Here is a 56,355-nt window from a genome sequence, read left to right on the forward strand (position 1 = left end):
CGCGCGGGTGAAATTTTTGCGTGGCTTTTCGCCACCCGGGTCCCCACCTTTATACCCCCCCCCCCTTTTCCCCAGCCCCCCACAAAAACACCCCCCCACCCCGCGGGGGGGGCCGGCGCCCCCCCCCCTTCGTTTTCGCAGGCTTCGAAATCAGTCCTTTTCGAAGATGCGTGCCTTGGCGACGACGCCAGCGATTGCGCCGCCGATCAGCGGCGCAACGATGAACAGCCAGAGCTGGCTGAGGGCTGCGCCGCCGGTAAACAGCGCCGGGCCGATCGAACGCGCCGGATTGAGCGAGGTGCCGGTCACCGGGATCATTGCGAAGTGCAGTCCGGCCAGCGTCAGGCCGATGACCAGGCCGGCGAACGCCGTCGAGTGCTTCTCGGCGGTGACGCCAAGGATGACGGTGACGAAGGTGAAGGTGCCGATCAGCTCCCATAGGAAGGCCGAACTCGTCCCCCATTTCGCCACGTCCCAGCCATTGGCGCCGAAACCGGTGGTGTGCCCGCCGGTCTGGCCGGAGACGATGATCCACAGCGCCAGCGAGGCCAGAATGGCGCCGATGATCTGCGCGATCCAGTAAGGAATGACATCCTTGGCCGGCAGCCGGCCGGCAAGGAAGACGCCGAGCGTGACGGCCGGGTTGAGATGTGCGCCTGAGATGGGACCCACCGCGTAAGCCGCCGCAATCAGGCCGATGCCGAACGCCAGGCCGATGGCTTCCTGGCCCAGCGGCAAGTCGGCGAGAAAGCCACCCGTCGCCACCGACGCCGTGCCGATAAACACCAATAGAAATGTCCCTAGAACTTCCGCAAGATACGTTTTCATTGCCCTCTCCTCGTATCGATCCGTCGGTCCGCTTTTCCGCGCCGCGAATCATGGCGCAAAGAGTATTCCCAACGCAAAAGCTTGGAAAGAAGAGCAATTGCGCCACAGATCGTGCTTACGGCGGCCAGTTACCAACATTAGAGACCTTGCATATATTTGAGATTTGTTATCGCCGGCGTGCAGACATTTGCCGGCGGGGAAAATCGTCGGCCGCGAGCGGAAGGCCTCGTCGCCGCGAAATTCAAGCGGGGTTCAATCTCGACGCGAAACGCTCTAAGAGCAGGCCGAAAGATACTGTGCTCGATAGATGGAATGACGAATGCGACTGGGCGGACGGCTGGCGGCAGCCATTGAAGTGCTGGACGACATTGGCCGGCGCCACCGGCCGGTGGCCGATGCGCTGAAAGATTGGGGCCTGTCGCATCGCTTTGCGGGCGGCGGCGACCGCGCGGCGATCGGCAACATCGTCTACGACGCGCTGCGCCACAAACGTTCCGCCGGCTGGCTTTTGGGTGAAGACACGCCCCGCGCCATCGGCTTCGGCGCGCTGCTCATCGAATGGGGCCAGACGCCGCAGTCGCTCAACGATGCGCTCGAGGGCGACAAGTTCGCGCCACCGTTGCTCAGCGCCGCCGAGTTGCAGGCGCTGGCCGAGCGCCGGCCTGAAGACGCGCCGGAGGCAGTGCGGGCGGACGTACCCGACTGGTGCGCGCCGTTGTTCGAACGAGCCTTTGGCGCAGACTGGGTTGCGGAAGGGGCGGCTTTGGCGACCCGCCCGCCGCTCGACATCAGGGTCAACACGCTGCAGTCCGACCGCGCCAAAGTGCTGGCGGAACTCGCCGACACCGGCGCCAAGGCAGCTGCTATTGCGCCGCAAGGCATTCGCATCCCGCCCATCGACGGCGACGGCCGGCACCCCAACGTACAGGCCGAGCCGGCTTTCCAAAAGGGCTGGTTCGAGGTTCAGGACGAGGGTTCGCAGATCGTTGCAACCCTTGCCGGCGCGCAAGCCGGGATGCAGGTGCTCGATTTCTGCGCCGGCGCCGGCGGCAAGACGCTGGCGCTATCTGCGGCGATGGCCAACAAAGGTCAGGTCTTCGTCCATGATGCCGAAAAGGCGCGGCTGGCGCCGATCTTCGACCGCATCCGCCGTTCGGAAAACCGCAACGTCCAGGTTGTCACCAAGCCGGCTGAGCTCAGCCCCCTCGCAGGCCACATGGACATTGTGCTGGTCGATGCGCCCTGCACCGGCAGCGGCACCTGGCGGCGCCGTCCAGACGCCAAATGGCGGCTGACGCAAAGACAGCTCGATGCCCGCAAGGGCGAGCAGTCGGCGATCCTCGATGCGGCGAATGCCTATGTCAAACCGGGCGGCCTGCTGGTCTACATCACCTGTTCGGTGTTCGACGAGGAGAATGGCGAGCAGGTCGCCGCCTTTCGCGAACGGCACAAGGGCTTCGTTCCGGTCGATCATCGCGCGCTCTGGGATGCCAGCTTCCCCGGTCACGCAGCGGCCGCCCGGATCGGCAAGACAAGCGATATCTCGCTGTCGCCGGCTCTGAGCGGCACCGACGGGTTCCATTTCTGTGCGCTGCGTCGGGCGAATTGACGCTGCGATTGACAGGCTGACATAGCGCCAGTTGCAGATGCGCGGCGTCGGCCGCCAGACGGGGTAGAATTCTTGCAAAGATATGTGTCGCTTCTGCTTTTCCTCCTTCTGGTGCTCGGCGGCGGCCTGTTGATCGGCTATGCGACGCTGCCGGGTGAATGGTATGCCTCGCTCGCCAAGCCGCCCTTCAACCCGCCCAACTGGGTCTTCGCGCCGGCCTGGACGCTCCTCTATGTGCTGATCGCCGTGGCCGGCTGGCGGACATGGGAGCGGGAACGAGCAGCCGCCGCGATGAAGATCTGGGCCCTCCAGCTTGTTCTGAACTTCGCGTGGTCGCCGACTTTCTTCGGCGCCAAACAGATGGGGCCGGCACTGGTCGTGATCCTGGCTCTTCTCGCCAGCATTGCGCTGTTCATAGCCACGGTGTGGAACCGCGACCGGGTTTCCGGCTGGCTGTTTGCGCCCTATGCCGCGTGGGTAGCCTTCGCCACCTTGCTCAACGCGTCGCTGCTCCTGTTGAACTGAGTGCTTTGCTGCAGTGCAGCAAAAGCATTTGCGTGGCGTTCAGGCGTCTGCGATAAGCTTTGCAGATAAATCAGGGCGATGGCCATGGCAGCAAAGATCGTACCCGCACCCGATTATGAGGACCGCGTCAGGGCGTCGTTCGCGCGCCAGCAGGCGATGGCGACCATCGGCGCCGAACTGACGCTTGTGACGCCGGGCATCATCGAGATCGAAATGCCCTATTCGGCCGCACTCACGCAGCAGCATGGTTTCCTGCATGCCGGCGTGATTTCGACCGCACTGGACTCGGCTTGCGGCTACGCCGCGTTCTCGCTGATGCCGGAAAATTCCGGCGTGCTGACCATCGAGTTCAAGGTCAATCTCCTGGCGCCCGGCCGGGGCGAACGCTTCCTGTTCCGCGGCTCGGTGACCAAGCCCGGCCGCACCATCATCGTCGCCGACGGCCAGGCCTACGCCTTTGCCGCCGATGGCGAGGCCAAGCTGATCGCGACCATGACCGGCACGATGATGACGGTGGTTGGCCGTGACGGGATAGCAGGCTGATGGCCAAAATTACGCGAATTGGTGGCAAGGACGTCCTCTTCGTCATGGCGGCGCAGGCCGAGTACGGTCCGCATCTGCAAAAACTGTTCACGCCGCTGATGACGGGCGTCGGCCCGGTAGAGGCAGGTGTGCGGCTCGGCGCCGAACTATCATGGCTGAAGTCTGAGAAGACGCTGCCCGATCTCGTCGTCTCGCTCGGCTCCGCCGGCAGCCGCACACTGGAGCAGACGGAAATCTACCAGGCGGTCTCGGTCAGCTATCGCGACATCGACGCTTCGCCGCTAGGCTTCGAAAAAGGCGCGACGCCGTTCCTCGACCTGCCGGTGACCCTCCCGCTATCATTCAGGATTCCGGGCATTAAAGAAGCCAGCCTGTCGACCGGCGGCGCCATCATCACCGGTGCCGCCTATGACGCCATCGCCGCCGACATGGTCGACATGGAAACCTTCGCCTGCCTGCGCGCCTGCCAGTTGTTCGATGTCCCGCTTATCGGCCTGCGCGGCATTTCAGACGGTGCAGCCGATCTGCGCCACGTTGGCGACTGGACCGAATATCTGCATGTCATCGACGAGAAGCTGGCGGATGCGGTCGTGCGCCTCGAACAGGCCATCGGCTCCGGCACGCTACACAAGGAGCAGCCTGGGCAAGAGCCGGCAGCGCTCTGAAAGTCGGGCTACGCACCCCATTGCGCCGACTCGTTTCTTTCTCTAAAGGCTCGCCATGACGACAGCCAATCATCCCGATACAGTCCTGATTGTCGATTTCGGCAGCCAGTTTACGCAGCTCATCGCCCGCCGCATCCGCGAGGCTGGCGTGTTTTCCGAGATCGTGCCGTTCCAATCGGCCGAAGCTGCCTTCAAGCGCATCAATCCGAAAGCCGTGATCCTGTCGGGCGGTCCCGCCTCGACATCGGACATCGGCAGCCCACGCGCGCCCCAGATCGTCTTCGATGCCGGCGTGCCGGTGCTCGGCATCTGCTACGGCCAGATGGCCATGTGCGTGCAGATGGGCGGCGTCGCCGAAAGCTCGAACCATCGCGAATTCGGCCGCGCCTTCGTCGAGATCGAAAAGGACAGCCCGCTGTTCGAAGGCCTGTGGGCGCCCGGCCAGCGTCACCAGGTGTGGATGAGTCATGGCGACCGCGTCATCTCGCTGCCCAAGGGGTTCGAGGTCTTCGGCAAGTCGGAAGGCTCGCCCTTCGCCATTTTCGGCAATGTCGCGCGCAAGATGTACGGCATCATGTTCCACCCGGAAGTTGTGCATACGCCGGATGGCGCCAGGCTGCTGAGAAACTTCGTGCACATCATCGCCGGCATCGAAGGCGACTGGACGATGCGCGCCTATCGTGAGCACGCGGTCGAGACAATTCGCAAGCAGGTCGGCAAGGGCAAGGTGATCTGCGCGCTGTCGGGCGGCGTGGATTCATCGGTCGCTGCCTTGCTGATCCACGAAGCGGTAGGCGACCAGCTGACCTGCATTCTTGTCGACCATGGCCTTATGCGCAAGGACGAGGCCGCCGGCGTGGTGGCGATGTTCCGCCAGCACTACAATCTGCCGCTGATCCTGGTCGACGCGTCGGAAAAATTCATCTCGGCGCTGGAAGGCGAGTCCGACCCCGAGAAGAAGCGCAAGACCATCGGCCGGCTGTTCATCGAAGTGTTCGAGGAAGAGGCCAAGAAACTCGGCGGCGCCGATTTCCTGGCGCAAGGCACGCTCTATCCCGACGTCATCGAGAGCGTCTCCTTCACCGGCGGCCCGTCGGTGACCATCAAGTCGCACCATAATGTCGGCGGCCTGCCGGCGCGCATGAACATGCAGTTGGTCGAGCCGCTGCGCGAACTATTCAAGGACGAGGTGAGGGCACTGGGCAAGGAACTCGGCCTGCCCGAAAGTTTTATTGGCCGCCATCCGTTCCCCGGACCAGGCCTTGCCATCCGCTGCCCCGGCGGTATCACCCGCGAAAAGCTCGAAATCCTGCGCGAGGCCGACGCCATCTATCTCGACGAGATCCGCAAGGCCGGCCTCTACGACGCCATCTGGCAGGCTTTCGCCGTGCTGCTTCCGGTGCAGACCGTCGGTGTGATGGGCGACGGCCGCACCTACGAATTCGTCTGCGCCCTGCGCGCCGTGACGTCCGTCGACGGCATGACCGCCGACTTCTACCACTACGACATGGCTTTCCTCGGCGCGGCGGCCACCCGCATCATCAACGAAGTCCGCGGCATCAACCGCGTCGTCTACGACGTGACGTCAAAGCCGCCAGGCACCATCGAGTGGGAGTGATTCAGGCCCACTCAAACGCCGCCGAAAACACGCCATTGTACGCCACAACCATTTGATAACACGTATAAATCCATTCGGAGACAATCAGCGACAATCGGTGCGGAGATTGGATTTGACGGACCGGCTGACGGACCTTCCGCAAATTGCTAGCTCAGATTTTTCGAAGTACCGTCAGATCCAATGAGGCTCTGACGGTGTTTTTTGATGCCTTAAGGCACTGGAGATAAAACGAATGTTCTGCCGAAGAGCCTCGAAATTGTACTGACGGTACTTTTCAGGAGGTACCGGGGAATGCTGACGGACGTCGCCCTTAAAGCCCTGAACCAAAAGAGAAATCTACAAGATTGCGGACCGTGACGGCATGTATGTTCGCGTCATGCCTAGTGGCGCGATCTCCTTTCGGCTGGATTACAGGCTCAACGGAGGCCGCGAGACGGTCTATCTTGGCAGGTATGGACGGGACGGAATCTCGCTTGCCTCAGCCGGGAGAAGTGTCTCGACGCGAAGCGCGCTATTGGCGAGTGACGGTCGCCGGCGATAGAAAAGCAGCGCGACAAGCGCCGAGTTGTCACCCCGGTCTCCGGCCGACTTCAGCGCCGAAATGGCTACCAAACCAAAGCGATGCCCGGGCCTTCAAGGCCTCTTCTTATTCCGGCCAAGCCGGCCCGGAGCGCCGCATTCACTCACATCCCTTGAACCTGAGTGCAGAGTTGCCGCATCGAAGCCATTTGAGCAGCCGAGTTCGCGCCCGAACCCGTGCTGGTGCTGGCGGTCGTATCGCCAGCTGTATTCGAGGATCCCGACGTGCCGGTGGTTGTACCCGAACCAGTGCTGTTGCTGGCCGTGGTGTTACTGCCGGTCGAACCAGAGCTGCCTGAAGTGCCGGTGGCTGTGCCAGAGCCGGTGCCGATACTCGCCGTTGTATCACTGCCGGTCGAAGCCGAGCTACCTGACGTGCCGGTCATTGTGCCAGAGCCAGTGCCGTTACTGGCCGTCATCCTCGAGCAGTCGGAGCGAACCTGTGCCTGCTGTTCAGAGCTCAGGGACGACCAGTTCTTGCGGATCTCATCCTGCGACAGAAGTCTTCCCGAATTGGCGTCGCTGAAGAATGAGCCGGAGAGCTTGCTGTCCCAGCCGCTCGGGATACCGCTTTGGCCGGAGCCGGACGTAGAGCTCATACTGGACCCGGCCGATGAGCCGGACGTTCCGTTCGTGCCGCTGGATGTTCCCGACGACTGCGCCAAGGCCGCGGTGGCGAGACAGAGAGAGATCGCTGTAGCTGTCAAAATCTTACGTTTCATGTGAGTCTCCTTTGGGGTTCGACGCCGTTGCGGCGTCGAATCCTAATCCCGAGGAAAGGCACTTGTTCCTGTAAAGAGTGGAATTCGATGTCATGATCCTTGTGCACCAGCCTTGGCCTCGAATGCGATGCCGGAGCGCTTCAACGACGACTGACGCCTCAGGCGAGAGCTGTCCGCTACTGGGTGTTAGAGGCGATATGCGGAACGCTTCCCGAATAGTTGGGTGCCACCATCGGGTAATTGCGAGGCAGGTTCCATTTGGTTCGGTAATCGTCCGGATTCATGCCCAGTCGGCCAAGGTGCGAACTGCGTCGGGTCTCGGTTAGAGACAGGAGGGTGGCCTTTGCCGCGGCGTATAGCTCGACATGCGGAGCTCGTCTCGACCGCGCACACTCAATATATTTTACGATGACGCCCCCAGATGTCATATGAGCGAATGCCTTTCCGGCGAAATAAATTGCTCCCAGCAGGTCGACGCTCAGCACCTTCAGCCAGCCCGCTCTAGTGAATGCCTCAATGGTTAAAGATTATCAGGCCGGCGCGTTGTTGACGATTATCACCAACCTGCCGAACGCGTGAGCGCAAGTCGACAGCACCGTGATAGCGGCCTCCCCGGCGCGCCCCTTGTCGAACCGATGCGCGCCTTCTCGACCTTGCCTCAACCCACGTCGGCTCACCCGTGCACCTTCGGTGCCCAACCGCATGGCGATGGCCAGTCCAATGCCGCTTGCAGCACCGGTTACAATGCAGTCTTGTTATCCAGGCGCATCGGGTTCGACCGCTTTCTGGGGAGCAGCAAGTGGTTCAGTCCAGCCTTCAGCGACCCGATCCACGCTCAGCAGGCTGCGCGCATAATCCTGTTGCGCGCGAACAATGGCATCGTCTTGCTGTGAGGGAAGAAAGACCGGCAAAGCAAGGCAGACACTTTGTGTGGCCAACAGCTTGTTCCAGTTCGCGATCAGCGCCTTGAAAGCGCGCCCCACCGCCCTCGGATTTCGGTCGAGGTCATAGAGGCCGAGCGGATTGATCCGTCCGTTGTTCTCCCGAAGCGCACTGTCCCAGTCCACCTGATCCGTCAGCGAGTACCAGGTGAAGCCTACGATGGGGATGCCATCGTTGCGGATCCGCAGCACGTTGGCCCACTCTTTCCACAGCCAATAGACGGCCTCGTCTCCATTGGGGCCTTCGCTGATGTTGGTCTCCGTATGCATTACGGGAAGCCGGTAGCGGTTGAAGTACTGCCGCGTGATCTCGTCATAGCCAAACACCTCGCCGGACCCGGACGTCGTTCCGTCTGCCCAAACCCGATGTTCGTTGGTCTGGTAATAGTCGGTGCCCATCACGCAATGCCTGCGCAGATGGCTCTCCAGGAAGAAACTGTATTCTTCGGCCGTCATCCCGTTTTCGAGAAGATAGCGATAGGTGTGCGCGTCGACGTCATGACCGTAGTTGAGATCAAGCGACAGGAAACGCTCGCTGTTGAACCGTTCCGCTCTGCCGACCGCCTCGGGAGAATCGGCGTGGAAGTATTCCGAGGATTCGCTCTGTATGAAGATGGCGTCCGGCCGCACCTCGAGGATCGCCCGCATGGCAAGCACGTTCGCCTTCACGATGTGCTTGAGGGCGGTGACGAAAGCAGTGTCGCTACTCAGTTGTTCGTTCCACCATCCCCAGCGAGCCGAAAAGGTGGCGCAGATGAACATCTCATTTATTGGGGTGAAGAGCTGGATCCACGGATAGCGCATCGCGAAATCCCTGGCGTAGTGCTCGAATAGTGTCGGAAAGTCCGGGGTTTGGAAGTTGCCAACCCAGTCCGGCACGCCAAAATGGCAAAGGTCGACGATCGGAAGAATGTCTTTCGCCTTCAGGTCCGCGAAGGTCTCATCGGCGAATGCCCAATCATAACGTCCATCACCCAGCCACGTTTTGTGGATGGGAGGTCCGTAGCGGAGGAAATGCACCCCGAGATCCTGGACCAGTTCGAAGTCGGTGCGCCATCGTTCGTAGAAGCGGCATTTTTCCATTTCGTCGACGCGCTCCCGGCCTTGTCGAATGGTGGGGGTGCTGTTCTCGATGCCGGGGGCAAACATGAACGTGAACATTGATGGTCCTTAGCCAAGGCGGAGATGCCCGCGCTTGGTCAAACGTTCAGTGCTCGACGCAGTTCCTGCAAGACTGCTTGTCAAGTTCGGTAGGCGCCTGACAACCACGTGCCTGAAATTGGCGGAATTCTATCCCACGGTTCAAGCGAGCAGCTTGCGCCGAACATGGTCGGACTATGCTGGACGGAGATGTCGGCTTCGGGCCAGACCAGTTGGCGTCAAACGCGCCTTTGCAAGTGAAAGCGGTATGGTAGCTATCCACGTTTGCGAACTGCAAGCGGACGTTCCGCTGCCGGCCCCATTTGAGCCATTCGCTGGGAGGCAGACCCGCGGTACATCACCAATATTCGAAGCCAATAGTTAGTCTCGTTCATCGTCCTTTGGTTCGACAGACCCATACGAGAGAATACGAGAGATATGGACCGGCGAACCATCCGCTGTATTGATCTCCTGTAGAAAACAGTGACCCTCAGAGACTAACATGATCGTTATTTGTCAATGCGCTACGAAGCTGTTCGCCCAATTGATTCAAGAAGCTGATCCAGCCACTCCCTGACCGCATTTATCTTCTGCCGAACGGCAGCAACGCGCCTGAATCCTGCCTCCGGATCAATGTTCGCGTGCGCAAAAACGGCCGCTCGCGAACATACATTGACAGGTCCAGTTCCGAATAATAAGTTCGGTCATAGAACGAATTAACCGGAGTTCAATGTGACTGACCTGCCGCGCATATCCCGTCAGTTCTCACAGCGCTCCGTGATGGAAGCGATCGTCCAGGGCGGGCCGATCTCCCGCGCCTCGATCGCCAAGCTCACGGGCCTGTCGAAGCAGACCATCTCCGAAATCATGCGCGGGCTCGAGCAGGAGGGCTGGGTCCAGGAAACCGGCCGCACCAGCGGCCATGTCGGGCGCACCGCCGTCACCTACGAACTGGTCCACGACGCAGCCTATATCATCGCCGTCGACCTTGGCGGTACCAAGGTGCGGGTCGCGCTGACCGACCTTGCCTGCCAGATCTTTGCCGAAGCCGCCACACCGACCGATCCGCGCGGCGGCCAGTTCGTCGTCGATCAGATTGCAGCGCTGGCCTTCGATGCCGCGGCCAGACAGCACGTCGCGCGCAAGAAGATACGCCTGGCCGTCATCGGCGCGCCTGGCGCTCCTGACCCGGCCACCGGCCGCATTCTAATGGCGCCGAACATTGCCGGCTTCGACACAATGAATGTGCTGGATGCCTTCGAAGAAGCGCTCGGCGTCGCGGTGATGATCGAGAACGACGTCAATCTCGCGGTGCTTGGCGAGAACTGGCTCGGCCAAGGCCAGGGCATCGACAATCTCGCCTACATCGCGCTCGGCACCGGCATCGGCAGCGGGCTGATGCTGGGCGGCCATCTGGTGCGGGGTGCTGGGCACGCCGCCGGCGAGATCGGTTTTATGCCGATCGGCGCCGATCCCTTCGCCGAGGAATCACTGCGCACCGGCGCATTCGAACGCGCGGTGGCCACCCACGCCATGACCGATCGCTACCACGCCCTCACCGGCAGGCAGGTCTCGGTGCCGGCAATTTTCGAGAATGCCGCGCTTGGCGACAAAGACGCGCTCACCGTGCTCGACGAAACTGCCCGCCATCTGGCGCAAGGCGTTGCGGCAATCGCGGCGATCGCCAATCCAGAAAAGTTTATCCTCGGCGGCTCGATTGGGTTGCGGCCCGAAATCCTGTCCAGGGTGCAGGCGCTTCTGCCGCTATGCTTCCCCTATCCGGTCAGGGTCGAGGCGAGCGAACTCGGCGCACGCGCAGCCCTCATCGGCGCGGCGGCAATCGGCCTTGGCCAATTGCACAACACGCTGTTCGGCGTCGACGCGCCTGATGGCCGGATTTCGCTGCCGCCTGCCCAGGCCGCCGCGCTGAAGGAGGCCGCGATATGACTCACGATATTACCGCCCGCCTGCAGGCAGCGCTCGACCGTGACGACGCACTAACGCTGTTTCGCCGCGCCATCGGCCGAGAGAGCATCACCGGCAACGAAGCCAACTTCGTCGACTTCCTCGAGGCCAGGATGCGCGACCTTGACCTCAGCGGCCTGACCAGGACGGAATTCCTTCCTGGGCGGCCCAACATCTGGGGCGAGCGCAAGGGGGCCGATCAGGGAAAGCGCCTGCTGTTCATCGGCCATACCGACACCGTCCACGTCGACGGCTGGCGCGAGCATTGGGCAGGCACCGAGCGTGAGGATCCGTTCGCCGCCCCGATCATTGATGGTGCTGTCTGGGGCCGCGGCTCAGGCGACCTCAAGGCCGGCATCACCGCTTCGCTTGCTGCACTCGCGCTGCTCGAAAAGGCCGGCATTCGCCTCAAGGGGGACGTCGCCTTCGCTTTCGTCGGCGACGAGGAGAGCGGCCAGCCCGGCACCGGCATTTCCGCCGGGATCAAGCACTTCGTCGGGTGCATCGAGGCCGGCGAGATCACAGCACCCGATTTCACCGTCTATGTCGAGCCGACCCGCCTGGCCGTCTATGCGGCGCAGATCGGCTTCTTCATCACCGATATCTCGATTACCGGCAAATCCGCCTATTTCGGTGTGCCAGAACTCGGCAAGGATGCGCTCCGTGCAAGCCATGCCGCGATGACGGCGCTTTGGAAGCATTCGGATGAGGTCGCCGCGCGCGCCGAGCACAAACTGGTCGGGCGCGGCTTCCTGCTTATCACCGGGCTTGCCTGCGGCGGCTACATTGCCGTTCCCGAGCGCTGCACGCTCTCGCTGATCCGCAAGCTGTTGCCTGGCGAGGACCTCGACACCGCCGCTGCCGAGATCGAGGCTGCCGTGCGCGGCGCGATCGCCGATCCGGATATTTCGGTAGAGTTCGCCTACCCCGCCGGCCGCGACCACAGGCTGGGCGGCACCGCTGCCGAGATCGGCGAAACGCGGGCGGAAGTCGCCATGCTGTCCGACGCGATGGCTGGCGCAATGAGCGGACGCGGCGTCATCGAGGGCGCACCGTTCTGGTCGGAGTCCCCCTTCATCATCAATCAGCTCGGTATTCCTGCCGTCTATTGCGCGCCCGGCGACATCAGGAATTGCCACACATTCGAGGAGCACGTCGATGTCGAGGAATATTTCGCCGGCATAGTCGGCTTCGCCGCCTTCATGGCCCGCTATTGCGGCGTGGCCGACTGAACCACCAACGAAGCAAAATGGGAGAACTGACATGCCGATGAAGACACTGATCGCCGCCGCCTTTGCCGGCGGATTGATGCTTGCCGCCAACCCAGCTTTCGCACAGACGGTCGGCCCGCAGGGCGAGAGCGCCACGCCGAGCGCCGACGTGATCCTAAGCGATGCCGACATCGCCGCGCTCAAGGACAAGGGCTACAAGGCTGCCTTGCTCTGGCACACCTCGTCCGATTTCACCAATGCGGTAACCGCCGGCGCCACCGACGAATTCGCCCGCGCCGGCATCACCATTGCGGTCAAAACGGATGCCCAGTTCGACTCCGCCCGCCAGCGCAGCGACATCGAGACGGCGTTGGCCGCCAAGCCCAACGTCATCTTGGCGCTGCCGCTCGACCCGGTCACCTCGGCAGAAGCCTTCCGCCAGGCGGTCAAGGACGGCACCAAGTTGGTGTTCCTGTCGAACTTGCCCAAGGGCTACAAGCAGGGCACCGATTACGCTTCGATCGTGACTGACGATCTATTCCAGATGGGCAAGCAGGCTGCGGACGCGATGGCCAAGGCGATCGGCGGCAAGGGCAAGGTCGGCTACATTTTCCACGACGCTGCCTACTACGTCACCAACCAGCGCGACCAAGCCTTCAAGACCACCATCGAGAAGGTGTATCCCGACATCAAGATCGTCGCCGAACAGGGCATATCCGACCCGGCCCGCGCCGAGGAACTGGCCAACGCGATGCTTTTGCAGCATCCCGATCTCGACGGCATCTACGTGACCTGGGCCGAGCCGGCCGACGGCGTGCTGTCGGCGCTACGCGGCGCCGGCAACGCCAGGACCAAGATCGTCACGCTCGACCTCGCCGAGCCGGTCGCGCTCGACATGGTCAAGGGCGGCAATGTCGCAGCCCTCGTCGCCGACAAGGCCTATGAACTCGGCCGCGCCATGGCTGCTTCCGGCATGAAGTCGCTGCTTGGCCAGCCGACACCGGCCTTCGTCGTCGCCCCGGCCCTGACCGTCACCAAGGAGAATGTCGCGCAGGGCTGGAAGGACTCGCTCAACCGCGACGCGCCGCAGCCGGTGCTCGACGCGGCGAAGTAAGGCTCTCGCTCCGGCGCGGCCCGCCGCACCGGAGCTTTCTTCGACACAACAAAAAGGGAACCGGGACATGCGCAAAGCATCTGTAATCATAACGACAGTGGCGAGCCTGCTAGCCATGCACGCCTTCGCCGCCGAAGGCGTCACCACAGGACCGAATGGTGAAAAGCCGGTGCCGGCGAGCAGTCTTACGCTGACGCCAGCCGAAGAGCAGCAGATCAAGGACGGCAAGTTCACCGCCGCCCTCGTCTGGCACGAGATGAGCGAATACACCAACGCCGTCAACGCCGGCGCCCATGACGAATTCAAGCGCCTCGGCATCGAGGTGGTGGCGCAGACCGATGCCGGTTTCGACGCCGCGCGACAGAAGGCCGATATCGAGACGGTGATGGCCAAAAAGCCGTCGATCATCCTGTCGCTTCCCGTCGATCCGGCGACCGCAGCTTCGGTCTACGATCCGGCACGCCAGGCCGGCGTCAAGCTCGGCTTCGTTGACAATTCCCCGGCCGGCTACAAGCAGGGCAGGGACTATGTCACCATCGTCTCCGACGATCTCTTTCAGATGGGCAACAAGGCCGGCATCGCCATGGCCGAGGCGCTCGGCAAGAAAGGCAAGATCGGCTACATCTTCCACGATGCCGACTTCTACGTCACCAACCAGCGCGACCAGGCCTTCAAGAAGACCATCGAGCAGGACTATCCCGATATGAAGATCGAGGCCGAGGCCGGCATGGCCGACCCGGCGCGCAGCGAAGACATCGCCCAGGCGATGATCACCCAGCATCCGGACCTGGACGGCATCTATGTCACCTGGGCCGAACCGGCGCTGAGCGTGCTTTCGGCATTGCGCGGTGCTGGCAACACGCACACCAAGATTGTCACGCTCGACCTCAACGAGCCTGCCGCGCTCGACATGGTTAAGGGCGGCAACATCGCGGCCCTCGTGGCCGACGAGGCCTACAGCATTGGCGTGACGCTGGCGCGCGCCTCGGCAGGTTCTCTGGTCGGCAAGAAGGCCGAACCATTCTATGCCGTAGATTCCATCGCCGTCACCAAGGACACGGTGAAGGACGGTTGGAAGAAGTCCCTCAACAGGGACGTACCGGCGGCTATCGCGGACGCGGTGAAATAGGCTCGAGGCGAAGCGCTCACCACCGGAGGATAAAATGTCCAGTGCCAACACCAGCGCCGGTAGCAGCTTCGCCAGCCGCTTCAATCTGCAGCAATATGTCGTCTACCTCGGTTTCCTGGCGATCTTCCTGTTCTTCGCCATTGTGCTGAGGGACAGCGGCTTCCTCACCGTGCGGAACTTATCGAACATCGTGTTGCAGACGACGCCGGTGACGATCATGGCCATCGGCCTGGTCTTCGTCATGTCGGCCGGCGAAATAGATTTGTCGATCGGCTCGATCGTGGCGGTGGCGGCCCTTGCAGCCGCCGTCACCATCAACGCGTACGGCATGCCGGCAGGGATAGTCGCCGGCCTCGGCGCCGGCCTGCTGATCGGCGTCATCAACGGCGTGCTGGTGGCGTATGTCAGGCTGCCCTCCTTCCTGGTGACGCTGGCGACGCTCGGCCTGTTCGCCGGCGTTTCGCGTTCCATGACAGACCTTCGCTCGATCTCGGTGACCAACGAAGCGTTCACCGGCTTCTTCGGTTCCGGCTCGCTGCTCGGTGTCCCCTCACTCGTCTGGTGGTCGGTGATTGCCGTGGCCATCGGCCACCTGGTGTTCCGCGAGACCCGTTTCGGCGCGCATGTGCTGGCGACCGGCGACAATGCCCGCGCCGCAAGCGTATCGGGCATCAGCGTGCCCAGGATCAGGCTCGCCGTGCTGACCATCAGCGGCGGGCTCGCCGGTCTTGCCGGCTTGCTCTATGCCGGTCGCCTGCAGGCGGCGAAATATACTCTCGGGGAAACCGACCTGATGACGGTCATCGCCGCCGTCATCGTCGGCGGCACGCTGCTCAATGGCGGCAAGGGCTCCGTGGTCGGCGCGCTGGTCGGCTCGTTGATGATGGGCATGCTCAACAACGGCCTGATCCTGATGGGCCTGTCGGTCTCCGACCAGATGATCGTGCGCGGCCTCATCATCCTGACCGCAGTCGCCGTGTCGCTGCGCGAAAAGAACCGCTGAAGGAAGCCATCCATGTTTCTCGACATTTTGCGCCGCCGCAACCCCGCCTTTATCGAATCAGCTATCCGGTTGCACCAGCAAGGTAAGCTGCCGGCCAATGCTTATGTGCTCGATCTCGACACGGTTGAGGCCAATGCGCGGGTTCTCAAGAGCGAGGCCAACCGCAACGGCCTGAAGATCTTCGCCATGACCAAGCAGGTCGGCCGCTCCTCGTCGTTCTGCCGGGCTGTGATGCGCGGCGGCATTGACCGCGCGGTCGCCGTCGACATCGCTTGCGCCCGCGCCACCCACAAGGCAGGCATGAAGCTTGGCCATCTCGGCCATCTCCAGCAGGTCGCAAAATTCGAAGCGGCGGCTGCGGCGAAAACCTTCAAGCCGGACTACTGGACCGTGTTCAATGATACCAAGGCTGGGGAAGCGGCAACAGGCGCCAAGGCGGCCGGCTATGTGCAGCATCTGCTGGCCCGCATCGCCGCCGAAGGCGATATCTTCTATCGCGGCCATGAAGGCGGTTTCAATGCCGCCGACATTATCGATGTCGCCGACCGGCTGGATGCCGTCGAAGGCGGCCGTTTCGCCGGCATCACCACTTTCCCTGCTCTGCTGTTCGACCATGCTTCGCGGAAAGTGCTGCCGACCCCCAATCTGGCGACGCTCGCGAAAGCTGCGGAAGCGTTGGCCAAGGCAGGCCGCAAGGACATTGAGATCAACGCGCCGGGCACCACGTCGAGTGTCATGCTGGCGGCACTCGCCGAGGCTGGCGCGACGCAGTGCGAGCCCGGCAATGGACTGCATGGCACCACCGCGCTGCATGTCATGGAAGATTTGCCGGAGCTGCCGGCGGTGCTCTATCTCACCGAGGTCTCGCATCTCTCCGGCGGCAAGGCCTATTGCCTTGGCGGCGGCTTCTACATCGATCCGATCTTCCCCGACTACGACGTCAAGGCGATCGTCTCGGCTGAACCGACGACGGCAGGCTCGGCACTGCGCAGCGTCGAGGTGCCGCCGCCCTCTGCGATCGACTATTACGCCATGATCGATGCCGCCGGCGCGAACGCGCCGAAGCCTGGCGACAGCGCCGTGTTCGGCTTCCGTGGCCAGGCCTTCGTCACCCGCGCCCATATTGTCGGCGTGTCGGGCATTTCGACGGACAATCCGAAAGTGGAAACCATCGAGAACGGCTTCGGTGAACCCTATGCCTGGCCAGTCTAGGAGAAACACATGACGGTGAGCGCGCCCATCCTTCAGCTGCACGACATTCGCAAGAATTTCGGCGGCATCACCGCGATCGAGAGTTTTTCGCTCGAGGTTTTCCCGGGCGAGATCGTTGCACTCGTCGGCGACAACGGCGCCGGAAAGTCGACGCTGGTCAAGATCGTCTCGGGCGTCCACCCGCCCTCGTCCGGCACCATCGTCATCGAAGGAAAACCGGTGACGATGTCGAATGCCACCATGGGGCGCGCGCACGGCATCGAGGTCGTCTACCAGGACCTGGCGCTGGCCGACCAGCAGACGGTCTACATGAACATGTTCCTCGGCCGCGAGCCGCTGAACCGCCTCGGTCTGCTCGACCGCCGCCGCATGATCGACGAGACCGAGAAACTGGTGAAGGAACTGGACGTGCGCATCCCCTCCGCGCACGCCACCATCCGCGATCTCTCCGGCGGCCAGCGCCAGGGCGTTGCGATCGCGCGCGCCACGCATTGGGCAAGCAAACTGATCCTGCTGGATGAGCCGACGGCGGCTCTGGGCGTTGCCGAAACCGCCCGGGTGGAGGCTATCGTCCAGTCTCTGAAGCAGCGCAATGTCGGCATCCTGATCATCAGCCACAGCCTCGACCAGGTCTTCAAGCTCTCCGACCGCATCTGTGTTTTAAGGCGTGGCAAGCAGATTGGAATTCGCGAGACCGCGAAGACCGATAAGAACGAGATCATTGCCATGATAACTGGCCTGCAGCAGCAATAGCAGGAACCTCTCTGAGAGCCCCCGCCCGAGATCCGGATGTTGTCGGCGATCACGCGATCGATCAGCTTGTGCCGCCTGGTGATCGCCATCGGCCCGTCCTGGTCGTAGCTGCCTTGCCACTCCGGATGCGGCGCCAGCAGCGCTGGCACATACATCGTGTCGGCCGAAATCATGCGCTGTTCCTTGCCGGAGTTTGCGAGGTAGACCGAGTGGCCGGGCGTGTGGCCGGCGCAGCGATGATCTGGAAGCCGGGCGCGACTTCGGCGCCGTCATGGATGCTGCTGGAGCTGCTGCGTCTGGTGAAGTTGCCTGCATCGCCTGAATTTCTCCAGGCGTATCCGCACCAGCTTTCTGGCGGCCAACAGCAGCGCGTTGGCATCGCTATCCCAGTCTCGATTTGATAGGACCTATGCAATGTATGGCGGCGCCGACATCACCGTGCCGCTCGGCGGAGTCAAGCTGTCCGGTTTCGGTCGCGACAAGTCGCTGCATGCGCTGGACAGATACACCGTCCCAAAACAGCCTGGATTTCTCTCGGCTGACCGTTTCTCGCTAAGCGCTGCCGAGGATGAAATCGGCGCAGCGGTCGGCGATCATGATCACCGGCGCGTTGGTGTTGCCGCTGATGAGACGCGGGCATGATCGAGGCGTCGCAGATGCGTAGGCGCGGCACGCCGCGCACGCGCAATTGCGGGTCGACCACCGCCTGGTCATCGCTGCCCATCCGGCAGGTGCCGCAGGGGTGATAGACCGTCTTGGCGTGTTCGAGGATGTGGTCTGTTATGGACTGATCGGAAAGGTCGGCGGCCCCGCCCGGCGACAGCTCGTCGGCGATCACCGCCTGCAGGCCGGCTGACGCAGGATGGTGCGGGCGATCTTCATGCCGGCGAGCAGCAGGGCAACACGCAAGATGCGACGGCAGGCTTTCCCTACGAAACCCGCTTCGAGGATCTGGAATATCTCACCACCGGTCGCACCGATCTGGTTTCGGTTCTTACCAACAATGCCTACCTCCATTCCCATTCCTCATTCTTTTGTCTTCCTGCTTGTCCTGGCGGCGGTGATGTTGGTCGTTCTGCACCGTACCGCCTTCGGACTATACCTCTACGCCGTCGGCAAAAATGAAGAGGCCGCGCGGTTTTCGGGAATCCGTACCGGCCGGGTGATCATCTGCGCCTATGTGATCTGCGCCGGGCTGACGGCGCTGTCATCCATCTTTCTCGCAATGTACACACGCTCGATCCTGCCAAGCTCGCACGGCAATTTCTACGAGCTCTACGCGATCGCCGCCGCCGTCCTTGGAGGGTTCTCGTGCGGGGCGGGGAAGGGTCAATCATTGGTGTGGTGCTTGGAACGATCTTGCTGCAGGTGCTTCAGAACCTTGGCAATCTTCTAGGCATTCCCTCCTCACTCAACTTTGCCGTGAGTGGATCGGTGATCCAGATCGGGGTACTGGCCGACCAGGAATACACAGAGTTTCGAAAGCGCCGCGAATTGATGCGGGGCCGGCTCGCAACCGCCGAGGGTAGGCTGTGATGCCCGAGCCGGTGAAATAGGTTGTTCACGGCAGTTGCGATCGCCGACCGGTTGGCTGCTTGCGCCCGGGGGGCAGCCGAAGGCCGGGATCTAAAACGCCGCAATATTGCCTCTCGAGCGGCTCCTGCTTCGAAGGCAGTCGCCGCAATGTCGATGCAGTCGGCTCATGATGTGCCGAGTTTCGATCTCGCATGGCGATGTAACTTATGCGATCAGCCCGTACTGCCGTGCCTTGTTGCGCAAGAACGGCAGACCGTTGCCCATTACAACCGCTTCACTCTCGGCCACCGGACGCCACACGCTGAGGCCAAACGCCAGACGCGGATCCATGTTGATGAAGCTCTCCATCGCGAGCCCGCCCTTGAAGCGGATCGCGGCCAGCGTTGCGAACGTCTCATCCCAATTGCAATTGCCCTCGCCTGGGGTGCCGCGATCAGACTCGGAGAGGTGGATATATTTGAGGTAATCGCGGGCGACGATAATACCGTTGCCCATACCTTTCTCCTCTATGTTCATGTGATAGGTATCAAGGTGCACGAACATATTGTCGGCGCCGACTCTCTCGATTAGTGCCACCGCCTGAGCCGCGGTGTTGATGATGTGGTTCTCGTAGCGGTTCACGGCTTCAACACCGAGTTCGATGCCGCGAGACTTGGCTTGCGCGGCGGCGGACGTCATCACTTTCGCAATGTTATCAAGTTCGTCCTGCGTAGGTGGCACGCCAGTACGCTCGCCGATGCCGCCATAGATTACGCCGCATAGCGCCTGGGCTCCGATGTCGGCCGTCTTGTCGATAGCCACCTTGAGAAAGTCAATCGCCTCCTGTGGGTGGCGCGATGCCCACGCATATTCGGGCAACCCTAGCGAGCACACCGCCTGCATGCCATTTGCCGCCAGCAGCTTGCGGGTGTGATCGGCATCGCAAGAAAATGGATCGGCCAGCGAAATTTCAATGAAATCGAGATCGTATTTTTTCACCGCCGCTACAGTGTGCTCGGCGCCCTCTACGGACCAACCACTCGTCCACATGCTCGTATGAACGCCAAAACCCTTCATCGTGTTATCCTCATGAAATTGAGCTGCCCGGCAGCCCACCGCAAGATCATGACGCCGATCAGCATGATGCCCCAAATGGCTGTGGCCAGGTGCTGGCTGGCGCCCAAGAGATTCAGTCCCGAAGAAAGCAACTGCAAAACGATGAGGGCTAGGAAGACCGAAACGACCTTGCCGAAGCCGCCAAACGGATTCACCCCGCCCAAGAAGCAGGCAAGCACCGTAATCAGCACATAGGACTCGCCATGGCCGACACGGACGGAATTGAATCGTGCCATCATGATAATGCCGGCCAACGCACACATGGCGCCAGACAGCGCGTAGATCAGAATGATCACGCGTCGCGTCGAGATGCCGGAATAGCGCGTCGCCTCGATGTTGGAGCCGACCATATAGTTTGAAAAGCCAAGCCTGGTTCGGGTCATCAAGACATGCCAGACGATGACTGCGCCGAGCAGTATCAGCAGCGGGACAGGAATGCCGACGATGCTGCCGTGACCCAGGGGCTGGATGAATTCGGGAAAGCCCGAAATATCGGCGCCGCGGGTCAGAAACTCGCCAAGGCCGCGCAGGAAAATCATCACCGAGAGCGAAACGAGGATGGGGTGCGCGCCGGTATAGGCTATCACCGGGCCCATGACCAAGCCGCTTGCCGTGCCAACGCCGACCGCAAGAACGGAACCGAGTAGAAAGGCATAGATGCTTGCGTCCGGTCCTCCGTTGGCCTGAAGAACCCAGGCGAGCGTGAGGCCACAGAGATTGGCCGTGAACGTCACGGCGAGATTGATGCCGCCCGAGATGATCGGCATCAACATCGCGAGCGTAAGCAGTCCAAGTTCAGGCAACTGGAAGGCCACCGATTCAAAGGTAGCTTTGGACAGGAATCGCGGCGAGAGAGATCCGAAGAATGCAATCACCAAAATCAATGCCAGCAAAAGTCCGATATTCTCGGCGCCCAACGTGCCGGCAAGACGGCGCAAGAATCCGTGCCGTAGCGCTCCAGTTTCGAGCACGCGCTGCGTCATGTACCCATCCTCTGCCGCAAGCCCGCGAGGATATGCCCGAGCGGCGCGTTGGACAGCGTGATGGCAATCAAGATGATCGCCCCGACGATCATCTTGAAAGCATAGGGAGAGATGCCGAGGAGGTTCAGCCCGTTTTGCGTCACCGACACAAGAAACACGCCAAGGATGCAACCGAGCACGGTGCCGCGCCCGCCACCCAGCCTGGCACCGCCAAGGACAACAGCTGCCAGCACGTCCAGCTCGCGCCCCACCAATGCGTTGGGCACGACTTCCTGGGAATAGTGCACCTGCACAAGTCCCGCGATCCCGGCCATCAAACCAAGCCAGCCGAAGGCAATGAAGTGCATCGCCGCGATGTTGATACCGAGGCGACGGGCGCCCTCCGGGTTATCGCCAAAAGCGTATAGCTGCCGTCCCGTGGTGGTATACCGGATAAGCCCCCAGGTGGCGGCGACGCAGACCGCCATGATCGCAACCGGCAGTGTTAGCTCGGCCCAATTGCCATTCGCCTGTTGGAACTCGAAAAGCACAGTGCGATGCGTCCACCATGCAGGCAGATTGTAGATCGATACACCGTGCGTGAAGAACATCAGCAGGCCGAAAAAAATATTGAAGGTGGCGATGGTGACAACGATTGAAATGATCTGGAAATAGTAGATGAGGCCGGCGTTCACCGCACCCAGGGCGATCCCGACAATTGCCGCCAAGGTGAGGCCGATGAACCAATCACCACCTCCCATTTGGGCTAGAGCCAGCGCCACAACATATTGAACCACTGACGCGGCCACAGCGAAGGAGATGTCGATGCCCCCAGCGATCAACACCACCAGCAGCCCAACCGCGAAGATCAGATTTGTCGAGCTTGTGTTGAGCAGATTGAAGAGATTGGCAATGGTGAAGAATTTGTCGCTCGCAACGGAGAGACCTGCGCTCATGATGAGAAGAACCACAACGAGCCATGTCTCGGTGGGATGAGCCCGGAAGAGCTTGCCGCGGTTACGCATAGACGGCAGCTTCCAGGTCGCCGAGCGGGATGGCGTGCGGATCGTATTCGGCGACTATCTTGCCCGCAGCCATATGAAGGATACGATCGGCGTTGAAATAGACCTCCGGCACTTCATCGGATATCAGCAGAATCGCCAGGCCTTTGGCAGCGAGCTTGGCGACAATCTCGAAGATGCCGGCCCGCGCGCCAACGTCCACCCCCACGGTTGGCGAATCAAGAATGATCAGTTTCAGGCCGACCGCCAGCCATTTGGCGATGGCCACCCTTTGCTGGTTGCCGCCCGAGAGCGTGGAAATCGCATCGGTCTGCCGCCCGACTTTTATCGCCAATTCCTCGATCCAATGATTGACGAGCGCGTCCTTCTTCTCCGAGGAGATCAGCCCTCGATCAAGGATCTTGTCGAGCACCGGGATAACGGCGTTGTCGGCGATGGACTGAGCTTGTATGAGACCAAGGGACAAGCGGTCTTCGGAGAGATATCCAATACCCGCGCGGATTGCGTCGCGGTTGGAGTTCAGATGAAGAACCGTCCCGTTGAGTGCGATGCTGCCGCGGTCTGGGCGCAGCATGCCGAAAATAGAAAGCGCGAGTTCTGTGCGACCGGCGCCGAGTAGCCCGGTCAGGCCAAGCGTTTCACCTCGCCGTATTGTCAGCGAAACGTCGTCATAGTCGCCTGCGCGGGTCAATCGATCGATGTTCAACACGACGGGTGATCCACTAAGGTTTCTCGTGCTCACGGTTTGGTCGAACGTCTTGCCGGTCATCAGTTCGGTGAGGCGTGATTGGGTCATTCCGGCGGTCGGGAACACCCCAACGACCTTACCGTCGCGCAGAACGGTGACGCGACTTGAGATCTCCAGAACTTCCGCAAGGCGATGGCTGACGAAGACGATGGCCATGCCTTCATTCGAGAGTGTTCGAACGATCGAGAGCAACCGGTCTGTTTCCGATTGAGTAAGCGACGATGTGGGCTCGTCCATGAAAATAACCTTCGCATCGCCGGCGAGCGCCCGGGCGATGGCGACGATCTGACGTTGGGCGATTGCAAAGCTACGCAGAGGCGCGTCGACATCGAGGTCGGCGCCAAGCCGCGCCAACAGCCCTCGCGCCACCTCGCGAATGCGCGAATGATCGACGAGCCGAGGCATGTTGCCGAGGACAGTTCTGATCCCGATATTTTCCGCGACTGTCATTTCAGGAAACAGTGCGAGGTCCTGCCAGATGACTTCCACCCCGGCGCTGCGCGCCGCAGCCGGCGACATGATGTCGATAGACTTTCCGGCGATCGACATGTTTGCGCCGCCTAGCGGCTGACAAACGCCGGTGATTACCTTGATCAGGGTGCTCTTGCCGCTGCCGTTCTCACCGGCGATGCATTGCACTTCGCCCGGGAGAACCTCGAAGGCGACATCCTGGAGGGCTCTAACGCCACCAAATGTGACGCTTATGTTGCTAAACGACAGAACCGATGGGAGGTTCTGCGTCGTAGACGCGACGAGGTTCACGGCGGGCCCTTCTGAAATGACAAGGATGGGGCGTGCCGGGATTGATTTGCCACCCCGGCACGCCAGCCATGGTCCGCCATCTAAAGCCCTAGGGCTGCAAGACCATCGACCGTTTCGACCGTGATAGGCTGCACGGCGTCCACGATGATGGTGCCGGTTTTGAAGTCAGGGTGAACGACACCCAGACCTTCGATCGTCATGCCGTCGGTGATTTCACCGCCGCCCGCCAGAAAATCAGCCATCGTTACGAATACTTTGCCCGCTTCCAGAGGATTCCACATATAGCCGCCGTCAATAATGCCGGATTTGAGCATTGCGCTGCCTTGGCTAGGCGAGAATGAACCGACAAGAACCACCTTGTCACCAAGCTTCTGCTCCTCGATCGCGCGTCCGGCGCCGATCGGTCCCTGACTGCCGAACGTCAGGAAGCCGCCGAGGTCAGGATTGGCGGCAAGCACATCCAGAGCCGTCTTTCGGCTGTCATCGGCGCTCTCGGCGACGCCATATCTGTCGCCAACCATCTGCATGTCGGGAAAGTTCTTCTTCAGGTAGGCGATTGCAGCATCGGCCCAGGCATTGTGTGCGGGCACAGTAAGAGAACCTACGTACACAACGTACTTGCCTTTGCCGCCCATTTTCTCGGCAAATAGCTTGGCATGGGCCTCACCGAAACCAACGGCCGAGACCATTTCGAAGTCCCAATCAGCGTTCACCTGGTCTGGCGATTCATGGGTTATGACCTTGATGCCCGTGTCGCGCGCCTTTTTTAGAACCGGCTCGAGAACGTTTGCATCATTCGGCACGACGCCAATTACGCTGACGCCCTGAGCTATCAGGTCTTCGATCGCGCGGACCTGAAGTGCCGGGTCGGCGCTGGTCGGCCCGACCATGAAGCCGTCGTCGCCAAGCTCTTTCGACTTTTCCTTTATTCCCGTTTCCATGGCATTGAACCAGGGAATGCCGCCGATCTTCACGACAACTCCAACCTTGACGTCCTTTGCCAGCGCAGCATTCATTGTGGCAACCGAAAGGGCTGCGCCGAACGCTGCCGCGAGTATAGTTTTTGCTAACATTTAATTCCTCCCTGATTGACGAGTTTTTCAGTTGCCTATTGCCCATGTCGGCTTTGTTTGGCCCACCCCTTTGTGCCCGACGGCATTGACGCACTCGGCGCCGCATTCCTCCCAGAACGCGCCATAAAAGACTTTGAATGCCGGCCGGTCAAGGTGCTAAATAGATTTAGCAAGGCGGTCACGCCACCAGCGTCTAAAAACATTTCTCGATTGATGTAAACGATCCGCCCTTCGCACTCAGGCTGCACCCGTAGAACGACATGCGATCGCCCGCGAGCCTTGGGTGGAGGCGGTGCTACCCAGATCCGAGGTGCTGATGAACGGAGTTGAACTTCTGCAACGATGTCTCGTGACAAAGAATTGCTAGTGGTCGATGCTCGATTTGGATGCCGAATCCCAATCTTCTTGGGCGCCGTCATGCTCTCCGGTTCGCCCAAAGCTGGTCGGTACGGTCACCAGCGGAAAGTGGTCTATCGAATAATTCTCCAGAAGCGAAAATCCTTCAGCAATCATCACCTCGACATTCTGTCGGACCATGGTCACATCGAAGGGCAAATGCGCCGCGAATGGATCCCAGTCGAAGCTTCCGACAACAACCCGTCCAAGCTCACTTGAGGCTAGCCTCGAAGTGAACCGCAATGTTCCTTCAAGAGCGGTCACGCCGTTGACGAACATACCTGAGGGCAGATGCCCAAGCTGAGCGTATCGTGCAGCGAGAGACCGAGCAGCGTTGGTCGGTGCGTATCCGCAGCAGTCAATCGTGCCCGGGCCCGTAACAATCCCATGCGCTGCCAGCGCATCGTGAAAACCCAGCAAACGGCTACGTGTTGCGTCATCATCGCTGACCCCGCCAAAGAAGAAGAGATCTTCGGTGGAGCCCCCTCGTTCTTTCAATTTCTGAACGATGATCTCTGTGAGCGCCTTGGCGCCCCCGTAGTTGTCAGAAACAACTGAGGGAGCCCGGCGGCCTGGCAGATCGATGTTGATGCACCGGACGCCCGCTGCCCGGCACAGATCATTCAGCGGATCGGGGTCACGAACGCCCGCAAGGAAGAGAAATTCCACCTGCTGGGCCAGCAGGGTTTCCGTCACACTCAACTCGTTATCAGGATTGCGATGGGTGCTGACGACGATCGGGCACAAGCGGTGGACGCGGGATTCCGCTTCAAAGGCTTCGGCCAATCCGGCGAAGAAGCGATTGCGGTAATGTGGCAAGATCATTCCAGCGAGCCCGGATCGGGAAAGCCGCAATCCTCGTGCCTTGAGGTTGACAGCATAGCCAAGCCGCTCAGCCCAATCGAGGATGGTCGCTGCGGTTTCCGCCTTGATCCGGTGCTGTTGCCACGAGCCATTGAGGACGAGACTAACCGCTGTCGGGGACAACTTTGCCGCCACCGCGATGTCATAAATCGTTGACTTGCGTCGGACAGACTTTCTCGCCATTCGTGACGCTCCTACTAGCAGATGCAGTAGACGCTAGTGCGGGGTCAAGGCAACATCTCTAAATTGCGTCAAACGGTTTGGAGGAGCGACCCCACGGAAGGACGCGGCCTCTCGTGCCTCCGGTCCGGTCTCCCTGATTGTCTCGATCGTTGCAATGACAGCGCCAGGGAAATCGGCAGATTTGGGATTTTCCGTGAAGCTTCGTTCAGCGTCACTGGAGACACCAACCCCAGTGTTTCGGCTTTGGTCTCCCCGATGATCAATCACCTTGCAAAGGTCGACGAGAAGTTTCGATCAGTTTGGAGCCCACCGTTGGCGATGGTCGGGCGCACGCGTCACGATCGAGTCCTCCGTTTCAATAGCGGGAAGATGAAAGTTTTGGGTTTCTGAGTCTCTATCTGGCCCCAAAAAGGGTGCTGCCGGATGCGCCTTCGTCTCCGGGCGTTGTTTGCGTACTTGGCCGAGGTGCCCTTGCTTGGCAAGTTCCTTCCGCGACAAGGGTCTGCTCGACAGCATTTTCGTCGCTATTGCCAATGCGGAGCCCCGGAGGATCAAAACCGGTTAGCAGCATGATGCCGACGGTTCAGAGCAAGCGACTCAGATTCCCGATTTGCTCAGAGTCTCCCAGCCTGTGGCTCTCCGTGCAGCGGGCCTTGAGCGTCTGGCTCGACCTTTTTGAAAGCTCGCCTCCAATCGCTGGACGAGTTTGGCGGCAAGGCTAGTCGTCTCCATCGGTGTTATGATCGATGCCAGGGAGGCCGCCTGGACCATGGCGTGAACTCATTGCCGTATGCTGGCAGTGCAAGGCAATGAACTGACTGCACAACATGTAGGTGCATTCGTGGATCAAATTTCCAGATAGCCAAACAGCGCGCGTATCTCGATTAGGTGGCAAGGAGTTGCGAAAGCTATGTTCGCAGTTTGAGAATCGTCCGATATGCCGCACAACGATGCCGGCAAGACGAGCCGAGAATGATCTGACGCAATGTTCAGATCCAAGAAGGACGGTTACCTGTGGCCCAGAAAGGAATCACACTAAAGGACGTTGCCGCAGCGGCTAAGGTGTCGCGCGCCACGGCCGCCCGGGCGCTCAACAGCTATGGTTACGTTGGCGACGAGACGGCGCTCCGCGTGGTTGAGGCAGCCGAAAGGCTGGGCTATCGGGCCAACCTCGTCGCGCAGGCGCTGCGCAGCGGACAATTGCCGATCATAGGCTTCGTGCCCGGCGATATCCAGAATCCGTTCTTCGCCCGAATCGCGCACGACATAGAGGTGGAACTGCGCAAGCACCGCCACAATCTTCTGATTGCCAGCAGCGAGGAGAATGTAGAACAGGAGAAAGAACTGCTTGAGAGCCTTCGCTCGCTCAGCATTCGCGGCTTCATCCTTGCCCCAACGTCTGCAACCGACAGCCAGCATATTGTGCAACTGGCCCGCGAAGGCGCACCGATCGTGCTCATCGACCGCGTGGTAAAGGACCTGCAATGCGACAGCGTCGTCGTCGACAACGAGGGCGGGGCACGCGAGGCAGTGGACTATCTGGTTGGCAACGGTCACCACCGGATCGGTCTTTTGCGCGACGAGTCACGCATCTTTACGGCACAGGAACGCTTGGCTGGCTACGAAAACTCGCTCCACTCGCATGGGATCGCAATCGATGAAGCGCTCATCGGCGTATCGCGCTCGACCGTCGAGCACGCCATCGAAGCCACGATCCGCCTGTTCAGCCGGCGCAATCGCCCCACCGCACTGTTCACGGTGGACAGCCTCATGACGCAAGGCGCGCTTCTTGGCCTGCGTTCAATGGGGCTCTCGATTCCGCATGACGTGTCGGTGGTTGGCTTCGATGACTTCAACCTCGCCACGTTCACCGATCCGCAGATAACGGTCGTGGCGCAACCCATCTCCGAGATCGGACCGCTCGCCGCCAGATACCTGCTGGAGCGGCTTGCCGGCAAAAAGGTTGCACCGCGCCGTACCCGATTTCAGACCCGCTTGATCGTACGCGGATCGGTTGCCCGGCGCGCTGTGCGCTAAAGAGCAAACCCCTCGATTTCGGAGAATTTCGTCTAAAGGACTTGCCATTGGCGAAATTGCGTGCCCATTATTGCTTGTGAGATCGATCTCACATCGGGAAACGAGCTAGACGGCCCACCGACGCCTAAGGCGGGCTAGAGGCCTGTAACATGCGAAATACAAGGAAAACGTCATGCTGAACTTCGATAGGGACCGCTTCGTGAAGATCCAAAGCGGGGCCGTCGCCGTCGCAGGTGAGGTTCGCTCACTGATGCGCACACTGCTGGCAGATGGCGTCGAGCGGCTGTTTTTCATGGGCACCGGCGGCGTGCAGCTTCTAACCTTACCCGCGATCGAGTTGGCGCAGCGCTGTTCCACCTTCCCGGTGAGCGGTGCCTATCCGGCGCAGGTCGTGATCGATCCGCCCGCCGGTCTCGACAGCAAGGCCGTGGTGGTCATCCCGTCCTTGTCGGGCACGACCAAGGAAGGCGTCGAGCTCATGGCCTTTCTGAAAAAACGTGGTGTGCGCACCATTTCGCTCACCGGCCATTCGGATACGCCAATCGCACGGGAGGCTGACCACAATTTCACGAACTTCGCCGAAGACGACACCTCGTCGGAATCCTTCTACCTGCAGACGCTGCTGATCGTCCTGGCCCTGCTGGAAGAGCGCGGCGAATATGATGATTTTGATGGCACTGTCGCCGAACTCAAACTGCTGCCGGATCTGCTTGCCGACGCCAAGGCTGCCTTTGAGGACAGGGCGGCCGAACTGGCCCAGACAATCAAGGACGATACCTATCACATCTTCACCGGCGCCGGCTCGGTGTGGCCGGAGGCACACTATTACGGCATGTGCATCCTCGAAGAGATGCAGTGGATTCGCACCCGCCCGGTGCACGCCGCCGACTTCTTCCACGGTACGCTCGAGTTGGTCGAGCCGGGCGTCAGCGTTTTCGTGTTCAAGGGCGAAGATGCCCTTCGGCCCCTGGCCGACCGGGTCGAGAACTTCGCCAAGCGCTACACGGACCGCGTTCGCACGCTGGACGCGGCCTCGGTCAAGTTGCCGGGCATCTCCGCAAAGGTCCGCGGCATGATCTCGCCGGTTCTGCTCGCCACCTTGCTCGAGCGGCTGAGCGCCCATCTCGAGGTGCTGCGCAACCACCCGCTGACCACCCGTCGCTACTACAAACGCGTGGAATATTGATCCCCTCTCACCTCTGAAGGAGCTATCCATGAAACGTTCGCTGCAAATCGTGGCGGTCACGGTGGCCGCGGTATCATCATTGGGGTTGTCGATAAGCGGCAGTTCCGCCGCTTCGCCGGCTGTCACGGCCGACCCAAACGCCAAGGTGGAATACACCGGCACGCTTTCGGTCCTGACGAAGTTCGGGCTGCAACAGCTGTCGCCGTATTTCGTCAACCTGGCACAGGCCTATGAGAAGCTCCATCCGGATGTGAAGGTCGAACTTATCCAGGAGAGCGACGACAGCGTGAAGGGCAAGACCAAGACGCTGGTCGCTTCCAACTCGCTGCCCGATATCTATTTCTCCTGGACAGGCAGCTGGGGTGGCAATTTCGTGCGCGGCAATCGCGCCGTTGATCTCACGCCCGTCATTGCTGCCGATACCGAGTGGGGCAAGTCGCTGTCTCCAGCCGCCGTCAAGGCGTTCCAATACAACGGCAAGTTCTATGGCATTCCGCTTTACCAGGATGCCAAGTTCATGGGCTACAACAAGCAGATCTTCGCCAAGCTCAGCCTCAAGGCACCCGGCACTTTCGAGGAATTGCTGACCAGCTGCGACGCCATCCGCAAATCCGGCGTGACACCGATCTCCTTCGGCAACAAGGAGGCCTGGCCGGCAATCCACTTTGCAGGCCAGCTGCTCGCCTACAACGTGCCGCAGGCAACGCTGGAACGCGACTTCGATCCGGCCACCGCCCAATACAGCGATCCAGGCTACGTCGCAGCACTCAAGCAGTTCAGCCAGCTTGTCGAGCGCTGCACCGATGGCGCCGGCGTCAACGGCACATCCTATGCTTCGGCTCTCCAGGCCTTCACCAACGCCCAGTCGGCTATGTACTACCAGGAAATCATCGAGTTCGATCAGGCCGCCACGCCGGAGTCGGCGTTAAAGCCCGCCGATTTCGGATTCTTCCGGCTGCCGGTGCCCGCTGGCGCAAAGGGTGACGCCAAGTCGATCGAGGGCGCGCCGGAGGGCTACATGATCAATGCGGCATCGAAGAACATCCCGCTGGCGATCGATTTCATGAAGTTCGTGACTTCCAAGGAAAATGCGCAGGTGCTGTCTGCGCCACCCTATGGCCAGCCGAGCGCCACCATCGGCGGCGCCTCGGAATCGAACATGAGCGCGGCTGTGGTCGATGGCCTCAAGGATATCAACGCCGCCTCATACCTCATGCCCTGGCTGGATACGGCCAACCCACCGCGCGTCGCCGCCGTCTGGCTGTCCAGCTTGCAGGCGCTGGCGGGCGGCTCGATGACGCCCGAGCAAGTGATGGACGAGGTGCGCAAAGCCGCATCCGCGGCCAAATAAAACAGACCATGGCAAGGGCCTCGGACACAGTGGACAGCGGCGCCGATATTCGCGGCGTCGCCAAGCCGCAACGGCCAAAGAGCCGGCGGGCCTGTTTCGCCAACCTGTTGTCGTTGCGATGGGCGGCGATCGCGCTCATCCTCATCGGCTGGTTCGTCTATTATCCGATCGTCGACAATTTCATCGTCAGCACCACTGACCAGGACATCTACACCGGCGAGGTCACCAATGTCGGCCTCGCCAATTACGACCGGCTGCTGCATGACCCGGTCGTGCTGCTGGCGCTGTGGAACAACTGCCTCTACGCTCTCATCTCCGTCATCTTCCAGGTCTTCGGCGCGTTCCTGCTGGCGGCCATCATCGAGGACCTGAAGAGCGAACGCTGGCGCCGCCTGTGGCGCGCCGTCTATTTCGTCCCGTCGGCCATCTCGATCACGGTGACGGGCCTGCTGTTTTATTTCATCTACCAGCCGCAGATCGGCTTGCTGGATGCAGCCCTCAGCCGTGTTGGCCTGAGCCAGCTCGTCATGCCCTGGCTTGGCAATGAGCACACCGCCATCTATGCCATCATCGCCATGAGCCAATGGCAGGGTTTTGGCTATTCGACGCTGCTGTTTGCCATTGCCATTCAAAAGATCCCGCGCGACCTCTACGATGCCGCAACGATCGACGGCGCAGGCCCGCTTCGCCGCCTGTGGAGCATCACCTTTCCGCTGACCCGGGAAATGACGGGATTGATGATCATCGTCACCATCACCGGCGCGTTCCAGGTGTTCAACGAGGTCATGGTGATGACCGCGGGCGGCCCCAACAACAGCAGCCAGGTGCTGGGCACGTGGCTCTACCAGAAGGCCTTCATCGAGGACAATTTCGGCTATGGCGCGGCGATCGCCGCCGTCATCTTCATGTTGACCATGCTCACCGGTGCGGCACAGCTCTGGTACACCAAGCGCCGCCGGGTGCAGCAATGAGCGCAACGATTGCAGCCGGTCGCAGCCGGCACGTCAATGTGTGGTCGGTCATCGCCAGGACATTGCTCTATTCGTTCCTGGTCTGCCTCGCTGTCGTCGTCATCTATCCGCTGATCTGGATGGCGCTGAGCGGCTTCAAGGACAATGCACAGATCTTCGGCGATCCCTTCGCCCTGCCCACCCGTTGGTCGTGGAACAATTACCTGCAAGCGTGGAACCAGGGCGTGCGTGGCTACGTGACAGTCTCGGTGCTGGTGACCATCGCTTCGGCCATATGCACCGTGCTAATCAGCGCCTGGACGGCCTTCGGCCTGACCCGCACGAAGATGCCGGCAAAGCCGCTGGTTATCGCCATCGTTCTGGGCGGCTTGATGCTGAGCCCCACGGTGGCGATCATTCCACTGGTGAAGATGTTGCAGGCGCTCGGTCTCTACAACACCTACTGGGCGCTGATCATTCTCTACACGGCGTTCCGGGTGCCGTTCACCACCTTCCTCATCCGCGCCTACATGCTGGATCTGCCTGAAGACATCGACGAGGCGGCGACGATGGATGGCGCCAGCGAGGGTCAGATCTTCTGGCGCATCACCTTGCCGCTGTGCCGGCCGATAATCATCTCCTGCGTCATCCTGCACGTCCTGTTCGCCTGGAACGAATATCTCTTCGCCATGATCTTCACGAGCGGCTCGGATGTGCAGACGCTGCCGGTCGGACTGACGTCGATCATGGCAACGCACGGGACCAACTATGCCGTGGTGTTCGCGGCCATGACGATCTCGGCGCTGCCTATCGTGATCGTGTTCTTTGCCGCGCAACGCTACTTCATCCGTGGCTTGGCCGAAGGCATCGGCAAATAACAATTCCCGAAAGGAGCCTTCATGCCGCAGCTCGCTGCTCATCAGCTGATCGGAGCCAATTTCAGCTTTCAGCACTTCCCCTTCGATGAGGTCGCCAGGACGATCCGAGGCTTTGGCCTGCGCGAGATCGAGCTGTGGGGGATTGCCCAGCATCTGGACCTGTTCCACGCCACGGACGCACGTGTCGAATCCGTTCGCCGGGTACTCGCCGGCAACGAGCTGTCGGCCTGGTGCTTTACGCCTGAGCAGGTGTTGTATCCAATCAACATTGCCTCCGGCGACGCCGCACTGCGCCAGGACAGCATCGAGCGGTTTTGGCGTGCAGCCGACATCTGCGCGGCGCTTGGCGCCCGCTATCTCTTCCTGACGCCCGGCCGGGGCTACGAGAGCGAACCCCGGCAACCGGCATGGGACCGCGCGGTCGGTTCGATCGGCGAGATCGCCCGGCGCGCCGCCGCAAACGGGGTGCGCTGCCTGCTCGAGCCGTTGCAGCGGTTCGAGAGCAACCTCGTCAATGATGCGGCAGGCCTGCGCCAAATGCTGGACGAGGTGGGCGCTGAAAACATCGACGTCGTGCTCGACACTGTCGCCATGGCCACGGCCGGCGACACCGTGGCCGGCTATGTCGACCTGTTCGGCTCGCGGCTGGCGCATGTCCATCTGGTCGACGGCACACCAGGCGGGCATCTGGTGTGGGGGGAGGGCACGCTGCCGCTCGACCACTATGTCAGCGAACTCGCGCGCCTCGGCTATGCCGGTAAGTTCACCTTCGAGCCGTTCGGCAACGGCTCCTACGCGCTCGATCCGGTAAAAGCCTGGACACGCTGCCTTGGCGCCATCGCGCCGTATATCGATCGCGCAACGGTGCCGGCATGAGGTCGAAAAAGCTTATCGCGGTCGGGGACAATTGCCTTGATGCCTATTTGACCAACAACTTGATGACGGTGGGCGGCAATGCCTTGAATGTCGCGGCGCAATGGCGGCGCAACGGCTGGTCCGCGCGCTATTTCGGCGCCGTCGGGAACGATCCCGAAGGCGACGTGGTGCTTGCCGAACTGCAAGGTGCCGGCCTATCTCCGGACGACGTCGAACGGCTTCCCGGCGATACGGCCGTCACCTTGCTGCGCGATGAATCCGGCGACCGGAAGTTCCTGCACGAATCCTTCGGTGTGGGCGAAAACTACATGCCGGCGCCCGCGCATTATGCGGTCATCGCCGCGGCCGACTGGGTGCATCTCGGCACCAACGCCAACAAGCACCTTGTTCAACGATTGGTGGCGGACCATGTGCCGTTCAGCATCGATCTATCGACCGCCCATATGGCGCTGCCGCTCGACGGTGTCCCGCTTTTGTTTGCGTCCGGACCGGACGATGTCGATGTTCCCATCGAGCCATCGCTGGGCGCGCTCAGGGCGGCCGGCGCAAGGCAGGTAGTTTTGACCTGTGGTCGACGCGGCTCCTACTTCGACGATGGCACGAATGTCGTGCATGCGCCGGCGACGCTTGTCGATGTCGTGGATACGTGTGGCGCCGGCGACAGTTTCATTGCCACTTTCCTCGCCGGCTTCCATTTCGGCGGCCTCGGCGCCCTGGAGGCATTGCACAGGGCGTCGATCGCGGCGGCGCAGACCTGCACCCATCTTGGCGGGTTTCCCCAGAGACCGCGTCCGATACCCGATTGGCTGCCAGCCAAATATGCCAGCTTCATTGTCGATGCGCAGGGAGCCCAAGCGTGAGTACAGTTCGTTTGCGGCAGCCTGCGGTCGCGCTTGCATCTGACCGGTCGTTTTGGCTGCAGGACATTGCCGCCGCCCCTGCGACCGAGCCATTGCGAGGCGACGAGCGCGCCGACGTGGTGATCGTCGGTGGCGGCTATACCGGTCTGTGGACGGCGCTGCGGATCCTTGAACTTGCGCCGCAAACGCGGGTGGTGATCCTTGAAGCCGATCTGTGCGGATCGGGGGCCTCGGGGCGCAACGGCGGTCAGGTCCATTCATGGTTCGCCGAAATCGACCAGATCAGTGCGGTCGTCGGTCTCGAGGAAGCGCGCCTGCTGTGCGCCGACACGGTGGCATCGATCGCGGAGCTGAAGACGCTGCAGCAAAACGGCACCATAGACATGGACCTGAGGCTGGACGGATGGTTGTGGACAGCAAGCTCCATTGCGCAGGAAGGCGCCTGGGAGACCGCCGTGGCCTTGACGGCGGTTGTTGGAGAAAACCGTTTCAGCCCGCTGACAGCCGAGGACATTCAACGCCGCACCGGTTCATCGGCCTCCTATGTCGGCGTCGTCGAGACCACTGCCGGCACGGTCCATCCCGCCAAACTTGCCATCGGATTGCGCAAGCTGGCACTGGCACGCGGCGTCATCATCCATGAGCGCAGCCCGGTCCTCGCCATCGAACCCGGCATGACATGCACGGTGCGCACGGCGCATGGCGCGGTACGGGCTGACAAAATCGTGCTTGCCGCCAACGCCTGGCTTTCCGCGCTGCCGGAACTGCGGCGACATCTTTATGTCGTCGGCAGCGAGGTGATTGCCACTGCCGCCGTTCCCGAACTGCTCGACAGCATCGGTTGGCGCGACGGTGCCTCGATCTGCGATTCCCAGGCCCAGGTGCTCTACTACCAGCGCACCATCGGGGGCAGGGTGGTCTTCGGTCGTGGCAGCGGCAACGTCGCCTTCAGTGGAAATTTCGGCGCCAGCTTCAACCGCAGCCCGGAGCACGGCCGCGACAATATGCGAGAGCTGCATCGGGTCTACCCGTCGCTGCGCGGTGTGGCGATCGAATATGACTGGTCGGGGCCGATCGACTGCGTGCCTGAACACGTTCCTGTCTTCGACCACCTGCGCGATCATCCCAATATCTTCTACGGCATGGGATTTAACGGCACCGGCATCGCGCAGACGCCGATAGCCGGACGCATTCTGGCGAGCCTGGTGCTCGAGCGAAAGGATCGCTGGAGCGAAAGCGGTCTGGTCGGCATCGAGCGGCGCATGTCGCTGCCGCCCGAGCCTTTGCGTTATCTCGGCGCCAGACTTGTCCGCGCCGCGGTGCGCCGCAAGAACGAGGCCGAGATCCGCAACCGCAAGGCCGGCAGGATCAGCAGTCTTTTGGCGGCCCTGAAGCCAGGCAGGCGCAAGAAGTAGCCGGGCATCTGGCTCATCGTCACGCTCTTCAAACCATGAGCCGGCACGTGCCGTCCCGATGACGGTGGACGCGGCATTGCGATCAGGGTGTTTGCTGGGTTGATCGACGTACATTCTTAAAGCGGAGTGCGTCGACCTTGTTCTAACGTATTCATGTGGGCCGTACCGCCGCCAGGCCTATGCTTGGCGCACTTGCGGCTTTCCATCCGAGGGCGGGCCAACGGATCCGCGTGCAATGATGGCGGTCGGCAAAACGAGCCTTTCCGCCGGGCGAGAATCTCCCTTCAATCGCCGGATGAGCAATTCCGCGACGCTCTTGCCAAGCGCGTAGACGGGCTGGTCGATAACGGTGATGGGCGGCGTGGTGACGCTCGTCCAGTCCGCATCATGGAAAGTGATGAGCGAAATGTCGTCGGGAACCCGCAGGCCGCGCTCGCGGGTCACCTTGAAGATCTCCAGCGCAATGACGCTGTCGGAGGCGAGGATCGCCGTCGGCCGATCCGGCGCCGACAGCATCTCGCCGGCAACCCTGCGCGTTTCGGTGGGGCTTGTCGCGCCAAGGCGAACAAAGCGTTCTGGCCGATCAAGTCCGGCCTCTCGGCACACGGTGAGGAAACCGTCGATGCGCTCACGGACCGACGAGGTGTAGATCTGCCCGAGATCGCGGTACTCGTGCCCTTCGGCGTCGACCGCGGTCACATAGGCGATGTTGCGGTGGCCGGCATCGGCTAGAAAGCGGGTCGCCAGCATGGCGATGCCGCGATCGTCGGTCGTGACCGTATCGACATCCAGATCTGCCAGCGCCCTATCCAGCAGGGCAAGCGGTCGGCCCGAGCGGTGGATATCGCGCAGGTGCGCGATGTCGCGCGATTCCGACGGCGTGACGATCAGCCCGTCGACGCGCTTGCCGATGAGCAGTTTCACGGCCGCCTTTTCCGCCTCGATCTTCTCGCCGGAATTGGCCAGGATGACGTTGAACCCGGCTGCCTTTGCCGCGTCGCTGATGCCGCGTACCGCGAGGCTGAAGAACGGGTTCTCGATGTCGCCGACAACCACGCCGATGATGCCGGAGCGGCCGGTCGTCATGCTGCGGGCGAGCTCGTTCGCACGATAGTCCAAGGCCTTGGCCGCGGCCATGACTTCCGCGCGGATCATGTCGCTGACGACGCCGTATCCGCCGAGCACGCGCGCGGCTGTCGCTTTCGAAACGTTGGCCGCGCGGGCGACGTCGCTGACCGTTATCGACGGGGTCTTGGGGGCTGTTCTTTTCATCGGATGACGACTACAAGAGTTGTTGACGGGAGGTCAACGTGGCGATAACGATTAACAAAGAGACCGGTCTCACGCAATATGAGACCGGTCTCTTTAAAAGGAGTGGAGCCGAGAGGCGTGACGGACCGTAATCTCGTCAAGGGCATGTCGGGGCGCCAGATGGCGGCTCGACGGAATACCAAGAAGAACAGACCTTCAGAGTGGAGAAAGACATGAGCAGCAAAGAAATTCTCAAGTCGTTGATGTGCCCGGTCAGAACCGGCGCAATGGCTCTTATGGCGATGTGCGTCGGCGCCGCGCTGGTTTCAGGAGCGGCCGCCGCGGATGACAATCCCTATGGCTTCATTGATGCGAAGGTCATCAGCGTCGGAACCATGGGCGATGCCAAACCCTACGCTTTCACCCAGGCCGATGGGTCGTTCACCGGCTTCGACATCGAATTGTTCCGCAACGTGGCGAGCCGCCTTGGATTCAAGCCCGACCAGGTGATCTTCACCGGCCAGGAATTCTCGGCGCTTATGCCTTCGGTTGCAAACGAGCGCTTCGATGTCGCGGTCGCGGCAATCGGCACGACGGAAGCACGCAAGAAGACCGTCGACTTTTCCGACGGGTATATCGCAGGCTATCTCTCCGTGCTTACCGCCGACAAGTCGATCACGTCGGCGGACGGGCTCAAGGGCAAACGTCTCGGCGTCGTGCAAGGCACGCTCCAGGAAATCTACGCGGCGAAGAATTTTGTCGGAACCGATCTCGTCAAATTCCCCGACAACAACTCCGCCGTTTCAGCACTTAACAATGGAACAGTGGATGCCCATTTCCTCGATTACGAGGCCGCCAAGGACTATGGCGTTCGCTATGCGAACCTGAAGATCGCGGTCAATATTCCTTCCTTTGACGCGCCGGCCGGCTTCGTCCTGCGCAAGGGCAACGACAAGCTCCGCAATGCGCTGAACACCGCCCTTCACGAGGCCATGCAGGACGGCACCTGGAAAACGCTTTATGAAAAGTGGTTCCCCGGCTCGCCGATGCCCGACCAGTATCTTCCCAAGAAGTAGACCGTACCCGGCCGCTGGCTCTCATGCCGGCGGCCGGATTACGCCGCCGTCCTTGATGCGGACGATGTGAATAGCGCAACCGAAAGGGGGGCAAATGAACTGGCTCGAAAACCTGCGGCGCAGTTTCCTCGACTGGCAGGCCATGGCGGACGTGCTGCCCAGCATGATCACCATCGGATTGAAGAACACGTTGATCCTCGCCGCCGCGTCGACGGTGCTGGGTGTCATTCTCGGCATGATCCTGGCGGTCATGGGCATCTCGCAATCGCGCTGGCTGCGCATTCCGGCGCGGGTCTACACGGATATATTCCGTGGGCTGCCGGCGATCGTCACCATCCTGCTGATAGGCCAGGGCTTTGCCCGCATCGGCCGTGAAATCTTCGGCCCTTCGCCCTTTCCGCTCGGCATTCTTGCGCTGAGCCTGATCGCCGGCGCCTATATCGGCGAAATATTCCGCTCGGGCATCCAGAGCGTCGAGCGCGGGCAGATGGAGGCCTGCAGGGCGCTCAGCATGAGCTACGGCCAAGGCATGCGCCTGATCGTGATCCCGCAAGGCATCCGCCGCGTCTTGCCGGCCCTCGTCAACCAGTTCATCGGCAACGTCAAGGATTCAAGCCTTGTCTACTTCCTCGGTCTGCTCGCCTCGGAGCGCGAGATCTTCCGTGTCGGTCAGGACCAGGCAGTGGTCACCGGAAACCTCTCGCCATTGCTTCTGGCCGGCGTGTTCTATCTCGTCATCACCGTGCCGTTGACCCATGTGGTCAACTACATCGACAACTCGCTGCGGGTCGGAAAGCAAAAGGCCGGCCTCGTCATCAGCGGCCTGGCCGAAGTGAGCGAACTGGAGGGCGCCACCGGCAGTGCACCTTCGGAGGCCGGCTCTGATGCCCGCTCAGCGCTGCCCCGCTTCAAGGGCGGCAGTCTCGCCATCACCGATCTCGACATGGCCTATGGCGACCTCGATGTTCTCAAAGGCGTCAGCATGGCAGTCAAGCCTGGCACGGTCACATGCGTGATCGGCCCATCAGGTTCGGGCAAGTCGACCCTGCTGCGCTGCCTCAACCGCCTGGTCGAGCCCAAGGGCGGTGAGGTGTTGCTCGATGGTGCGAGCATCCTGGCGATGAAGCCTGAAAAACTGCGCCGGCGTGTCGGGATGGTTTTCCAGCAGTTCAATCTGTTTCCCGACCACACCGCGCTCGAAAACGTCATGCTGTCGCTGACCAAGGTAAAGGGGCTCCCTGTACAGGAAGCTGAGCGCATCGCCGAGGCGCGCCTTGCCGACGTCGGGCTTGCGACCCGCAAACACCACCGTCCAGGGAGCCTTTCCGGTGGCCAGCAGCAGCGTGTGGCAATCGCTCGTGCATTGGCGATGGACCCGGAGGTCATCTTGTTCGATGAGGTAACAAGCGCACTCGATCCCGAACTGGTGAAGGGCGTGCTCAACCTCATGGCGGATCTCGGCCGGCGCGGCATGACAATGGTCGTGGTGACACATGAAATGGGCTTCGCCCGCAAGGTCGCCGATCAGGTCGTCTTCATGGATGAAGGCCGCATCATCGAGGCCGGCACGCCTGCAGCGATTTTCGACACGCCGAAAAGCCCACGTCTGAAGCACTTCCTTGCCGAAGTGCTTTGATCACGCATGAGCCCTTCAAGACGGCCGCCCAAACCAACCTCCACCAGTGAAAGATATCTCATGGCTGCATCACATCAGGTTTCCAAGGTCGTTGTTGTCGGCGGCGGCATTTTTGGCGTCTCCTCGGCCGTTCATCTTGCAAGGCTCGGCATCGAGACCGTGCTGGTCAATGATGGACCGCTCGCCAAGGGAGCTTCCGGCCGCTCGCTCGCCTGGATCAATTCGGCGCGCAGGCGCTCGGCTGAATATCATCGCCTGCGCATGATCGGTATCGACCGCTACCGCAGTTTGTCGGCGCGATGCCCGGATGCCGCCTGGCTGCGTTTCGACGGTGGCCTGACGTGGGATGCGGACGATGCCTCAAACGAGATCGCCGATGTCTTCGCTCACGAAAAACGTCTCGGCTATGATGCGCAGCATCTGTCCGCGGACGCCATAAGGTTGGTCGCGCCGGGTGTCTGCGCAAGCGCTGTCACGCCTCAAGGCGCGATCTTCAACCCGGGCGAGGGCTGGGTCGACCTGCCGTCGCTGATCGAAATATTGATCGCGGAATTCGTGGAGCGGGGCGGCCAGGTGGTCACCGAGGCCGGAAGCGCTACCGTCACCGTCGCCAACGGCCGCGCCACCGGCGTCACCACCACCAGCGGGATCAGCTTCGCCGCCAACGCGGTGCTTCTGGCGACCGGTGCGGATGTGCCGCGAATGGTTGCCGTGGCCGGTCAGCGTATTGCCGATGGGACACCGATCGCGCTGCTGGTCAGCACCAAGCCAGTCGACTTGCCTCTACGCGCCGTGCTCAACACGCCGCGCGTCGCCATCCGGCCGACGCCTGATGGCGCCCTCGCGCTCGATTCTGCCTGGTCGGAAAAAGAGGTGGTAGTCAATCCGGACGGGACTTATCGCGTAAAAGCATCGACCATCCAGGGGCTTCTCGACGAAGCGTCGAATGTTCTCGACGGTCATCCGAAATTGGAATTGGAGAGCTACGGTGTCGGGCCCAAGCCGATCCCCGGAGACGGCGAGCCGGTCTTCGGCCAGTTGCGGGAGATCGAGGGGTATTACGTCGCCTTCAGCCACAGCGGCGCAACACTTGGCTTGATTGCCGGCGAACTGCTTGCAACCGAGATCGCCACCGGAACAGAGCACCCACTCCTTGCAAGCTTTCGACCGTCTCGATTTTCACTTTAGCCTGCCAATTCGCCTCGGAATGGGATGTAATGTGGCATGCTTGGAGTTTCGCTAGCCGAGACGGCGGCCGCCTGGCCGCTTACGCGCACCTGACAAGCGAATATGTTCCGGAACATTTTCTCCACGTTGAAGTTGGACAGCGCCAGGACCGTCTTTCGTCCAAGCTCAACCAGCGCTGAGAAATTCCATGACCAACCAACACCCCAAGACTAAACAGCCCACGGACAAGGATCTGCGAGACAACCCGGGAATCGGCACCTCGAAGGGCGCGGTCAAGGGCGGCGATATGCTCGACGAGAGCGATGCTCTCGATGGGGACAATACGTTCGAAGGCGATGTCGAGAACGACGTCACGCCTCAGGGCGGCATCAACCCTGACCAGACCGGACGCACGAACAAGTAGGAGGCACCTTGCCATGGCCGGCCGGAAGACCCACGAGCAGCAGCTGCGCATCATCGAAAAGCGCGAGAACTCCAGCAATGCCGGCGACGATTTCAATGCCGAGGATGAGCTGAAGACATCCAAGCAGGAGCGCGAGGCGCGGCAAGACGGCGCCAATCTACGCGACGAGGGCGTGGAATTGACCGACAAGGACGATCGCCAGATGATCCGCGGCGAAAACCAGGAGAGCGAGCACCACAAGCGCAGGCAGGACGACTAAGCCTGCCGTCTTTTTAAGGCTATCGAGGAGCCATCCCAGACTACCGGCACGCCAGGCACCGCATGGTCGAGGCGCACATCGCCCGCCGCGGTGTGCGCGACGAACGAGTCCTTTCGCCACTGAGGCGGAATCCCGCGCGAGAAATCGTCGACGAGGGGTGCGAGGAGTTCGCCTATGGGGACGGTCCGGGCGGCGTTGCGCTCTGGCTATAGGGACCTGCGAAGACGCGACCTGAACATCGGCCAGCTCTGCCGCGAGAGCTTTTGGCGATCAGACAGCCTCGGCCACTACATGCAATCCTCGGCCTCGCAGCAGTTCGATGCCTTCGTCTGTTCGATCGCACCTCGCCTGTTCAGCCGCTGACTGCCGAACAGCGCCTCATCGGGTGGTACTGACACGTTTGCCTTCGGCACCTGACTAGGCGGCCTTGCCTTCGGGCACGGAACATCTCACCGACTTTCTGGTTAGGCAGGCCGGATGTAGGGAGCTTTGCGCATGGCCACTAATTTGGAAGACGGCAAGACCGCTCAATCTTCCGACGAGTTGCATGGCGGCAATCGCGGCGGCAACAAAGACCAGCGTAAGACTGACAAGACCGCGAACAAGAGCAGCCAGGCGGCGGGATCCGCATCGCGGTAAGGACTGAGACATGCCGACCGCCGCGGACATCCTCATCGAGACGCTGATCGACTGGAACGTCGATATCATCTTTGGCCTGCCGGGCGACGGCATCAATGGCATCATGGAGGCGCTGCGCAAGCGGCAGGACCGCATCCGCTTCATTCAGGTGCGGCACGAGGAATCCGCGGCGTTCATGGCGTGCGCCTACTCAAAATGGACAGGCAAGCTCGGTGTCTGCCTCGCAACTTCCGGCCCTGGCGGCACACACCTCCTGACTGGACTCTACGATGCCAAGCTCGACCAAGCGCCGGTGCTCGCCATTACCGGCATGCAGTTCCACGACCTCATCGAGACCTTCACCCAGCAGGATGTCGACTTGACGCGCGTCTTCAGCGATGTCGCCGTCTTCAACGCGCAGGTCTCCGACGCGGCGCATATGGAAAGCCTGGCCGGTCTCGCCTGCAGGTCGGCGCTGGCACGTCGCGGCGTTGCGCATCTGTCGATCGCCAGCGATGTGCAGGAGCACACGCTCTACCAAGCCAAGCGCTCGAAGCGCAACAAACCGTCGCATACGCCGGATCGTTGGTTCGAAGGAAGCAGGCTTCCCGACGAAGAACAACTTGCGAAAGCCGCCGAGATCCTGAACGGGGCGACGAAGGTCGCGATCCTCGCCGGTCGGGGCGCGCTTGGTGCCAGGCACGAGTTGGAAGAGACGGCGGAGCTGCTTGGTGCCCCCGTCGCAAAGGCCTTGCTCGGTAAGGCTGCCTTGCCCGACGATCACCCGCTGACGACTGGCGGCATCGGAATTCTCGGCACGCTGCCGTCGCAGGAAATCATGGAGGAATGTGACGCGCTGCTCGTCGTCGGCTCGACCTTTCCCTACATCGAATACTACCCGAAGCCGGGACAGGCGCGCGGGGTGCAGATCGAGCGCGACCCGCAGCGCATCGGCCTGCGCTATCCCGTTGAGGCCGGCCTTGCCGGCGATGCCGCCGTGACGCTGCGATTGCTGAACAGGCGCCTGAAGCGCAAGGATGATCGCAGCTTCCTCGAGAAGGCGCAGGCGGGCATGCGACGCTGGCGCGAGATGATGGCGCAGTCGGAGCAAAAGGCCGCCACTTCGCTCAAGCCCCAGGTGGTTACACGCGCATTTGGGAAACGATTGCCCGATGATGCGATCCTGGTTGCCGATTCCGGCCAGAACACCGAGATGGCGGCCCGCCATATCGAGCTGCGTGACGGGCAGGCCTTCGGCGTCTCGGGCGCGCTGGCCTCGATGGCATGCGGACTGCCCTATGCGATCGCCGCGGGCCTGGCCTTTCCCGGCCGGCCGGTCTTCGCGGTCGTCGGCGACGGCGGTCTCGCGATGCAACTCGGCGAGTTCTCGACGGCAGTTCGGTACCGGGTCCCACTCAAGGTGCTCGTGCTCAAGAACGGCATGCTCAATCAGATCGCCTGGGAGCAGATGATGTTCCTCGGTAACCCGCAATTCGCCTGCGAACTCCAGCCCATCGACTTCGCCATGGCCGCCGAAGCCATGGGCGGCATCGGCTACAGCGTCTCTCGCGCCGAGGAGGTGGAAGGTGTTCTCGACGCTGCCCTGGCTGCTGAGGGTCCGGTGGTCATCGAGGCCGTGGTCGACCCGTACGAACCGATGATGCCACCGAAGATGCCACCGGATTATGCGAGAAATTTCCGCAAGGCGCTACCGGATACCCCCGGACGCGCGGAAATCGAGGCGAATGTGGCGCAAGAGCCGCTGAGGTCGATGATTACCGCCGGCGAGAAAGACTGACCACACGCAAGAAGGAGCACGAGTTGAACAAGACCGACAGCGGCACCGCAAATCGCGGTTCGCCGGACCTCATGGGCGGCGACCAAGCGTGCAAGGCCGAGGAATGGGGCGGTGGCTCGAAAGCCGCCAAGGGACCGATCACGGAACCGGATCGACACAACCGCAACTCCAACCAAAAAAGGACCTGACATGCAGGATGCCCAGCAGAAATATCCTCAGCCGCCGCTTCCCGAACAGCAGCAGGACATGCCCGGCTACACCGACGAGATGGATCCACGGCCTGACCACGGGGAGGAGAGCTATCGCGGCAGCGGTAAGCTGACGGACCGCGTCGCGCTGATCACCGGCGCGGACTCGGGCATCGGCCGGGCGGTGGCTATCGCATTTGCACGCGAAGGCGCCGACGTCATCATCTCCTACCTTGAAGAGGACGAAGACGCGCAGGAGACGGCGCGCTTGGTCGAGGAAGCGGGGCGCAAGGCGGTGCTCGCACGCGGCGACATCTCGGACGAAATCTTCGCGCGGTCGCTTGTGCAGCGAGCTATCGATGAATGCGGGCGCCTGGACATCCTCGTCAACAATGCAGCCCACCAGGCGTCGTTCGAGAAGCTTGAGGACATCAGCGCGGAGGAATGGGATCTCACCTTTCGCACCAATGTCTATGCGATGTTCTATCTGTCCCAGGAAGCAGTGAAGCACATGGAACCCGGCTCGACCATCATCAACACATCCTCGATCAACGCGACCAGTCCATCGCCGGCACTGCTTGCCTACGCCACTACCAAAGGAGCGATCGCCAACTTCACCGCCGGACTTGCAGGACTGGTAGCTGAACGCGGCATTCGGGTAAACGCGGTCGCTCCCGGGCCGATTTGGACGCCGCTGATCCCGTCGACAATGCCCTCTGAGAAGGTCAAGGAGTTCGGGAAGAACACACCGCTCAAGCGTCCCGGGCAACCGGCAGAGCTTGCAGCGACCTATGTGCTGCTTGCCTCGGAAGGATCGAGCTACACCACCGGCGCACTCTACGAGGTCACCGGTGGACGGCCGATGCTTTGAGCGAGCGTACCTGCCAGCTCCACGGCGCCCACTCCCGGTAGCACACCGACATGTGGCGAGGCTCATGCGCGATCAGGATCGCGGACAACCGCCACGTCCGCAAACTGGTCGAGGCGGATGCCGAAGCCTCCCACCAGACCCTGAACCGGAGGTTGGTAGACGGGAAGCTGACTTCACTCCGGGTTCAACCGGAGCGTCAGCTTTCGGGGAGGGGCAAACGCTGGGTGAATGTCCCCGATAGGCGCATTGCAGCCATGCCGCCGTCGCGTTGTGAGACTGATTTGGCGACCAGCAAACAGCAGCCTCTACGACTCGTCCCTCTCATCGCGCAAATTAGACACAACGCGGCGGTTCTGCGACCTGCAGGCGGAGTCGGGGCAGTCGCGGACCAGCCTGTCCTTGCCGTAGCCCTTGGCCCACATGCGGTTCCGGTCTATGCCGCCGGCGGCGAGGTAGTCCATCACCGCATCGGCGCGCTGCTGTGACAGCGCCGTTTCGCTTGCGCCGGGATCGTCGGCGAAACCCTGCAGCTTGAGCAGCCAGCGCGGATGCTTTGTCAACCAGGCGATCTGGGTGTCGAGGGTGGCCTTGGCGACAGAATCGAGCGCGGCCGAACCTTTCGTGAAGTAGGTGCGGCGGCCGACATTGAGGATAAAATCCTCCTCGCTGCCCGGCTGCACGTTCTGGAAGCCGGCAATCTCGGCGTTGGTGACGTCGGGCGTCGACGGGGCCAGCGTGTTGCTGGTCGAGCAGGATGTGGCCACAACCAGCAGGCCGGCGGCGAGCAGCCGGCGCGTGTTTTCAATCATGCGGTTCATGATGCGCCAATCATTCGACAGTGGTGGAAGCGGGCGCCTGGTCGGCGATGTGCGGCAGGACCTCCACCGCGGTGCCGATCGGGCACCGCTGGTAGAGGTCGATGATGTCTTCGGGGAACATGCGGATGCAGCCGCTGGAAGCGTCGGTGCCGATGCTCCATGGCTCCAGCGTGCCATGCAGGCGGTAGCCGATGTCGGCGCCGTCGCGGTACAGATAGAGCGCGCGCGGCCCGAGCGGATTGTTGGACGCGCCGCCTGCGACCATGGGCGGCAGGTCCGGCTTGCGCTTGCGCATTTCTGGCGGCGGGACCCATTGCGGCCACAGCGCGCGGCGATCGATCGTCGCGCGGCCGTACCATTTGAAGCCTTCCTTGCCGACGCCGACGCCGTAGCGGATGGCAGTCTTGTTTTCCATGATGAGGTAGAGGAAGTGGTGGCGGGTATCGACCACGACGGTGCCGACCGGCTCGCTGCTGAAATACTTGACGATCTGGCGATGCCATCTCTTGTCGATCTTGGCGAAGTTGGTCTTGCGATAGACGAAATCGTTATCGCTGGCGGTACCGGCGAAAAAGGATTTTGCCCCCGCGGCTTGAACAATATTGCCGGTTCCCCCGACCGCGACCAGCGCCAGACCGCCGAGCACGACACCCCTGCGTGATAAAACCATCGGCAATCCCCCATGCCTTAAGCCTGGCGAACCATAGTTGAGAATGATTTCGGCTCAAAGTGGAAAAATGGTGCAGTGGGTGGGCCGCAAGCGGTCTGTCCGCTTGACGGCAAAATAGCGACTACCCGCCGGCTCACGCCGGCGAGCTTTTTTGTGCGGACGGGAACATCCTCGCTCCAAGGGTGTTCTGTCACACCCGGCTCGTTCTTCATCGGTCGTGCCGGTGACCAAGATGTCCCCTCATTCATCATGGTCGGCCCGCGCAGCCTTGACCGCACGCGCGGGCCATCCCATCACAAGGCCCGCTGGCTCACGCTGGCGGGTTTTTCCGCGTCCATGCGCCGACACTCATCTTCGCATGCCTGTCACAACGAGCCAGGCGTATTCCAGTATCCGCGCGCGGCGAGGAGGACTTGCGACATGCCTCGCTGCGGGATTTTCGCGATGAGTCTACCTGGCTCCCGCTGAACGCCATGGCCTGACCACCGGGCGCGTTGGACGACCTTCAAGTCGAAAAAGCCCGCGGCAATCGCACCTTAGGCGAAGAGGCTTTGCTTTATTGATGCAGTTGTCATCGCATCATCATGGGTAGCAACGCGGTGTTGCGTGTTGTTGGAGAGATGGGGTTTCCCGAAAAGAATGAACATGCGCAGACAAAAGAAGCGAGCAGGATGGCCGTGAGTACATCTGCCAAATATCTATTACCTCATATGTGCTCGCTCCTCGGAAGGCGATCCCGCCACCCTCTCGACAGTGAAGATGGCGGGATCTCAACCGGCGACAAGGGACTTCGATCGACGGTCGGTTTCCAATTCGGCGTCCGGCTGCCTGTTCCGCCGTTCGGGCTTCTTCCAACCGCAATCAGACGCAAGTCCTATCCCATAAGACTGATGGCCAAATTCGGAACATCCGCTGAAGCATTGCGTTCGGCAGCGTGAAACCCAAGGCAAAGGATGACTAATCATGTCGAATTGCGAGACTGCAAAATCACATTCGTTAGGAAATCGCGTGGCTGATCTCACAGCCAAGATGCGTGAAGCGCAGATTGACGCGGGTGAAATGATGGCCTTCCACAAGGTTGCAACTATGTTGGAGGACAGCCAAGGACGTATCAATGGCGACGACTTGATCGCCGCATCCTTCGTTCTGCTGGAAGACCGGGCGCCCGAGTGACCCTGCGTTGGTCGGCTGCGATCGTTCCTCGATCAGCAATGCGAAGCCTTTTTTGTCACGGCTGGCGTCTCGCGGGACTGCGGGAATAGCTCAAGCCTAAAGGGTGCTGGCCGGGCGCCTAACAGCCAAGAGACACCGCTTCGGGATCGGCCGCCACGCGCCCGCTTTGTCCGAGGGAGGGCATTCCCTTTGAAGCCAGCTACGGCGTGTCCTCGCTATCAGTGCCATGCATGCTGGAGCCATGCATGAAGGACTGGATCTCGTTCACATCGATCTTGCCGTCACCATTCTCGTCAATGCTACTGAACATCCTGCCCACCGCGCGTTGAACCTCGTCCTCGGACACCGATCCGTCGCCATCGGTGTCCAACAGCCCGAACATCAGTCGCATGCCGGCACCGCGCATCATCTGATGATGCCAGCGTCCAGCCATTCTGTGTCCACGATCGCGGCCACCGTGGTTCTGCCAACGGTCGCCATCTTCATCGTGGCGGTCAGCATCCTCGTTGCGATCGCCTTGATAGTTGCGACTATCTTCCCCGCGGAAACCTTCTTCGGAACCGCGATCCTGCTGCATTCTCTCCCGGACAGCTTGCTCAACCATCTGGCGGATCATTTCGCGTGTTGGTGCATCCGCTTGTCCGGTCGCATCCGGCAACTGTCCGGCGGCCGGCGGTTCGGTTGCCGGAGCGGGTGCAGGTGTCGAGGGTGATGGTGTTCCGCTTGTCTGGGCGAGCGCGGGGGAGGTCAGGGCAATGAAAACGGCGGTCGCGGCCGTCGTGCTGTGTGGAAATCTCATGGCATGCTCCATCAGTGCTTTCGCTTGGAACGCCAAACTGGAGCTCGATCTGATTGTTCCCCGAAGGGGATCAGGTCACGGCGAAGTTACAGGGCATGCCCCCGTCTGAGGTAGATCAGGGTCTTCGTCAGGGAATAATTTCGGCTCTTCTTCCCTAGGCACAAGAGGAAGCCGGCGCCCATTTTTGCGGGCAATGAACGTGGACATTCGGCCTCGCCAATTTTCTGCCAGTCGATCATACCGACGCACCATTTCCCTCTGCGTCCTCTCCTTTCGTGGGACGGAAGCCGTTTCGACCGCACGCCGTCAATCGCGAATCCCGCGTCCATATGCTGCGCGGCCATGATGCATATTTTTATGTCACGGACCTCTGTCCGTCTGGACACCATGTTAGCCAGCGCTAAATCAGAGCGATGCGACGCCTACTGCTGGGACTTACAGTTTTTCTCTTTTGGACCACGTTGCTTCAGGCCGAGGCGTGGCAGCCCTTCGGCGTCCGACAGCTTGGCTTTAGTTTCGATATTCCTCCGAATTTCGTCCTGACCCAGAATTCGGAGCAGGGCGCGGCTTTTCAGGGCCCAAGAGACGCGTTTCTGGTCGTTTGGGGCGCGCGACTGGGCAAAGCAAGTTTTCGCGCCGAGATTGAACATCGCATGATCGAGGACGAAAAGGCCGGTTGGCGACTGACCTATCGGCGCCTAGCCCCGAAATGGGCCAGCTACTCCGGGGTCAAGAATGGCGAGATTCGCTACGTCCGTGCAATTATGGTCTGCAACCAGCGTGCCGCGCTTTTCACAATGAATTATCGGAAATCCGAAAAGAAACCGTATGACCCTGTTGTTGTGCGCATGGTTCGGTCCCTGAGAGCGGAAGGATGTTAGCCAGCAAAAGGCGAGGTTGCCGTACTGTGCTTCCCTCGGCTAAGGGCCCAGTCGTCAACCCGGCTCCCCAATAGCCCCGCCCAGTCACATGAAAGCAGGCACCGGCAGATATGCGGCCGAACGTTCTCACGCTGGCTCAGCCGCTCAAAGCGCATCACCGAAAAGCTGCTTGGTGCGGTCGCCAGCTAGAGCTACCACTGAGCCATTCCCGCTGCGGCTGGGTAGCGCCTCAGTTCCGTACGCGTTCATACCAAGAACGGGCGGGGCGAACGTCCTGATAGAGCTACGGCTGTAGAAGCGCGCCGCCAAACTGCGCCCACAAGCGCTCGCACTCTCTCGCCCTTAGGCTCGGGGTACCGGGCGCGCCATAGAAGACCATGGCGCCGCGAATGTCGTATCCAAGCACCGAGGCGTTGGCCACGAACTGGATGGCTCTTCCCAAGCTGGTGATGCCGATGTCGACCTCAGCTTTGTTGGTGAGGTCGACCACGCCTACTATTTCCGCATTGGCGCTCCTGCCCGCCAAAACGGCCGTCGACATCGCATCATGCACGGCAAGAAGCATTTCGGTGAGTTGCCCGGTGGAAGGGCTCTACAAACGCTTAAACGTCAGGTTTGTTCCCAACTGGCCTTGGCGGCTTTCCGACGACCAAGAATGCGACTGCGATTACGCTCAATAGAATCACTGCGAACAGGATTGCCATGATTTCCGCGCACTGTATCGGATCACTCCGCGGCGAAGAAAACCCCGCAACATATCTCAGATAGCGGCGGGTGTTCGGCTGTAAGAACCAAACTGGGTCCCGCGGCCTCTCATGTGCGCGTAGTTGACATCGTCTGCTGGACCGAACGGTCAAGCCGAAGAGCCCAGTTCCTCTCAGCATCGAGCAGTTCATTCTGCTCAATCAAGCCATTCATAAACAGCCTGAGTATATGGGCAGCTATGCGCTCTCCGTTCTGCGAAGCAAGAGGTAGGGCGCGCTCTTTGCAGACCGTGTGACAAACCTGGGCGAGCATCTCAATCTCGCTTGGCCCCAAAAACCGACCCGGATACAACATACCGTTTTCCTGTTGGAGAGTTGGAATGGCTATCCATTACGCAGGGTCACCGGCAGCCACAATCAACTATGATAGTGAGATGTCGAGTCCCGGTGGAAAAAACAGTGAGGTCCCAAAAGTGGTCGCGCTTGTCTCCGATTGACAGATGCCTCGACGCTACACCGACCAGCGCTACCGCACCCGCTTCATCGACGCGGCTTTGCAAAGGCCTATGACCAGTTCGCTACCAGCTGCCGGACCGCCCAGGCGAGCATGCCGCCGGCCATTACCGAAAGCGCGATGTCGTGGATGAGGCAGCCTTTTCCGTATACATCCAGTTGTTACGCTGCGCATCTGCTTCGGTTCGAAAACTCGCCGCGAGCCTGGCGTGCTCGCGTGTCCGGGCCGAAAACGCCTTCACAGCCCATATGTTGATAACGACATTGATGAGGCTGCCGCCGACCTCGTTGGCATAGGATGCTTCCCGGCAAGGGCATCGACCAATGCCCCGGGGCCGACCAGCACGAACCTGCGGGGGCTTTCCCGGAACAAAGCGTCGACGATCCGGTTCGGCAGGGAAGCGGCCAAAATTCATGCCATCGGAGATGCCGAGGCAGATGACAGATGAAAGGGAAGCTGAAGATGACGAAGTCTCGCGACCGCACCGTTCCCGGCGACGGCAAGATCGAAACCGGCCCGAACACATCTCCGCAACAGGATCCGGCAGAGGGGTCGCGCGAGACAATCGATCGCGAACTCGAGCGGACAGACGACGATAATAATTCCGACGAAGCGGAACGCTTGCGCCGAGACCTGCGGAAAGGGGTGGCGGAAGAGACCGAGCTTCCCGAACGCGGCTCGGCCTGAGGATCGCCGGAACCTGGCCAAGGTAAGAGACATGGAAGGCTAGACGCCTGGTCGCATCGCTGCTTGCTTCCTGCCGTTAACGCACCGGCCACACAACCATGCGCGGCGGTGATCCAGGCGACGGCGAGAACGGCCACTCGACGGTCCACTCTGTTCCAGCAAAGTCGGCTCCCCGAGAGCAACCACCTCTGGCGTTAGGGCCCGACGAGATGCCACCTGTCCAGGTCGCATGGCGCCAGGGTTCGGAAATCTCTATCAGGCTGCGCCGACCTCCTGGCTGCGCTGCGAGCGGGCGCGGTCGCGGGCTGCGGCAGTGCCTCCGGGAAAGCCGCTTCGATCGCTGTAGTCGCGTGGCTTGGTCCTGCTCCGAGAGTGGCGCGCGGTCACGCTTTTCGCACCGATGATGTCGAGCAATGTGATGCCGGCGACCATGGCAAGCGCAAGGCCTACATTATCGCGCTTTGGGTTGCCATGCCGATATGCTGTCAGCAATGTCGCGATATCCAGGCCGTCGCCGGCCACCCGGCTCCAAAGCCCGGCCTGCTTGTCCACTGAAAGCGAGAGTATGCCGCTGCTTATTTCCCGCGCCCCATAAGCGCGGATCAGATCTTCCTTGCCGCGCATGCCGAGCGCGCCGGCAATCCGTTCGGCGCCAACCAGCTCGGCGACGCCAAGCGCGATGCTGAACCAGCCGAGCTTGCGGGCAAGGCCATCGGAGGCCGCGACCGCACTCTGCCCAGTCTTCAGCACTTTGGGATCGCCAGGCGATCGGGTGATGTTGGTAAGTTTGGCAATCACGTTCATGACGATTTCCCTACGGTTTCAGTACAACCTTGATGCAACTGTCCTGCTTGTCGCGAAACACCTTGTACATCTCGGGTCCCTGCTCGAGCCCCACGGTATGGGTGATGACGAAGGATGGGTCGATCTGGCCATCTTCGATGCGGCGCAACAGATCCTCGGTCCAACGGTTGACATGGGTCTGCCCCATTCGGAAGGTGAGCCCCTTGTTCATTGCCTGTCCCATCGGAATCTTGTCGACCAGCCCGCTGTAGACGCCGGGGATCGAGATCACGCCGGCCGGCCGGCAGACATAGATCATCTCACGCAGAACGTGCGGTCGATCATTTTCCATCAGCATCAACTGCTTTGCGCGATCGTAGACGGTATCGGGCTGGGCCAGCGAGACGTGGCTTTCCATGCCGACGCAATCGATGCACTTCTCCGGGCCCTTTCCGCCGGTGAGTTCCCGCAGTCGTTCGACGACACTTTCCTCGGCGAAATTGATGGCGATGGCGCCGCCGGCCGCGGCCATGGAAAGCCGTTCCGGCAGGCAATCGATCGCCACCACCTGTTTGGCGCCGAGCAGCAGGGCGCTGCGTATGGCCATCTGCCCGACTGGGCCGCAGCCCCACACCGCAACCGTATCGGTGGGCTCAATGTCGCACTGTGCCGCCGCCTGCCATCCGGTAGGAAAAATATCGCCGAGGAAGAGAACCTGCTCGTCGGTAAGGCTGTCAGGCACCTTTACGTGCGTGGCATCGGCGAACGGCACACGCATGTATTCCGCCTGTCCCCCGGGATAGCCGCCGGTCAAATGAGTGTAGCCGAACAGACCCGCGGTGGTGTGCCCGAACACCTTGTCACCGAGATTCTTCTTGCGGTTTGTGCGTTCGCAAACCGAAAAGTTCTGTCGCTTGCACTGGTCGCACTCACCGCAGATTATGGTGAACGGCACGACGATGCGGTCTCCCTCCTTCAGAGCGCCGTTGACGCCCTTGCCGACCTCGACGACCTCTCCCATCATCTCGTGGCCCATGATGTCGCCGGGCAGCATGGCTGGCACATAGTTGTGGTAGAGGTGAAGGTCGGAGCCGCATATGGCACAACTCGTCACCTTGATGATCGCGTCACGTTCATCCTCAATTTCCGGGTCCGAAACCTGATCGCAGCGTATGTCTTCCTTGCCGTGCCAGACCAACGCTCGCATAGCTTGCTCCTATTTTCGCAAGATCTGTGGGTAGGGACCTCGCGCCTGTCCTAAGCGGGCCGATGCCTGGTTGGATCGACTGTGCCGCTGCTTGTCGAACCACAGGGGCGGACCGATGTTCCGGGAGCTCGAGAGAATTTTTGGGCCATTCCAGAGCCGCACCTTGGAAGGATCTGTCGCGGGCACCAGCGGCCTTCCCCGGGGCGCGTCGGGCACGAGCCGCTGGAGCCCGACCCACGAATGGACGTACTCAAGTGTACCAAAAACGTTCCGTTCGCAGGTGTCCTTCGCGGCGGCTGACACGTCATCTGCTCGATTCTGGCGTCCGTAACCGGCATTCTCTTCCTCGCCCGCACAGGGTCGGCCGAAGCAGCGCTGTGACCGGAGCAGGTAGGAGATGCCGCTCACCGGCGGGCGCGCAGCCCGACCGACGCGATCGACATGAGGTGGATGGGCGCCATCGCGACGGCGGCTCTAGCGGAGTATTTCGCAGAAATACAATGATTAGCGGGCAGGGCGGACTGCTAGCCGTGCGCAGCGATGAACATGGCGACGGCCGACCGGCAATAGGATTCGATTTCGTTGTCGTCCGCTGCTCTCGCGTCATCGAAGCGTGCGATAATCAGGAGATCGGATCCTTTGAAAAGCGCGGCAAACAAGCGGGCGGACCGGAGAGGATCGGGCACGTTCAGAACCGCCTTCGCGTGCAACTGACGCAACAGGGCCTCGATTTGGGCGATGACATTGGCGGGGCCGGCTTCGTAATGGAGCTTGCTTAACGACTTTGGATTCGTCTGGTCGGCCATGACCATGGCTTCGACACTGCGGACATCTGATCTCAACAGCGTGCGAAGTAGGGATGATCCCACCGCCATGAGCTGATCCTCGACCGAACCGCCGACGCCTTCAAGAAGGGCCTGTGGTGCAAGCAACTGATGGCAGCCGGACGCGATGGCCGCGCTGAACAGCGCCTCCTTGTTCTCGAAGTGCCGATAGATGCTGAGTTTGGATATCTTCGCCCGCTGGGCGACCTTGTCCAATGTGGTCGCTTGAAAACCCAATTCCACAAAGAGTTCGGACGCAGCGTCGAGTATCGTTTGGCCAAGCGCCTCGTTGGCGGGCCGGCCGCGCCGGCCCTGGCTATTTTCGGTCACGACAATTCCAGTCCTTGACAGTATCCTAATTCTTGGATTACGATACCATGTAGTTTCTGAAATGCGCAAGCCGATGTTTCAACCAGGTCCAACCAGCCCCTCATCCACAACACGGAGCCCATTATGGATGACGTCATCATCATCGGCGGCAGCTTTGCCGGTCTCGCCGGTGCCCTGCAACTCGGCCGTGCTCGCCGCAAGGTCACCGTTCTCGATACCGGCTTGCCACGCAACCGCTTCGCCGGCCACTCGCATGGCCTGCTCGGCCACGATCACAAGCCACCGCTGGAGATCCTGGCCGAGGCGCGGCGGCAGCTGGCGCGCTATCCCACGATCAGGCTGGTCAATGCCCGGGCCGACAGCCTCTCCGGGGCCATCGACGATTTCTCCGTCCTCACTGGCGATGGCGGAAGCCTCGGCGCGCGCCGGCTGATCCTGAGCTATGGCGTCGCCGACCAGATGCCTGATGTTCCGGGCTTTGCCGAAGGTTGGGGCACGTCCATCGTGCCCTGCCCCTATTGCGACGGCTTTGAAGTCGCCGGCCAGCATTGGGGCCTCGTCTGGTCCGGCCCACAGTCGATGAATCAGGTCAGGCTGTTCCACGATTGGACCGACAGGTTGACGGTCTTCGCTGATGGTCACGACATTCCGCCCGATATCCGGGCCGGTCTGGCGCGCCGCAACATACCTGTCGTCGACGGCCGGATCAGCGAGATCGCCCATCACGGGGGGCATAACGCCACCGTCAAGCTCGATACCGGCCCCAAGGTCGCGGTCGACATCCTGTTCGCGCATCCGCGCAACAAGCCGTCCGCAAGCCTGCACGAATCACTGGGCCTCGCCACGGTCGATACGCCCCTCGGCGTAATCCTCAAGGTCGACGAGCGCCGCGAAACCAGCATGCCCGGCATCTACGCCGCGGGCGACCTCGCCAACCCCCTCACGCCGCCATCGGTCACCCTGGCAATATCGCACGGCGCGACGGCTGGGATCTCCGCCCAGCAGTCGATGCTGGTTTGAGAGCGCAGATTCCCTTCTCCGGTTGCCGCAGGCTATCATATTCTGAAGGCGAGGTTACGGAACGCCGGCCCGCTCTCCCCTGAGGGGCATCTTTGGCCGGTTGGCTTTGAGAACTCAACTGGGCTGCCTGCATGACGGCGATCGCCGACATCGGTTATCAAGCTCAATCACGCTGGAAAGCATGAACCACGTCGACGTCGACATCGCCGGCGGGCTTACGGTATGGCGACCGGTGGCGGAAGATTTGCCACCGCTGTCGGCACCTCGATGCTGCGACGCTACTTTGAAGAACGGTCGCGCCCAGCAGCGCTTCTGGCGGAAGTCTCAGGCGGCCACGACGCGGGCCAGCAGTGACGCGGCCTCGGTACCAGCCAAGCCAAGGTCACGGACGCTGCTCATGTGATTGGCCCCACCAAGGGTGGTGCGCGAAACAGTCAGTCCCTGTGTGTCAAGGTGGTCCGTGAAGAGTGCGGCCTGGCTGTGGAACGGCGGCGTTTCATCGGCGCCGACCGAGATATCTACGCCCACGGATGGATCGAAGCTGTGGTCGATCGGCGAGAATCGGCCGGCCTCCTCGTCGGTGATCGCGATCTCCGCGGCAAGGAACGACATCTGCAATGGCTTCAGGTCGTAAAGGCCGCCAAGCAGCAGCGCAGCTTTGATGCCGGAAGGCCGCTCGTCACCGTCGAAAAGCATTGTTGCCAGATGCGCACCGGCGGAATGACCGCTGACGGTCAGCAGGCCGGGATTGCCGCCATGGTGTGCGACATTGTCAAATACCCATCGCTTGGCGCGGCGCACCTGGTCGACGATCCTGGCCATCCTGACGGTCGGCATCAGCGCGTAGTCGACAATGACCGCGATCGCACCTGCGTTCGTAACGGTCTCGGCGACGTAGGAATAGTC

Annotated in this window: 54 protein-coding genes and 5 pseudogenes (1 of these 59 only partly in view); 39 read left to right on the forward strand and 20 right to left on the reverse strand. The window is 61.3% G+C overall.

The window, feature by feature from the left end:
* Positions 1-150 precede the first annotated feature (150 nt).
* The gene (locus tag NKH38_RS14215; protein WP_023681822.1) at positions 151-828 is read right to left on the reverse strand and encodes an MIP family channel protein; all 678 of its coding nucleotides are present in this window, start codon (positions 826-828) and stop codon (positions 151-153) included.
* Positions 829-1,147: 319 nt separating this feature from the next.
* On the opposite strand from NKH38_RS14215, the gene NKH38_RS14220 reads away from it, so the two are divergent.
* The 7 genes and pseudogenes from NKH38_RS14220 to NKH38_RS14250 all read left to right on the forward strand — a co-directional run bounded on the left by NKH38_RS14220 (position 1,148) and on the right by NKH38_RS14250 (position 7,093).
* Positions 1,148-2,437, forward strand: a complete 1,290-nt coding sequence (locus NKH38_RS14220; RefSeq protein ID WP_352763157.1) for an RsmB/NOP family class I SAM-dependent RNA methyltransferase — start codon at positions 1,148-1,150, stop codon at positions 2,435-2,437.
* A gap of 72 nt (positions 2,438-2,509) precedes the next feature.
* On the forward strand, positions 2,510-2,962 hold the full coding sequence (locus tag NKH38_RS14225) for a TspO/MBR family protein (protein ID WP_023704461.1): 453 nt from the start codon (positions 2,510-2,512) through the stop codon (positions 2,960-2,962).
* An 84-nt stretch (positions 2,963-3,046) separates the two neighbouring features.
* Positions 3,047-3,505: a PaaI family thioesterase gene (locus NKH38_RS14230; protein ID WP_023686843.1), complete on the forward strand. Its 459-nt coding sequence runs from the start codon at positions 3,047-3,049 to the stop codon at positions 3,503-3,505.
* On the forward strand, positions 3,505-4,170 hold the full coding sequence (locus tag NKH38_RS14235) for a 5'-methylthioadenosine/S-adenosylhomocysteine nucleosidase (RefSeq protein ID WP_031204112.1): 666 nt from the start codon (positions 3,505-3,507) through the stop codon (positions 4,168-4,170). The genes NKH38_RS14230 and NKH38_RS14235 overlap by 1 nt, the downstream gene beginning before the upstream one ends.
* A gap of 55 nt (positions 4,171-4,225) precedes the next feature.
* On the forward strand, positions 4,226-5,788 hold the full coding sequence (gene guaA / locus NKH38_RS14240) for a glutamine-hydrolyzing GMP synthase (protein WP_352497997.1): 1,563 nt from the start codon (positions 4,226-4,228) through the stop codon (positions 5,786-5,788).
* Positions 5,789-6,079: 291 nt separating this feature from the next.
* A pseudogene (locus NKH38_RS14245) lies at positions 6,080-6,310 on the forward strand (Arm DNA-binding domain-containing protein); the annotation flags it as partial.
* Between the two features lie 234 nt (positions 6,311-6,544).
* On the forward strand, positions 6,545-7,093 hold the full coding sequence (locus NKH38_RS14250; protein WP_023667727.1) for a hypothetical protein: 549 nt from the start codon (positions 6,545-6,547) through the stop codon (positions 7,091-7,093).
* 172 nt (positions 7,094-7,265) lie between these two features.
* Here the strand turns inward: NKH38_RS14250 and NKH38_RS33340 are convergent, their stop codons facing one another.
* Entirely contained in the window at positions 7,266-7,607 is a 342-nt protein-coding gene (locus tag NKH38_RS33340) for an SDR family oxidoreductase (protein ID WP_502896635.1), read from the reverse strand.
* A 237-nt stretch (positions 7,608-7,844) separates the two neighbouring features.
* Positions 7,845-9,191 (reverse strand): family 1 glycosylhydrolase, encoded by a 1,347-nt coding sequence (locus tag NKH38_RS14265; RefSeq protein WP_352763150.1) that lies wholly within the window; start codon positions 9,189-9,191, stop codon positions 7,845-7,847.
* Positions 9,192-9,902: 711 nt separating this feature from the next.
* Between NKH38_RS14265 and NKH38_RS14270 the strand changes: the two genes are divergently transcribed.
* The 7 genes from NKH38_RS14270 (at position 9,903) to NKH38_RS14300 (ending at position 17,557) form a co-directional block, all read left to right on the forward strand.
* Positions 9,903-11,117: an ROK family transcriptional regulator gene (locus NKH38_RS14270; RefSeq protein ID WP_023732327.1), complete on the forward strand. Its 1,215-nt coding sequence runs from the start codon at positions 9,903-9,905 to the stop codon at positions 11,115-11,117.
* Complete coding sequence (locus NKH38_RS14275; RefSeq protein ID WP_352763145.1) at positions 11,114-12,367, forward strand: M20 family metallopeptidase; 1,254 nt, start codon at positions 11,114-11,116, stop codon at positions 12,365-12,367. Before NKH38_RS14270 ends, NKH38_RS14275 begins: the two co-directional genes overlap by 4 nt.
* A gap of 31 nt (positions 12,368-12,398) precedes the next feature.
* Complete coding sequence (locus NKH38_RS14280; protein WP_023667731.1) at positions 12,399-13,460, forward strand: substrate-binding domain-containing protein; 1,062 nt, start codon at positions 12,399-12,401, stop codon at positions 13,458-13,460.
* A 67-nt stretch (positions 13,461-13,527) separates the two neighbouring features.
* Positions 13,528-14,589 carry a substrate-binding domain-containing protein gene (locus tag NKH38_RS14285; RefSeq protein WP_023729114.1) on the forward strand — a complete coding sequence of 354 codons (1,062 nt, stop codon included), beginning with the start codon at positions 13,528-13,530 and terminating at the stop codon, positions 14,587-14,589.
* Between the two features lie 34 nt (positions 14,590-14,623).
* Positions 14,624-15,592, forward strand: coding sequence for an ABC transporter permease (locus NKH38_RS14290; protein WP_023686847.1), 969 nt, complete (start codon positions 14,624-14,626; stop codon positions 15,590-15,592).
* A gap of 12 nt (positions 15,593-15,604) precedes the next feature.
* Positions 15,605-16,804, forward strand: coding sequence for an alanine racemase (locus NKH38_RS14295; protein WP_352763141.1), 1,200 nt, complete (start codon positions 15,605-15,607; stop codon positions 16,802-16,804).
* Between the two features lie 9 nt (positions 16,805-16,813).
* A complete protein-coding gene (locus NKH38_RS14300) occupies positions 16,814-17,557 on the forward strand; it encodes an ATP-binding cassette domain-containing protein (RefSeq protein ID WP_023686849.1) in 744 nt (247 codons plus the stop codon).
* 23 nt (positions 17,558-17,580) lie between these two features.
* Here NKH38_RS14300 and NKH38_RS14305 read toward each other — a convergent pair.
* Positions 17,581-17,834, reverse strand: a pseudogene (locus NKH38_RS14305) (MBL fold metallo-hydrolase); the annotation flags it as partial.
* Between NKH38_RS14305 and NKH38_RS14310 the strand changes: the two are divergent.
* Together NKH38_RS14310 and NKH38_RS33345 are read left to right on the forward strand one after the other, a co-directional pair.
* Entirely contained in the window at positions 17,794-17,958 is a 165-nt protein-coding gene (locus NKH38_RS14310) for a hypothetical protein (protein ID WP_023715648.1), read from the forward strand. The pseudogene NKH38_RS14305 and the gene NKH38_RS14310 overlap by 41 nt on opposite strands.
* A gap of 16 nt (positions 17,959-17,974) precedes the next feature.
* Positions 17,975-18,099 (forward strand): annotated as a pseudogene (locus NKH38_RS33345) (aldehyde dehydrogenase family protein); the annotation flags it as partial.
* 143 nt (positions 18,100-18,242) lie between these two features.
* Here the strand turns inward: NKH38_RS33345 and NKH38_RS33350 are convergent.
* Positions 18,243-18,395 (reverse strand): annotated as a pseudogene (locus tag NKH38_RS33350) (GMC oxidoreductase); the annotation flags it as partial.
* Positions 18,396-18,433: 38 nt separating this feature from the next.
* Here NKH38_RS33350 and NKH38_RS14320 point away from each other — a divergent pair.
* Positions 18,434-19,093 (forward strand): annotated as a pseudogene (locus tag NKH38_RS14320) (ABC transporter permease); the annotation flags it as partial.
* Positions 19,094-19,297: 204 nt separating this feature from the next.
* Here NKH38_RS14320 and NKH38_RS14325 read toward each other — a convergent pair.
* The 6 genes from NKH38_RS14325 to NKH38_RS14350 all read right to left on the reverse strand — a co-directional run bounded on the left by NKH38_RS14325 (position 19,298) and on the right by NKH38_RS14350 (position 26,198).
* Positions 19,298-20,149 (reverse strand): sugar phosphate isomerase/epimerase family protein, encoded by an 852-nt coding sequence (locus NKH38_RS14325; RefSeq protein WP_023667739.1) that lies wholly within the window; start codon positions 20,147-20,149, stop codon positions 19,298-19,300.
* A complete protein-coding gene (locus NKH38_RS14330; RefSeq protein WP_023667740.1) occupies positions 20,146-21,171 on the reverse strand; it encodes an ABC transporter permease in 1,026 nt (341 codons plus the stop codon). The genes NKH38_RS14325 and NKH38_RS14330 overlap by 4 nt, the downstream gene beginning before the upstream one ends.
* Entirely contained in the window at positions 21,168-22,175 is a 1,008-nt protein-coding gene (locus NKH38_RS14335; protein WP_023667741.1) for an ABC transporter permease, read from the reverse strand. Before NKH38_RS14335 ends, NKH38_RS14330 begins: the two co-directional genes overlap by 4 nt.
* Positions 22,168-23,682 (reverse strand): sugar ABC transporter ATP-binding protein, encoded by a 1,515-nt coding sequence (locus NKH38_RS14340; protein WP_352763137.1) that lies wholly within the window; start codon positions 23,680-23,682, stop codon positions 22,168-22,170. Before NKH38_RS14340 ends, NKH38_RS14335 begins: the two co-directional genes overlap by 8 nt.
* Positions 23,683-23,762: 80 nt before the next feature.
* On the reverse strand, positions 23,763-24,755 hold the full coding sequence (locus tag NKH38_RS14345) for a substrate-binding domain-containing protein (protein WP_023704355.1): 993 nt from the start codon (positions 24,753-24,755) through the stop codon (positions 23,763-23,765).
* 363 nt (positions 24,756-25,118) lie between these two features.
* A complete protein-coding gene (locus NKH38_RS14350) occupies positions 25,119-26,198 on the reverse strand; it encodes a LacI family DNA-binding transcriptional regulator (RefSeq protein WP_352763133.1) in 1,080 nt (359 codons plus the stop codon).
* Positions 26,199-27,212: 1,014 nt separating this feature from the next.
* Here NKH38_RS14350 and NKH38_RS14355 point away from each other — a divergent pair.
* From NKH38_RS14355 to NKH38_RS14390, 8 genes are all read left to right on the forward strand, one after another.
* Positions 27,213-28,235: a LacI family DNA-binding transcriptional regulator gene (locus NKH38_RS14355; RefSeq protein ID WP_023667745.1), complete on the forward strand. Its 1,023-nt coding sequence runs from the start codon at positions 27,213-27,215 to the stop codon at positions 28,233-28,235.
* Positions 28,236-28,407: 172 nt separating this feature from the next.
* A complete protein-coding gene (locus NKH38_RS14360) occupies positions 28,408-29,421 on the forward strand; it encodes an SIS domain-containing protein (RefSeq protein ID WP_023729125.1) in 1,014 nt (337 codons plus the stop codon).
* A 28-nt stretch (positions 29,422-29,449) separates the two neighbouring features.
* The gene (locus NKH38_RS14365) at positions 29,450-30,772 is read left to right on the forward strand and encodes an ABC transporter substrate-binding protein (protein ID WP_023815126.1); all 1,323 of its coding nucleotides are present in this window, start codon (positions 29,450-29,452) and stop codon (positions 30,770-30,772) included.
* 8 nt (positions 30,773-30,780) lie between these two features.
* Positions 30,781-31,743: a carbohydrate ABC transporter permease gene (locus NKH38_RS14370; RefSeq protein ID WP_023818620.1), complete on the forward strand. Its 963-nt coding sequence runs from the start codon at positions 30,781-30,783 to the stop codon at positions 31,741-31,743.
* Positions 31,740-32,600: a carbohydrate ABC transporter permease gene (locus tag NKH38_RS14375; RefSeq protein WP_352763129.1), complete on the forward strand. Its 861-nt coding sequence runs from the start codon at positions 31,740-31,742 to the stop codon at positions 32,598-32,600. The genes NKH38_RS14370 and NKH38_RS14375 overlap by 4 nt, the downstream gene beginning before the upstream one ends.
* A 21-nt stretch (positions 32,601-32,621) precedes the next feature.
* Complete coding sequence (locus NKH38_RS14380) at positions 32,622-33,476, forward strand: sugar phosphate isomerase/epimerase family protein (protein ID WP_352763126.1); 855 nt, start codon at positions 32,622-32,624, stop codon at positions 33,474-33,476.
* Positions 33,473-34,336 carry a PfkB family carbohydrate kinase gene (locus NKH38_RS14385; protein ID WP_352498005.1) on the forward strand — a complete coding sequence of 288 codons (864 nt, stop codon included), beginning with the start codon at positions 33,473-33,475 and terminating at the stop codon, positions 34,334-34,336. Before NKH38_RS14380 ends, NKH38_RS14385 begins: the two co-directional genes overlap by 4 nt.
* Complete coding sequence (locus tag NKH38_RS14390) at positions 34,333-35,751, forward strand: NAD(P)/FAD-dependent oxidoreductase (protein ID WP_031243865.1); 1,419 nt, start codon at positions 34,333-34,335, stop codon at positions 35,749-35,751. The genes NKH38_RS14385 and NKH38_RS14390 overlap by 4 nt, the downstream gene beginning before the upstream one ends.
* 177 nt (positions 35,752-35,928) lie before the next feature.
* Here the strand turns inward: NKH38_RS14390 and NKH38_RS14395 are convergent, their stop codons facing one another.
* The gene (locus NKH38_RS14395) at positions 35,929-37,023 is read right to left on the reverse strand and encodes a LacI family DNA-binding transcriptional regulator (protein ID WP_023667753.1); all 1,095 of its coding nucleotides are present in this window, start codon (positions 37,021-37,023) and stop codon (positions 35,929-35,931) included.
* A 212-nt stretch (positions 37,024-37,235) separates the two neighbouring features.
* On the opposite strand from NKH38_RS14395, the gene NKH38_RS14400 reads away from it, so the two are divergent.
* The 10 genes from NKH38_RS14400 (at position 37,236) to NKH38_RS14445 (ending at position 45,039) form a co-directional block, all read left to right on the forward strand.
* Positions 37,236-38,078 carry an ABC transporter substrate-binding protein gene (locus NKH38_RS14400; RefSeq protein ID WP_352763124.1) on the forward strand — a complete coding sequence of 281 codons (843 nt, stop codon included), beginning with the start codon at positions 37,236-37,238 and terminating at the stop codon, positions 38,076-38,078.
* 94 nt (positions 38,079-38,172) lie between these two features.
* Positions 38,173-39,714, forward strand: coding sequence for an amino acid ABC transporter permease/ATP-binding protein (locus NKH38_RS14405; protein WP_023820869.1), 1,542 nt, complete (start codon positions 38,173-38,175; stop codon positions 39,712-39,714).
* A gap of 60 nt (positions 39,715-39,774) precedes the next feature.
* Positions 39,775-40,902, forward strand: coding sequence for an NAD(P)/FAD-dependent oxidoreductase (locus NKH38_RS14410; protein WP_023707236.1), 1,128 nt, complete (start codon positions 39,775-39,777; stop codon positions 40,900-40,902).
* A gap of 187 nt (positions 40,903-41,089) precedes the next feature.
* Entirely contained in the window at positions 41,090-41,305 is a 216-nt protein-coding gene (locus tag NKH38_RS14415; protein ID WP_023686879.1) for a hypothetical protein, read from the forward strand.
* 13 nt (positions 41,306-41,318) lie between these two features.
* The gene (locus NKH38_RS14420) at positions 41,319-41,564 is read left to right on the forward strand and encodes a hypothetical protein (protein ID WP_023707235.1); all 246 of its coding nucleotides are present in this window, start codon (positions 41,319-41,321) and stop codon (positions 41,562-41,564) included.
* A gap of 174 nt (positions 41,565-41,738) precedes the next feature.
* Entirely contained in the window at positions 41,739-41,927 is a 189-nt protein-coding gene (locus tag NKH38_RS14425) for a hypothetical protein (protein WP_023707234.1), read from the forward strand.
* 132 nt (positions 41,928-42,059) lie between these two features.
* On the forward strand, positions 42,060-42,203 hold the full coding sequence (locus NKH38_RS14430) for a hypothetical protein (protein WP_023686882.1): 144 nt from the start codon (positions 42,060-42,062) through the stop codon (positions 42,201-42,203).
* A gap of 10 nt (positions 42,204-42,213) precedes the next feature.
* Positions 42,214-43,980, forward strand: coding sequence for a thiamine pyrophosphate-dependent enzyme (locus NKH38_RS14435; RefSeq protein WP_023710085.1), 1,767 nt, complete (start codon positions 42,214-42,216; stop codon positions 43,978-43,980).
* A 23-nt stretch (positions 43,981-44,003) separates the two neighbouring features.
* Positions 44,004-44,168, forward strand: coding sequence for a hypothetical protein (locus tag NKH38_RS14440; protein WP_023710084.1), 165 nt, complete (start codon positions 44,004-44,006; stop codon positions 44,166-44,168).
* Position 44,169: 1 nt separating this feature from the next.
* A complete protein-coding gene (locus tag NKH38_RS14445; protein WP_023707232.1) occupies positions 44,170-45,039 on the forward strand; it encodes an SDR family oxidoreductase in 870 nt (289 codons plus the stop codon).
* Positions 45,040-45,344: 305 nt separating this feature from the next.
* On the opposite strand, the gene NKH38_RS14450 is transcribed toward NKH38_RS14445, so the two are convergent.
* Both NKH38_RS14450 and NKH38_RS14455 read right to left on the reverse strand, forming a co-directional pair.
* Complete coding sequence (locus NKH38_RS14450) at positions 45,345-45,857, reverse strand: OmpA family protein (RefSeq protein WP_023667764.1); 513 nt, start codon at positions 45,855-45,857, stop codon at positions 45,345-45,347.
* 10 nt (positions 45,858-45,867) lie between these two features.
* Positions 45,868-46,527, reverse strand: coding sequence for a L,D-transpeptidase (locus NKH38_RS14455; protein WP_023818612.1), 660 nt, complete (start codon positions 46,525-46,527; stop codon positions 45,868-45,870).
* 1,008 nt (positions 46,528-47,535) lie between these two features.
* On the opposite strand from NKH38_RS14455, the gene NKH38_RS14460 reads away from it, so the two are divergent.
* A complete protein-coding gene (locus tag NKH38_RS14460) occupies positions 47,536-47,700 on the forward strand; it encodes a hypothetical protein (protein ID WP_023667766.1) in 165 nt (54 codons plus the stop codon).
* Positions 47,701-47,899: 199 nt separating this feature from the next.
* On the opposite strand, the gene NKH38_RS14465 is transcribed toward NKH38_RS14460, so the two are convergent.
* Positions 47,900-48,499, reverse strand: coding sequence for an EF-hand domain-containing protein (locus NKH38_RS14465; RefSeq protein ID WP_352763118.1), 600 nt, complete (start codon positions 48,497-48,499; stop codon positions 47,900-47,902).
* A 461-nt stretch (positions 48,500-48,960) separates the two neighbouring features.
* On the opposite strand from NKH38_RS14465, the gene NKH38_RS14470 reads away from it, so the two are divergent.
* Complete coding sequence (locus NKH38_RS14470) at positions 48,961-49,380, forward strand: hypothetical protein (RefSeq protein WP_245270154.1); 420 nt, start codon at positions 48,961-48,963, stop codon at positions 49,378-49,380.
* A 283-nt stretch (positions 49,381-49,663) separates the two neighbouring features.
* On the opposite strand, the gene NKH38_RS14475 is transcribed toward NKH38_RS14470, so the two are convergent.
* On the reverse strand, positions 49,664-49,921 hold the full coding sequence (locus tag NKH38_RS14475; RefSeq protein WP_245260390.1) for a hypothetical protein: 258 nt from the start codon (positions 49,919-49,921) through the stop codon (positions 49,664-49,666).
* A gap of 1,139 nt (positions 49,922-51,060) precedes the next feature.
* Here NKH38_RS14475 and NKH38_RS14480 point away from each other — a divergent pair.
* Entirely contained in the window at positions 51,061-51,285 is a 225-nt protein-coding gene (locus NKH38_RS14480; protein WP_155922421.1) for a hypothetical protein, read from the forward strand.
* Positions 51,286-51,540: 255 nt separating this feature from the next.
* Here NKH38_RS14480 and NKH38_RS14485 read toward each other — a convergent pair whose 3' ends face one another.
* The 3 genes from NKH38_RS14485 to NKH38_RS14495 form a co-directional block, all read right to left on the reverse strand.
* Positions 51,541-52,089, reverse strand: a complete 549-nt coding sequence (locus tag NKH38_RS14485) for a hypothetical protein (RefSeq protein WP_023729135.1) — start codon at positions 52,087-52,089, stop codon at positions 51,541-51,543.
* A 10-nt stretch (positions 52,090-52,099) separates the two neighbouring features.
* Positions 52,100-53,275: a zinc-dependent alcohol dehydrogenase gene (locus tag NKH38_RS14490; RefSeq protein WP_023682758.1), complete on the reverse strand. Its 1,176-nt coding sequence runs from the start codon at positions 53,273-53,275 to the stop codon at positions 52,100-52,102.
* A gap of 524 nt (positions 53,276-53,799) precedes the next feature.
* Positions 53,800-54,429, reverse strand: a complete 630-nt coding sequence (locus NKH38_RS14495) for a TetR/AcrR family transcriptional regulator (RefSeq protein ID WP_023729136.1) — start codon at positions 54,427-54,429, stop codon at positions 53,800-53,802.
* Positions 54,430-54,552: 123 nt separating this feature from the next.
* Between NKH38_RS14495 and NKH38_RS14500 the strand changes: the two genes are divergently transcribed.
* The gene (locus NKH38_RS14500) at positions 54,553-55,449 is read left to right on the forward strand and encodes an NAD(P)/FAD-dependent oxidoreductase (RefSeq protein WP_023729137.1); all 897 of its coding nucleotides are present in this window, start codon (positions 54,553-54,555) and stop codon (positions 55,447-55,449) included.
* Positions 55,450-55,773: 324 nt separating this feature from the next.
* Here the strand turns inward: NKH38_RS14500 and NKH38_RS14505 are convergent, their stop codons facing one another.
* Positions 55,774-56,355, reverse strand: partial view of an alpha/beta hydrolase gene (locus NKH38_RS14505; RefSeq protein ID WP_502896634.1) — the 3' portion only. The gene runs 90 nt beyond the window's last position; the window shows 582 of its 672 coding nt (coding positions 91-672); its start codon lies off the right edge, out of view — the gene reads right to left on this strand; its stop codon occupies positions 55,774-55,776.

It is taken from the genome of Mesorhizobium sp. M1078, from assembly GCF_040318615.1.
GTDB lineage: Bacteria > Pseudomonadota > Alphaproteobacteria > Rhizobiales > Rhizobiaceae > Mesorhizobium.

What these genes read in the sequence shown, in the direction of transcription:
- NKH38_RS14215 (WP_023681822.1), bottom strand. Translation starts at nt 828, where the DNA reads ATGAAAACGTATCTTGCGGAAGTTCTAGGGACATTTCTATTGGTGTTT.
- NKH38_RS14220 (WP_352763157.1), top strand. Translation starts at nt 1,148, where the DNA reads ATGCGACTGGGCGGACGGCTGGCGGCAGCCATTGAAGTGCTGGACGAC.
- NKH38_RS14230 (WP_023686843.1), top strand. Translation starts at nt 3,047, where the DNA reads ATGGCAGCAAAGATCGTACCCGCACCCGATTATGAGGACCGCGTCAGG.
- NKH38_RS14235 (WP_031204112.1), top strand. Translation starts at nt 3,505, where the DNA reads ATGGCCAAAATTACGCGAATTGGTGGCAAGGACGTCCTCTTCGTCATG.
- guaA (WP_352497997.1), top strand. Translation starts at nt 4,226, where the DNA reads ATGACGACAGCCAATCATCCCGATACAGTCCTGATTGTCGATTTCGGC.
- NKH38_RS14265 (WP_352763150.1), bottom strand. Translation starts at nt 9,191, where the DNA reads ATGTTCACGTTCATGTTTGCCCCCGGCATCGAGAACAGCACCCCCACC.
- NKH38_RS14275 (WP_352763145.1), top strand. Translation starts at nt 11,114, where the DNA reads ATGACTCACGATATTACCGCCCGCCTGCAGGCAGCGCTCGACCGTGAC.
- NKH38_RS14280 (WP_023667731.1), top strand. Translation starts at nt 12,399, where the DNA reads ATGCCGATGAAGACACTGATCGCCGCCGCCTTTGCCGGCGGATTGATG.
- NKH38_RS14285 (WP_023729114.1), top strand. Translation starts at nt 13,528, where the DNA reads ATGCGCAAAGCATCTGTAATCATAACGACAGTGGCGAGCCTGCTAGCC.
- NKH38_RS14290 (WP_023686847.1), top strand. Translation starts at nt 14,624, where the DNA reads ATGTCCAGTGCCAACACCAGCGCCGGTAGCAGCTTCGCCAGCCGCTTC.
- NKH38_RS14295 (WP_352763141.1), top strand. Translation starts at nt 15,605, where the DNA reads ATGTTTCTCGACATTTTGCGCCGCCGCAACCCCGCCTTTATCGAATCA.
- NKH38_RS14300 (WP_023686849.1), top strand. Translation starts at nt 16,814, where the DNA reads ATGACGGTGAGCGCGCCCATCCTTCAGCTGCACGACATTCGCAAGAAT.
- NKH38_RS14310 (WP_023715648.1), top strand. Translation starts at nt 17,794, where the DNA reads ATGATCTGGAAGCCGGGCGCGACTTCGGCGCCGTCATGGATGCTGCTG.
- NKH38_RS14325 (WP_023667739.1), bottom strand. Translation starts at nt 20,149, where the DNA reads ATGAAGGGTTTTGGCGTTCATACGAGCATGTGGACGAGTGGTTGGTCC.
- NKH38_RS14330 (WP_023667740.1), bottom strand. Translation starts at nt 21,171, where the DNA reads ATGACGCAGCGCGTGCTCGAAACTGGAGCGCTACGGCACGGATTCTTG.
- NKH38_RS14335 (WP_023667741.1), bottom strand. Translation starts at nt 22,175, where the DNA reads ATGCGTAACCGCGGCAAGCTCTTCCGGGCTCATCCCACCGAGACATGG.
- NKH38_RS14345 (WP_023704355.1), bottom strand. Translation starts at nt 24,755, where the DNA reads ATGTTAGCAAAAACTATACTCGCGGCAGCGTTCGGCGCAGCCCTTTCG.
- NKH38_RS14350 (WP_352763133.1), bottom strand. Translation starts at nt 26,198, where the DNA reads ATGGCGAGAAAGTCTGTCCGACGCAAGTCAACGATTTATGACATCGCG.
- NKH38_RS14360 (WP_023729125.1), top strand. Translation starts at nt 28,408, where the DNA reads ATGCTGAACTTCGATAGGGACCGCTTCGTGAAGATCCAAAGCGGGGCC.
- NKH38_RS14365 (WP_023815126.1), top strand. Translation starts at nt 29,450, where the DNA reads ATGAAACGTTCGCTGCAAATCGTGGCGGTCACGGTGGCCGCGGTATCA.
- NKH38_RS14370 (WP_023818620.1), top strand. Translation starts at nt 30,781, where the DNA reads ATGGCAAGGGCCTCGGACACAGTGGACAGCGGCGCCGATATTCGCGGC.
- NKH38_RS14375 (WP_352763129.1), top strand. Translation starts at nt 31,740, where the DNA reads ATGAGCGCAACGATTGCAGCCGGTCGCAGCCGGCACGTCAATGTGTGG.
- NKH38_RS14380 (WP_352763126.1), top strand. Translation starts at nt 32,622, where the DNA reads ATGCCGCAGCTCGCTGCTCATCAGCTGATCGGAGCCAATTTCAGCTTT.
- NKH38_RS14385 (WP_352498005.1), top strand. Translation starts at nt 33,473, where the DNA reads ATGAGGTCGAAAAAGCTTATCGCGGTCGGGGACAATTGCCTTGATGCC.
- NKH38_RS14395 (WP_023667753.1), bottom strand. Translation starts at nt 37,023, where the DNA reads ATGAAAAGAACAGCCCCCAAGACCCCGTCGATAACGGTCAGCGACGTC.
- NKH38_RS14400 (WP_352763124.1), top strand. Translation starts at nt 37,236, where the DNA reads ATGAGCAGCAAAGAAATTCTCAAGTCGTTGATGTGCCCGGTCAGAACC.
- NKH38_RS14405 (WP_023820869.1), top strand. Translation starts at nt 38,173, where the DNA reads ATGAACTGGCTCGAAAACCTGCGGCGCAGTTTCCTCGACTGGCAGGCC.
- NKH38_RS14410 (WP_023707236.1), top strand. Translation starts at nt 39,775, where the DNA reads ATGGCTGCATCACATCAGGTTTCCAAGGTCGTTGTTGTCGGCGGCGGC.
- NKH38_RS14415 (WP_023686879.1), top strand. Translation starts at nt 41,090, where the DNA reads ATGACCAACCAACACCCCAAGACTAAACAGCCCACGGACAAGGATCTG.
- NKH38_RS14420 (WP_023707235.1), top strand. Translation starts at nt 41,319, where the DNA reads ATGGCCGGCCGGAAGACCCACGAGCAGCAGCTGCGCATCATCGAAAAG.
- NKH38_RS14425 (WP_023707234.1), top strand. Translation starts at nt 41,739, where the DNA reads ATGGGGACGGTCCGGGCGGCGTTGCGCTCTGGCTATAGGGACCTGCGA.
- NKH38_RS14430 (WP_023686882.1), top strand. Translation starts at nt 42,060, where the DNA reads ATGGCCACTAATTTGGAAGACGGCAAGACCGCTCAATCTTCCGACGAG.
- NKH38_RS14435 (WP_023710085.1), top strand. Translation starts at nt 42,214, where the DNA reads ATGCCGACCGCCGCGGACATCCTCATCGAGACGCTGATCGACTGGAAC.
- NKH38_RS14445 (WP_023707232.1), top strand. Translation starts at nt 44,170, where the DNA reads ATGCAGGATGCCCAGCAGAAATATCCTCAGCCGCCGCTTCCCGAACAG.
- NKH38_RS14450 (WP_023667764.1), bottom strand. Translation starts at nt 45,857, where the DNA reads ATGAACCGCATGATTGAAAACACGCGCCGGCTGCTCGCCGCCGGCCTG.
- NKH38_RS14455 (WP_023818612.1), bottom strand. Translation starts at nt 46,527, where the DNA reads ATGGTTTTATCACGCAGGGGTGTCGTGCTCGGCGGTCTGGCGCTGGTC.
- NKH38_RS14465 (WP_352763118.1), bottom strand. Translation starts at nt 48,499, where the DNA reads ATGAGATTTCCACACAGCACGACGGCCGCGACCGCCGTTTTCATTGCC.
- NKH38_RS14475 (WP_245260390.1), bottom strand. Translation starts at nt 49,921, where the DNA reads ATGTCGACGGCCGTTTTGGCGGGCAGGAGCGCCAATGCGGAAATAGTA.
- NKH38_RS14480 (WP_155922421.1), top strand. Translation starts at nt 51,061, where the DNA reads ATGACGAAGTCTCGCGACCGCACCGTTCCCGGCGACGGCAAGATCGAA.
- NKH38_RS14485 (WP_023729135.1), bottom strand. Translation starts at nt 52,089, where the DNA reads ATGAACGTGATTGCCAAACTTACCAACATCACCCGATCGCCTGGCGAT.
- NKH38_RS14490 (WP_023682758.1), bottom strand. Translation starts at nt 53,275, where the DNA reads ATGCGAGCGTTGGTCTGGCACGGCAAGGAAGACATACGCTGCGATCAG.
- NKH38_RS14500 (WP_023729137.1), top strand. Translation starts at nt 54,553, where the DNA reads ATGGATGACGTCATCATCATCGGCGGCAGCTTTGCCGGTCTCGCCGGT.